This is a genomic window from Caballeronia sp. ATUFL_F1_KS4A (genome assembly GCF_023630905.1).
GTDB lineage: Bacteria > Pseudomonadota > Gammaproteobacteria > Burkholderiales > Burkholderiaceae > Caballeronia > Caballeronia zhejiangensis.
Window position 1 is genome coordinate 57,672 of the sequence record NZ_JALQEB010000042.1, and the last position, 51,311, is coordinate 108,982.

The window sequence follows — 51,311 nt, forward strand, 5'->3', positions numbered from 1 at the left end:
TGGGCCGCGTTCTGGTACTGGCTGTATCGCGGGCCGCGCGAGCATCCGAAGATCGGCGAGCAGGAGAAGAACGCGATCATCGAAGGGCAAACGCCCGTGACGAACCGCCCGGGCGAGCAACGCCGCATCCGCGAAGTGCTCGGCACGCGCCGCTTCTGGGCCATCGCGCAGGCGCGCTTTTTCGCCGAACCCGCGTGGCAAACCTTCAGCTTCTGGATTCCGCTCTATCTCGCGACCGAGCGTCACATGGACCTCAAGCAGATCGCCATGTTCGCGTGGCTGCCGTTTCTCGCCGCCGATCTCGGCGGGCTGTTCGGCGGCTATCTTTCGCCGTTTCTGATGAAGCGTTTCCGCGTGCCGCTCATCGCGTCGCGCATCGCGGGCGTCGTGCTCGGCGCGTTCATGATGATCGGGCCCGCGTGCATCGGGCTCGTCGCGTCGCCGTATGAAGCCATCGCGCTGTTCTGCGTCGGCGGCTTCGCGCATCAGATGATCTCGGCGCTCGTCAACACGCTCGCCGCCGATGTCTTCGAGCCCGGCGAAGTCGGCACCGCCGCGGGCTTCGCGGGCATGGCGGCGTGGATCGGCGGACTGGGCTTTTCGCTCGTCGTCGGCGCGCTCGCGGATTCGGTGGGCTTCACGCCGCTCTTCGCCGCGCTCGGCGCGTTCGACCTGATCGGCGCGGCGCTGCTCGTCGTGCTGATGCGCGGCGTGACGAGCGACGCGAATCCGCCCGGCGCGGCGCATCGGGCCGCCTGAGATCGAATGAACGGGAGACACATCATGGCCAACTTGAAGAATCGTCCGCGTTTCGCGATTTCGGAGCGAACGGACAACCGCGTCGCGCTGAGTTCCGCCGATGGCGCGGGCATCGAACTGTTCGTCCTCGCCGATGACATCATCCGCGTGCTGGTCTTGCCGCACGGCGAGCTGCGCGGGCCGCGCACCTGGGCAATCGCGCCCGGACAGGACGACGTGCCGCTCGAAGGACGCGACCGCTACGATACGAGCGGCTTCGCGAGCGCACCGTTCACGATGTCGGACGATGAGCAACACGTCGTCATCGAGACAGCGATGATCCGCTTGACGATTGCGCTCGACGGCGGCTTCTGCTCGTGGCAAATCGTGCGCGACCGCCAGTGGCATCACGTCATGAACGATCGCAAGACGCAGGCGTACAACTTCGGCTGGTGGGACGAGCGCGTGTATCACTACATCGCGCGCAAGCCGGGCGAAATGTACGTGGGACTCGGCGAACGCGCGGGTTCGCTCGACCGCGCGAATCAAAGCTACGAGATGCGCAACGTCGATGCGATGGGCTACAACGCCCGCACGACCGATCCGCTCTACAAGCACATTCCGTTCTACGTGACGTGGCAGCCGGAGACATCGACGGGCTTCGGTCTCTTCTACGACACGCTCGCCGATTGCCGCTTCGACATGGGCCGCGAGCTCGACAACTATCACGGGCACTATCGGCACTTCATCGCGGAGCACGGCGATCTCGACTATTACTTCATCGCGTCGCCCGACACGCCGCTTCACGCCGTGCGCCGCTTTACATGGCTGACGGGTCGTCCCGCGTGGATGCCGAAGTGGGGCCTCGGCTACTCCGGCTCGACGATGAGCTACACCGACGCCCCCGACGCGCAAAAGCGCATGGCCGAATTCATCGACCGATGCCGCGAGCACGACATCCTGTGCGATTCGTTCCATCTTTCGTCGGGCTATACGTCGATTGGCGGCAAGCGCTACGTGTTCAACTGGAATCGCGACAAGTTTCCCGATATCGACGGTTTCGTGACGAGCTATCTGCGCGAAGGCGTGCGGCTGTGTCCGAACATCAAGCCGTGTCTGCTGCGGGATCACCCGCTGTTCGATTCCGTCGCCGATGCCGGTCTCCTGATCGAAACGCGCGACAGCGAACCGGCGTGGGTGCAGTTCTGGGACGAAGTCGGCGCGTATCTCGACTTCACGAATCCGCGGACCATCGACTGGTGGAAAGCGCGCGTGAAGGAAAGCCTGCTCGCGCACGGCATCGCCGCGACGTGGAACGACAACAACGAGTTCGAAATCTGGAGCGCGGATGCAATCGCGCGCGGCTTCGGCGAGCCGTTTCCGGCGCGCGAGGCCAAGGTCCTGCAGACGCAACTGATGATGCGCGCCTCGCGCGACGCGCAGCGCGAACATGCGCCCGGCGTGCGGCCGTTTCTCGTATCGCGCTCGGGCGGCGTCGGCATGCATCGATATGTGCAGACGTGGTCGGGCGACAACTACACGTCGTGGGACACGCTGCGCTTCAATCTCAAGATGGGCCTCGGTCTCGCGATGTCGGGCGTGTCGAACAGCGGACATGACATCGGCGGCTTCGCGGGGCCCGCGCCGGATCCTGAACTGCTGTCGCGCTGGGTCGCGTTCGGCATCTTTCTGCCGCGCTTTTCCATCCACTCATGGAACGACGACGGCACCGTCAACGAGCCTTGGATGTATCCGCAAACTACCCATCTCATCGCCGGTCTCATCAAGCTGCGTTACCGGCTGATTCCGTACCTGTACCAACTGCTGTGGCGATCGCATCGCGCGTACGAACCGGTGCTCCGTCCGATGTTCGCCGAATTCCCCGACGATCCGCTCTGCCTCGAAGACGGCGACGACATGATGCTCGGCTCGTCGCTGCTCGTCGCGCCGGTCGTCGAGGCGGCGCAAAGCGAGCGACGCATCCATCTGCCGAAGGGCGCGCGCTGGTCGTCCTACTGGAGCGGCGAAGTCTTCGACGGCGGCCAAACGGTCACGCTGCCCGCGCCGCACGATCGCCCCGTCATGCTGATCCGCGAAGGCCATGTGATTCCGCTGAACATCGCGGAGCAGCACTTCGCGCGTCCCGCCGATGAACGCGCGTTCATCGCGTTGCCTTGCGCGGGCGCCGGCGTCGCGCGCGGCGATTGCATCGAAGACGACGGCGAAACCGAAGCGTGGCGCGACGGCGTGCACGGGCGCTGGCGCGTCGTCATCGAAAGCGATGCGCGAAGCCTGCGCATCACGATAGAACGCCACGGCGCGATGCCGCGCGTGCAGAACGAAGTCCGCGTGAGCGTGCCCGCATCGGATACGCGCGTCGCGACCTGCGCGACGGGCGAGCTGGCCGGCGAGCGCATCGCGGACGGCTGGCGTCATATCACGCTGCGTCTTGCAGACTGAGCCTCAACACTTCACGGGAAAGTAATCAGCAATGAAGTCCTTGAATCGCGCACGGACGCGCGCAGGCGTCCTCACGTCCATTTCTCTCGCCGTCGCCCTGTTCAGCGGCACGGCGACGGCCCAAAGCAGCGTCACGCTCTACGGCGTCGTCGATAACGCGTTCGCGTATGTCAGCAACCAGCGCGGGCAGTCCAACGTCTACATGAGCCAGGGCAATCTGCAGGCGAGCAAGTTCGGGCTTCTCGGCGCGGAAGACCTCGGCGGCGGCACGAAGGCGATCTTCCGGCTCGAAAGCGGCTTCAATTCGCTGACGGGCGCGCAAGCCAGCGCAAACGCGATGTTCAATCGTCAAGCCTATGCGGGCTTGAGCCACGAGCGTTACGGCACGCTGACGCTCGGCCGCCAGTACACGCCTTACTTCAGCATGGTCGGCGCGCTCGGACCGACGGGCGTGCTGACCGGCGCGACCGGCGCGCATCCCGGCGACGTCGATGCCCTCGACACCACGTTGCGCTTCAACAACGCGGTCACGTATGCGTCGCCGGTGATCGCGGGTCTCGCGTTCAGCGTTCAATACGCGCTCGGCGGCGCGCCGGGCAGCATCGCGAGCGGCAGCAACTTCAGTGCCGCGCTTCGCTACGACTACAAGCCTTTCGCGATCGCGGCGGGCTACGTGAAGCTGAAAGACATCGCGACCAGCCCGGCGCTCGGGAGCTTCGCGATCAACTCGCCGGTGAACAACGGCTACGCGAGCGCACAAAGCGCGCAACTGATCGCGGCGGCGGCGCGCTACACGTACAACGATCTGATGCTCGGCCTCAACTATTCCAACGTGCACTATGCGCCGGGCTCGCGCTCGCTTTTCGCCGATGAAGCCGTGTTCAACAGCTACGGCGCCATCGCCACTTACCGGTTCACACCCGCGGTGAATGTCGCGGCGGGCTACAGCTACACGCGCGCGAGCAGGGCCAACGGCATCGGCGATGCGGCGCAGTATCACCAGGTTTCGTTCGAGGAAACGTTCAGCCTGTCGGCGCGCACTACGTTCTATGCGCTGCAGGCGTATCAGCACGCGCGGGGTCAGTCGCTCATCGCGTCGGGCGGAACGGGCGGCGTGGCGATTGCTAATGCCGTGGCGGTCGTCGGCGATTCGCAGAACGCGTCGCCTTCGTCGGGACCGTCGCAGTTCGTCGCGATGGTCGGTATCCGGCACGCGTTCTGATCGACGCGCCGCTACGACAGCATCCAGGTTCGCGCGAACGCATCGAAACGCGCGATTTCTTCCGCTTGCCATTGCGCGCCGTGCCCGAGTTCTTCGGCCATGATTCTGGCGACTTCGGGCGCGGCATCGCGGGCGGCGGCGGCATCGAGAAACAACGCGCGATTCCGCCGCGCGAGCACATCCTCGACACAGCGCGCGAGTTCGGCCCGCGCCGCGAAGCGCGTCTGCGCCTCGGTCAGGCCGCTCGCCTTCACCAGAACGTTTTGCGCGCCCGGCAGACGATCGATGATTGCCCCATCGGAACCGTAGTAGCCGTGTTGCTCCGCCGTCGATCCATGCAGCGGCAACGACGCCGTTCGGCACGGCGCAGCGCTCAGCAGTTGCTTCGAGACGGCGAGATCGATCACCTGCTGCGCCATCAGACGGTACGTGGTCCACTTGCCGCCCGTCACGGTGATCATGCCGGTCGCGTTCATTTCGATGGTATGTTCGCGCGACAACGACGCGGTCGATGCCGCGCCGTCACTCTTCACGAGCGGACGCAGCCCCGCCCATACGCTCAGGACATCGTCGCGCGTCGGCTTGACGGACAGATAATCGGCAGCCGTCGCGAGAATGAAATCGATGTCCTCGTCGCTCGCGCGCGGATCGAGCGGCAAGTCGTGACGCGGCGTGTCGGTCGTACCGACTATCGCGTGACCGTGCCACGGCACGATGAACAGCACGCGCCCGTCCTGCGTCTTGGGCACGAGGATCGCGCTATCGCTGCGCAGGAAGCGGCCGGGCAAGGTCAGATGCACGCCCTGGCTCGGCGCGACGATCGGGCGCGCGCCGGGCTCGGCCATCGCGCGGATCGAATCGACCCAGACGCCCGTCGCATTGACGACGCAGCGCGCGTTCACCGCGAACCGGTCGCCGCTTTCGACGTCCTCCACCTCCAGCCGATGACGCCCCGCCGCGCGATCGAACTGAACGCCGCGCACCGCCGCATTGTTCAGCGCGACGCCACCGAGATCGAAGAGCGTGCGCATCAGCGTGATGGCGAGACGCGCGTCGTCGAACTGGCCGTCGAAATAAAGCGTGCCGCCGCGCAGCGCGTGACCGTGCAGCGATTCGGCGAGCATCGGCGATTTCGCGCGGGTTTCGGCGAGATCGAGGCTGCGGCTCGCGCGCAGGTTGAGCGAGCCCGCGAGCCAGTCGTAGATCTTGAGGCCCGCGCCGTACGTCAGCTTGTCGCCGAGCCGGTACGCGGGAACGATGAAACCGAGCGCGTGCACGAGATGCGACGCATTGCGCGCGAGCAGTCCGCGCTCTCGCAACGCTTCGCGAACGAGCGGGATGTTGCCCTGCGCGAGATAGCGCACGCCGCCGTGCACGAGCTTGGTGGCCTTGCTCGATGTGCCCTTCGCGAAGTCGCGCGCTTCGAGCAGCAAGGTCCGATAACCGCGCGACGCCGCATCGACGGCCGTGCCGAGACCGCTCGCGCCGCCGCCGATCACGACGACATCGAAGAACGGCGTCTGATCTGTTTCGCGCAAGAGCGCCGCGCGTCCGGATGGCATGTTCGTTTTCATGTCAGACCGTGGAAAGCGGTTCTTCGGCGGGATGTTCCCAGGCGCGGGCGCGATCGATCGCGCGATGCCAGCGCTCGATGTGCATCGCGCGTTCCGCCGACGCCATCGCGGGTTCGAACCGGCGCGCGGGCGGCCACGCGCTCGCGATTTCGTCGCGGCTCGACCAGAAGCCCGATCCGAGTCCGGCGAGGCAGGCCGCGCCGAGCGCGGTCGATTCCGTGACGCTCGGGCGCACGACGGGACGGCCGAGCAGATCGGCCTGAATCTGCATCAGCAGGTCGCTCTGCGACGCGCCGCCGTCCGCGCGCAGCTCGCTCACGGCGATGCCGGCATCGGCTTCCATCGCGTCGAGGACATCGACCGTCTGGAACGCGATGGCTTCGAGCGCGGCCCGCGCGATATGCGCGCGATTCGTCCCGCGCGTCATGCCGAGCAGCGTGCCGCGCGCGTAGGGATCCCAATACGGCGCGCCCAGACCCGCGAATGCGGGCGCGAGCACGACGCCTTCGCTCGACGAACATTGCGCGGCGAGCGCGCTGATTTCCGCCGCGCTTTCGATGAACCCGAGGCCGTCGCGCAGCCACTGGACGATCGCGCCGCCCATGAAAACCGCGCCTTCCAGCGCGTAGGTGCGCTGCCCGCCGAATTCCCAGCCGATCGTGGTCAACAGCCGATGCCGCGATGCGACCGGCTGCGCGCCTGTGTTCATCAGCATGAAAAGGCCGGTGCCGTAGGTATTCTTGACGAGGCCCGGCTCGACGCAGCCCTGCCCGAAGGTCGCGGCCTGCTGGTCGCCGGCGACGCCTGTGATCGGAATCGGCGCGCCGAACAACGCGGCGTCGGTATGGGCGATCGCTCCGCTCGATGCCACGACTTCGGGAAGCACGGCGCGCGGGATATCGAAGAGCGCCAGCAGCCCGTCGTCCCATGCGCCTGCGCGGATGTCGAAGAGCGCGGTGCGCGCGGCATTCGATACATCGGTTACGTGGCGGCGGCCTGCGCTCAGTTGCCAGAGGAGCCAGCTATCGACGGTGCCGAACGCCAATTCGCCGCGGCACGCGCGCGCGCGCAGGCCGGGCGCGCTGTCGAGCAGCCACGCGAGCTTGGTCGCGGAAAAGTATGGATCGATGCGCAAGCCCGTCTTTTCTTCGATGAGCGATTCCGCGCCGGATTCGATCAGACGGGCGCAATGCGCGGCGGTGCGGCGGTCCTGCCAGACGATCGCGGGTCCGACGGGCGCGCCCGTTTGCCGGTCCCAGAGCAGCGTGGTTTCGCGCTGATTGGCGATGCCGATGGCGGCGATATCCGAAGCCCGCGCGCCGGCCTTCTGCATCGCTTCGTGCGCGACGGCGAGTTGCGACTGCCAGATGTCGGCGGGATCGTGCTCGACCCGCCCCGGCTGCGGATAATGCTGCGCGAACTCCCGCTGCGCGCTCGCTATCACGCTGCCCGAATGGGCGAACAGCATCGCGCGGGAACTGGTCGTGCCCTGGTCGAGGGCAAGGATAAAACGTCGCTGGCTCATGCGGCCACTCCAGACAGCCGGTTCGGAGAATGTTCGAATACGAATCTGAATATTCGTTTTCAACCATCGTAGCATCGCGTGGCGTCGACGGAAAGATGGCGGACGCACTGTTCGAGCGCATGTGAACCGGCAATTTCAGAGCCGGCGTTGGTCGGCGGCGGCTTTCGTCGTACACTGCGCGCATCCGATAATTTTCATTTTTTTGCGATTCCGAGCAGCTTTCGATGACATCCGACCAAGCACTGAACGGCAGGCAGCGCGCGCTGCTGGATCGCGTCGCCCGAGACGGCTTCGCGACCATCGAAGACCTCGCGGCGCAATTCGACGTCACACCGCAGACGATCCGGCGCGACGTCAACTGGCTGTCCGATCGGAACCTGCTGCGCCGATATCACGGCGGCGCGAGCGCGCTGACGAGCTCCGAGAACGCCGCGTACACGGCGCGTCAGCAGATGTTTCTCGACGAGAAGCGTCGCATCGCGAGGCGGGTCGCGGCGGAGATTCCGAATCACGCGACGCTCTTCATCAATCTCGGCACGACGACCGAGGAAGTGGCGCGCGCGCTGCGCCAGCATACGGGCCTGCGCGTCATCACGAATAACCTGAACGTGGCGAACATTCTCGCGGACGAGTCCGACGCGGACCTGATGGTCGCGGGCGGCAAAGTGCGCGCGCGCGACAAGGGCGTCGTGGGCGAGCAGGCCGTCGACTTCATCCGGATGTTCAAGGTGGACTTCGGGATCATCGGCATTTCGAGCATCGAGGAAGACGGCACGCTCCGGGACTTCGACATCGCGGAAGTGCGCGTGGCGCAGGCGATCATCGAGCAGTCGCGCACGGTGTTTCTCGTTGCGGATCATTCGAAGTTCGGCCGCGCCGCGCTCGTGAAACTCGGGCATCTCAGCCAGATCGACGCGCTCTTCACCGACGCCCCGCCGCCCGAATGGATCGCGGAAAGTCTCGCCGATGTCGCCGTGCATGTCGCGGATTAAGGCGACGCGATCGGCGAACCGTCCTTGTCGTCCGCAGCGTCGCGGACACTACAATCGGGTACTTTGACAGCATCCGCTTACAAGCACGGGGACGCGAACATGGCGCAAGCGCCGCACATCGGCCGGAAGGAAGACCGCAGCACGCACAACGAACGCCGCTGGCTCACGACCGGCGGTCCGATTCTCTTTTTGCTGCTCTGGTCCGCCGGCTTTCCGATTGCGAAAACCGGCCTGCATTACGCGTCGCCGCTGACGTTTCTCGCAATACGTTTCGCATTGAGCGTCGGCGTGCTGCTCGCGGTATGCGCCGTGAAGCGTCCGCAATGGCCGCGCAACGCGCGCGCGTGGCTGCATCTCGGCGTCGTCGGCTTTCTCGTGCAGGTGATGTACTTCGGACTGAGTTATCTGTCGATGACCGCGGGCATCGCGACGTCCGTGCTCGCGCTGATCGTGTCGTTGCAGCCGATTCTCGTCGGCGTGCTCGCGCCGAAGTTCGTCGGCGAACGCATCGGCGTGCGCAGATGGATCGGCTTGCTGCTCGGGCTCGCGGGCGCGGCCGGCGTGATCGTCGCGCGCGGGCCGCTGCATGCGGAATCGCTCGGTCCGGTGCTGATGGCGATCGGCGCGCTCGTCGGCATCACGGCCGCGATGCTCTATGAAAAGCGCCTGGGGACCGCGCAAGATCCGGTGACATCGAATCTCGTGCAATACAGCGTCGGCTTCGTGTTTTGCGCGCCGATGGCCTTGCTCTTCGAGCACACGCAAGTGCAATGGACGCCGGCATTCATCGCGACGCTCGCGTATCTCGTCGTCGGCAATTCGCTGATCGCGATCACGCTGCTGCTCGCGATGACGCGTGCGGGCAAGGTCTCGCAAGTCGCGTCGCTGTTCTTCTTCGTGCCGCCGGCAGCCGCCGTGCTGTCGTACTTCTTTCTCGACGAAGTGCTGCCGGGGACCGCATGGTATGCGATGGGCGTCGCCGTGCTCGGCGTCGCCATCGCCACATGGAAGCCGCGCAGATAGCGGCTAGTGCGAATGCTTCGGCACTTCCGCGCCACGGCATCCGACGAGAAAGTCGAAGTCGCAACCTTCATCGGCCTGAAGAACGTGCTCGACGTACAGCTTGCGATAACCCGTTTTATCCTCGGGAATCTCGCTCTTCGCCGCGTTCCACGCATCGAGGCGCGCGCGGATTTCATCGTCGCCGATGTCGATGCGTAGCACGCCGTTGTCGCAATCGAGCTCGATCCAGTCGCCATCGCGCACGATCGCAAGCGGCCCGCCCGCGCGTGCCTCGGGCGCGACGTGCAGCACGACGGTGCCATACGCGGTGCCGCTCATGCGCGCATCCGACACGCGCACCATGTCCGTCACGCCTTGCGCGAGCAGCTTCGGCGGCAAGCCCATGTTGCCGACTTCCGCCATGCCCGGATAACCCTTCGGCCCGCAATTCTTCATGACGAGCACGGAGTCCGCCGTGACATCGAGATCGGGATCGGCGATACGGTGCTTGTAGTCGTCGAAGTTCTCGAACACGACCGCGCGCCCGCGATGCTTCAGCAACGCAGCCGTCGCCGCCGACGGCTTCAGCACCGCGCCATTCGGCGCGAGATTGCCGCGCAGCACGCACAATCCGCCATCGGCGACGAGCGGCTTGTCGAGCGGGCGAATCACTTCGTCGTTGTAGAGCGGCGCTTCCTTCACGTTCTCCCACAGCGTGTGGCCGTTCGCGGTGAGTGCATCCGGATGCGGAATCAGGTTCGCTTCGCCGAGACGCCGCAAGACGGCGGGCAAGCCCCCGGCGTAGTAGAACTCTTCCATCAGGAAGCGACCCGAAGGCTGCAAATCGACGAGCGTGGGCGTGCCGCGACCGATGCGCGTCCAGTCGTCGAGTTCGAGCTTCACGCCGATGCGCCCCGCGATCGCCTTCAAATGAATCGCCGCATTCGTCGATCCGCCGATCGCCGCGTTCGCACGAATCGCGTTTTCGAAGGCCTCGCGCGTGAGCAGCTTGGACAGACGCAAATCCTCGAGCGCCATTTCGACGATACGCATGCCCGACAGATGCGCGAGCACATAGCGACGCGAATCGACCGCCGGAATCGCGGCGTTGTGCGGCAGCGTGACGCCGAGCGCTTCGGCCATGCACGCCATCGTCGATGCAGTGCCCATCGTGTTGCAGGTGCCCGTCGAGCGCGACATGCCCGCTTCCGCCGACATGAACTCGTGAATCGAAATCTTGCCCGCCTTCACCTGCTCGCTGAGTTGCCATACGACCGTGCCCGAGCCGATGTCGCGTCCTTCGTGCTTGCCGTTCAACATCGGTCCGCCCGAGACGACGATCGCGGGCACGTCGCAGCTCGCCGCGCCCATCAGCAACGCGGGCGTCGTCTTGTCACAGCCGACGAGCAGCACGACCGCATCGACGGGATTGCCGCGTATCGCTTCCTCGACGTCCATGCTCGCGAGATTGCGCGTGAACATCGCGGTGGGACGCAAATTCGATTCGCCGTTGGAGAACACCGGAAACTCGACGGGGAACCCGCCCGCTTCGAACACGCCGCGCTTCACGTGCTCGGCGAGCTTGCGGAAGTGCGAATTGCACGGCGTTAGTTCGGACCACGTATTACATATGCCGATGATCGGCTTGCCCGCGAACTCGTGGTCCGGTATGCCCTGGTTTTTCATCCAGCTCCGGTACATGAACCCGTTCTTGTCGGCGGTGCCGAACCACGCGGCCGAACGGAGCTTGGCTTTTGGGGCGCTCATGGCTTTGATCACTTGATGGGAAAGACCTATAAATAGCATGACTATATCGATGGGGCGTACCGGGAAAACGCTAATCGCCACGTCAAAACACTCTGCATATAGTTTGTCTATTGAAGTCAGCGCGCGGGCTTCGTCGTCCCAATTACTAGTTCAAAACGCCGCGCTCTCGAATCGCCCTCTCGCACTGTTCGCATGGTCATCCGCAACGCTTCGTTCTTTCATCCATGAAAGCCGCGTGTGTATGACGTGCCGTGAAACCCAGTATCTGACAGCGATCGACGATGAGTCGACCCATCGACCAACGAAGAAGAGACCGGAGGAACACATGGCGCAGAATCGGGATGACGACGCAAACGACAGCAAGCTCATCAGCGCGGGCCGGCGCGGCATCATGCAGGGCGCGGGACTCGGCGCGGCGCTGTCGCTCCTGGGCGGCGTGACCGGTGGCGGCGGTTTGATCTCGTCCGCGCAGGCGGCCGAAGCGGCGTTTCCGCAGCACAAGAAATGGAAGATCGTGTTCGTCAATCATGTGACGACGAACCCGTTCTTCGTGCCGACGCAATACGGCATTCAGGATGCGTGCTCCATGTTCGGCATGGACTATCAGTGGACCGGCTCGGCCACGTCCGACGCGGGCGAAATGGTGCGCGCGGTGAATTCTGCGATCGCTGCGAAAGCCGATGCGATCGCCGTGCCGATCGTCGATCCGAACGCATTCGACAAGCCCATTCAGGCCGCGCTCGACGCCGGCATTGCCGTATTCGCTTACAACGCCGATGCGCCGCGCGGCAAGACGAATCCGCGGCTCGCATACATCGGACAGGATCTGTATCTGTCGGGTTATCAGATGGGCGAGCGAATCGCCAGCATGATCGACAGCGGCATGGTCGCGCTTTTCATCGCGACGCCGGGACAGTTGAACATTCAGCCGCGTCTCGACGGCGCGAGCGATGCGATCAAGAAATCCGGCAAGAAGATCGACATTCAGACCGTTGCGACGGGCGCGACCGTCAACGAAGAACTGTCGAAGATCAAGTCGTTCTATCTCGGGCATCAGGACCTGAAAGGCATGTTCGCAGTCGATGCCGGCAGCACGCAAGGCGTCGCGCAAGTGATGAAGGAATCGAACCTGCCTTCGAAGGGCGTGCATGGCGGCGGCTTCGATCTGTTGCCGCAGACGATCCAGCTCATCCACGAAGGCTTCCTCGATTTCACCATCGACCAGCAGCCGTATGTGCAGGGCTTCTACACGGTGATGGAAGCGTTCGTGTTCCTCGCGTCGGGCGGGCTCGTCGGGCCGGCGAACATCAATACCGGTCTCAAGTTCGTGACGAAGGATACGGTCGAGCCGTATCTCAACACGTCGACGCGTTATGAAGGCAAGACCACCAAGCCGCAAATCGTGCCGATGAAAGGGGCCATCAAGTCCTGATGAACACAGTGAACGAACCCCGTAAAGCAACGACGCCCGCGCGGATCGCCAGTCCGCGCGGTGCGTGGGCGTCGCATTGGGCGCCGGAGTTGCGCATCCTCCTCGTGGCCGTGCTGCTCGCGGCTTACTTCCAGTTCATCAACCACGACTTCCTGTTCAGCAACGCGAGCCTCGTCAACCTTTCGCAGTATGTCGCGCCGGTCGCGATCATCGCGTTCGGCGAGATCATGCTGATGATCGGCGGCGACATCGATCTGTCGGCGGGCATGGTCTTCGCATTCGCGCCGTTCATGATGGTGTTCGCGAACGAAGCGGGCGCGCCGATGTGGCTCGCGGTGATCGCGGGGCTCATCGCCGCGGCGATCATCGGCTTCGTGAACGGCGCGGTGACGGTCTTTCTGCGCCTGCCTTCGTTCGTGACGACGCTCGGCACGCTCTTTCTCATCAACGGCATCACGCTGACCGTCTCGCGCGGCACGCCCGCCGCGACGCCGGGCTCGCCGGAATTCGCCGCCGTGATGGGCGCGTGGGGCTATAGCGAGATCATCTGGACCGTTGCGATCGCGTTCGTCATGCATGTGCTGTTGCGGCATACGCGCTGGGGTCTGCACACGCAGGCGGCGGGCGCGAATCCGCTCGGCGCGAGCGAAGCGGGCATTCATGTGAACCGGCTGCGGCTCGGCAATTTCGTGCTCGCGGCGGTGCTCGCCGGATTCACGGGCATTCTCGAAAGCTTTCGCATCACGTCGATCGATCCGCAAGCGGGCGGCAATCAGATCATGTTCCTCGCCGTGGCCGCTGCCGTGATCGGCGGGACGCCCTTGACGGGCGGCTCGGGCACGATTGTCGGCGGACTGCTCGGCGCGGCGGTGCTCGGCATTCTGAGCGATGGCTTCACGCTCATCGGCATCAACGCGTTCACGTTCAACATCATTCTCGGCGCCGCGATTCTCGCCGCGATGATCTTCAATATCCACATCGGCCGCATTCGCCGCAAGGGAGCACGGTGATGGCAGACCCGCAAGCAGTAGCCGCCACCGATCTCGCGCTGCGCGGCGACAAGCTCGTCAAACGCTTCGGCGCGGTGACGGCGCTCGACGGCGTGTCGCTTACGCTCGGCCGTGGCGAGATTCTCGGCATTCTCGGCGACAACGGCGCGGGCAAGTCGACGCTCGTGAAGATTCTCACGGGCTTTCATCAGCAGACGAGCGGCACGCTGCATGTGCACGGCGAGGAAACGCTGCTGAAGTCCGTCGATCATGCGCGCGCGCTCGGCATCGAATGCGTGTATCAGGACCTTGCGCTCGCGAATTCGCTGTCGATTTATCACAACATGTTCCTCAATCGCGAGATCGTGCGGCGCGGTCCGTTCAGGCTCGTCGACCACAAGCAGATGCGCGAGCGCGCGGCGCAATGTCTCGAGGATATCGGCGTACATGTGCCTTCGGTCGATCTGCCGGTCGAGCGTCTGTCGGGCGGTCAGCGTCAGGCGATCGCGGTCGCGCGCGCGGTGCATTCGAACGCGAAAATCCTGTTGCTCGACGAGCCGCTCGCCGCGATGGGCGCGCGCGAGGCCGCGCTCATCATCGATCTCGTGATGCGTTTGAAGGAAAAGGGCGGCCTCTCGATCATCATGATCATGCACAACTATGCGCAGACGCTGGACATCGCGGATCGCATCATGTTGATGCAGCGCGGCCGCGTGACTTACGAGCAGCGCAGCGCGAACACATCGGTCGCGGAACTGATGGATATCGTGAGACGGGAATATCGGGCGATGCGCGCGACGACCGCTCAATAGCCGTTTCGAGCTGCGCGTCATGGATTACCGCAACCCCAAGCAACGCAAGAGCATGCACGGACGCATCGTGCAGGAGCTCGGCATGCAGATCGTCAGCGGGCGCATTGCGCCGGGCGAGCGTCTGCCCGCCGAGCCCACGCTCTGCGAAAGCTACGGCGTGAGCCGTCCCGTGCTGCGCGAAGCGACGCGCGTGCTCGTCGCGAAGGGGCTCGTCGTATCGAAGCCGCGCGTGGGCAGCGTCGTGCGCGCGCGCGACGAATGGCACATGCTCGACCCCGACGTGCTCGTCTGGACCATCAGCCATCTTCCCGAAGGCGAGTTCTTCCGCTCGCTGATGACAGTCCGCCAGATCATCGAACCGGCCGCTGCCGCGCTCGCGGCCATCTCCGCGACGGATGACGACATCGCGCGCATCGGCGCTGCGTATGAGCGCATGGAAGGTGCGCAGACCGCCGCCGATCTGCTCGTTCCGGACCTCGAGTTTCATCGCTCGATCATGGCGGCCACGCACAACGACATGCTCGCGTATATCGGCAACATGCTGTCGCTCGCGCTCAGCGAGTCGATCAAGCTCACGAGCCGCCACCCGAATACGCACGCGCTGTCACTACCGCGTCACAAGGCGATCTTCACCGCGATCGCGAACCGCGATGCGCTCGCGGCGCGTCAGGCGAGCGTCGTGCAGCTCGACAACGCACGCGCCGACGCCACGTCCATCCTCGGCGGCGCGGCGCTCGAACCGGACCGTCCCCTCTCCGGGTAAGTTTTCCCGATCTTTCGCGTCGTAACGTTTGCATCGGACGAAATTCGTTCAAGTCCCGTTCATCCCTGCCGTAAACCCTATTGAGACCGGCTTCGACGCGGTCTCCTCTTCGCCCCACGTGTCCGGCAGCGCCCTCTTCCGGACGGCTCACCGGGGTTAATCGACAAGCATTCCACCGTTCCTGCGTCCGACGCGGGACGAAGGTCCGTTACCGGTCCGTCCGCGTTCGTCCGGACGACTCGCGCAACGTACGCCTACTTCGTGGAGATGGATGTCAGCCACTTAGTAATCCGTATTGAAATGACGAACTTCGCTCCGGCCTTCCGCTTCATCCGATTCAAGTCTATCGCGCTCGTTGCAGCGGTGAGCGTGTTGGTCGCCGCATGCGGCGGCGGCGGTGGCGGCAGCAGCGACAACGCATCATCGAGTAGCGCCGCGCAGAGCGGCAGCGCGTCGGCTTCTTCCGCGAGCGTGACGGGATCGGATACATCGCCATCGGGCACGGGGACGACCAAGCTCACGACGAGCCCGCCCGCCACCGCGAGCGACACCTCCGACGACGCCGCGTCGAGCGGCACATCTTCGCCCACGGCCAGCGCGCCCGCTCCCGCGTCGAGCACGGATAGCACGAGCACCGATAACTCGAGCACCGGCAACACAGGCACCACGACGCCGACGCCGACGCCGTCCGCGCGACTCTTCTACGGCGTGAACGGTCACAACAATGAAGGCGGCGCCTACGATATCTCCAGCCCCGCGCTGCAGCTTTCGCAATTGCAGGATCTCGGCGCGAAGCTGTATCGCAACGAGGTCTATAGCCAGGGCACCGCGAACAAGCTCGCGGGCATCGCCGACATCATGGCGGCAGGCGGCGTCACCGTGTATCCGGTGATCCTGATGGACATCGCCACGTTCATCAACGAAACCGACGGCTACAACGCCGGTTTCGCGCTCGGCCAACAGACGGCGAGTTCGCGCCGCTATGCGTACTACGAGGTCACGAACGAGATGGAATCGGCGCTGCTGCTCGGCAATGTCGATGGCGTGTTTCCGTCGCAATACGATGCCGTCAAGTTCAGGATCCTGCGCGGCGTCATTCGCGGGATGATCGCGGGCATCAAGTCGGTCGATACGTCGGGGAAGATCATTCTGGGCGGCGGCACCTGGCTGCACTACGGCTTCGCGCAAATGCTCGCGGCCGGCACGGAGCCGGATGGCAGCACGGGGCATGAGGTCGTGAATTGGGACATCACCGCGTGGCACTGGTACTCGGACATGAACGACATCACCAACGCGTGCGGCGGCACGGGCTGTCACAACGTGCTCGCGGCGCTTCAGGCGCTCGGCAAGCCGATCTGGATCAACGAGGCCGGCGTGCGCCCGAACTTCGGCACCGATCAGCAGATCGCGGCATATCTCGTCGGCAACAAGATGTTGGCGCAGTTCGTCGCGCTCGCATCGACCTACGGCATCGAATCGGTTCAGACGTACCAACTCTATGACGATCCGGCGGGTCTTCCGGGCGGCGGCGCATACGGCTTGCTTGAGAACGACGGCCACACGCAGAAGGACGCCTATACCGCATACAAGAATTTCGTCGCGGCGCATCCTATGTGATGCTTTCGCCTTCGATCAGCACGCGGCCATTGTCGATGCGGATGGGTATGTGCCTGAGGCTCGCGCCAAGGCATGGACCATCGACGCACACGCCGTCTTCGAAGCGAAACATCGCGCTGTGATGCGCGCACATCAGCAGCGCGCCTTCATAGGTCCAGAACGCGTCGGGCTCGTAGTTGAGCGGTATCGAGAAATGCGGGCAAACGTTGCGATACGCCCACGCATCGCCGCCGCGTCGCAGAACGAGAACCGATGGCGCGGCTTCGAAGCCGCCGCCATCGGGAATGTCGTCGAGCGCGCAAAGAACGTTCACGCGGGCTCCTTCACGAGCAGCGTGAAATCGCGCGCCACCTCGTAACCGCCCTCCTTCGCCACATACTCGATGACGAGCGAGCGCTTCACGCCGAACACTGCATCGGAGTTCACATACGGATCGTCGGACGAGTAGAGCGCGGTTGTCAGCGGCTCGTAGCCGGGTGCGTCGATACGAAAATGGATGTGCGCGGGACGCATCGGATGACGTCCCGTAGCGACGAGCATCTGGCCGACGGGACCATCGGTCGGAATCGGATAGCTCGTCGGCTTGATCGAATGGAACGCGTACGCGCCGTCGGCATTCGTGCGGAAGCGCCCGCGCAGATTGCCTTCCGGCTGATCCGGGTCTTGCCCTTCGTACATGCCGTTCGGCGCGGTTTGCCAGACTTCGATCAGCGCATCGGCGACGGGCTTGCCGTTCACGTCGCCGACCGTGCCATGAAAGAACACCGGCTCGCCATCGCTTTGCGCGATGTTCGCGCCGAACGCCGATTCCTTCACGCCATCGCGATAGAACGGGCCGAGCAGACTGCTCTCGGTCGCGGCTTCATCGTGATGCTGATTGATGTCGTCGAGCACGATGGAAAGCCCCAGCGTATCCGACAGCAGAATGAACTCCTGCCGGATGCCGTCGCACTTCTTGCCCGTCGCCGTCAGGAACTCGATGCCGCGTCGCCATTCGTCGTGCGTGAGGTTCACTTCGCGCGCGAACGCATGCAGATGACGCACCAGCGCGACGACGATCTCCTTCGTGCGCGTATCGGCGCATTGGCCGAAGGCGTCGGCGACGGATTGCGTGAGGTGTTCGTTCATGGTCGTCGTCCTTCGTAGGCCGCTTCGATCAGCGCACGCAGCGGCGCGCGTTCGACCGGACGCGGATTCCAGTACGGGCTTTTCAACGCGATATCGACGGCGATGTCGATATCGCTCTCCTTCATGCCGATGTCCTTGAGCGCGGTCGGCGCGCCGTTCGTTCGTGCGAGTTCGAATGTGCCTTGCGCGGCATCGTCGGCGTTCAATGCGCGAGCGATGCGCTTCATCGCGCCGGGCGCGGCATCGCGGTTATAGGCGAGCGCGTGCGGCAGCACGATGGTATGCGTTTCCGCGTGCGGCAGATTGAACGTACCGCCGAGCGTATGACACAGCTTGTGATGCAACGACATGCCTACGCTTCCGAGCACCACGCCGCACAGCCACGCGCCGTAGAGACAATCGCTGCGCGCATTCATATCCTCAGGATTCCGGACGACCTTGCCGATGCCTTGCGCGAGCGCGCGAATGCCTTCTTCGGCCATCAGGCTCACGATGGGATTCGCGTCCTGCGCGTACAGTCCTTCGGCAGCGTGCGCGATCGCGTTGATGCCGCTCGTCACCGAAAGCGACGCGGGCAGCGAGACCGTGAGTTGCGGATCGTAGATCACGGTCTTCGGCAGCACGCGCATGTCGCGGCCGGTCCTCTTCGAGCCGGCTTCGGTGAGGCCGTAGATCGGCGTCATTTCCGAGCCTGCGTAAGTGGTCGGCACGGCGAGTATCGGCAATGACGATGTCAACGCGATCGCCTTGCCGAGACCGGTCGTTGAGCCGCCGCCGATGGCGATCGCGCAATCCGCGCCGATGCGCTCCGCATACTCCCGCGCCGCGCGCGCCGTTTCGACGGGAACGTGCATCACCGCTTCGGCGAACACGCCCGCCGCGCGATGTCCGATGCGTTCGGCGAGCGCTTCGGCCTGATCGCGTTGCGGAGGCGTCGAGAGAATGAGCGCGCGCCTTGCGCCCAGACGTTCGATCTCGCGTTCGACGTGTTCGATGCTTCCCGCACCGAACACGACGCGCGACGGCATGCCCTGATAAACGAACGATTGCATGATTTCGGGTGCGCTCAACGTGGATAGTAAGGCGGAATATTGGCGTCGACATTCACCCACACCGACTTTGCCTGAGTATATTCGCGCATCACTTCGAAGCCCATCTCGCGTCCGTATCCGCTCGCGCCGACGCCACCGAAAGGCGATCCCGGACTCACGCGCTTGTAGCAGTTGATCCACACCATGCCGCTCTTCAGTTGCCGCGCGAAGAGATGCGCGCGTTGCAGATCGCGCGTCCAGAGTCCCGCGCCCAGGCCGTATTCGGTGCCGTTGGCAATCGCCAGTCCTTCTTCATCCGATTTGAACGTGCTGACGGTGACGAACGGGCCGAAGACTTCCTCCTGCGCGACGCGATCGGTCGGCTTCGCCTGCACGATGGTCGGTTCGACATAGCAGCCTTTCGCGAGCCCCGCGGCGTCCGGCGACTTGCCGCCCGCGAGCACGCGACCGCCCTGCTCCCGCGCGACATCGACATACGAAAGCACGCGATCGCGATGCATCTGCGATGTGAGCGGACCCATTTCCGTAGACGGATCGAGCGGATCGCCGATGCGGATCGAGCGCGCGAGCGACGTGAAGCGTTCGAGCAAGTCATCGGCGATGGATTCGTGCACGATCAGCCGCGACGCCGCAATGCACGCCTGCCCTTGATTATGAAAGATGCCGAACGCGGAACCTTGCACGACAGCATTGAGATTCGCGTCGCCGAACACGACGTTCGCCCCTTTGCCGCCGAGTTCGAGCTGCACTTTCTTCAGATTGCCGCTCGATGCCTGCACGATCTTGCGGCCCACCGCCGTCGATCCGGTGAACGCCACCTTGCCGATCTCGGGGTGCTCCGCGATGTATTGACCCGCGACGTGACCGAGACCCGGCAGCACGTTCACGACGCCCGCCGGAAAGCCGACCTCGGCCATCAAATGCGCGATCGCGAGGCTCGACAAGGGCGTGAGTTCGGCGGGCTTCATCACGACGCAATTGCCCGCCGCGAGCGCGGGCGCCATCTTCCAGCTCGTGAACATCAGCGGAAAATTCCACGGCACCACTTGTCCGACAATGCCGACCGGTTCGCGCGTCAGATAGTTGAGAAAGCCGGCTTCGACAGGAATCACCGAGCCTTCGAACTTGTCGGCCATGCCGCCGAAATAGCGGAACGTCGCGGCCGTGCGCGGCACGTCGAGATTGCGCGTATCGCGAATCGGATGGCCGGTGTCCATCGATTCGAGGCGCGCGAGTTCATCGGCGTTCGCTTCGATAGCGTCGGCGAGTTTCAGGAGCAGGCGTCCGCGATCCGCCGCCGCCATCGCGCTCCACGCCGGGAATGCCTTTTTTGCGGCTTGAACCGCGCGATCGACATCCTCGCGGCCGGCCATCGAGACTTGCGCGATCTCGCTGTTGTCGTGCGGATTCAGTGTCGCGAGCGTTTCGCCGGACAGGGCGGCCACGAAGCGGCCGTCGATGAAGAGTTGCGTTTGCATGTCTTGCTCGTGTCGAAGATTGAAGACGAAGCGTTCCCCGCGACGCCTTTTTCAAGGCATCGTTCTTGTCGAAGGGAAACCGTAGGCGGCTTAGAACGCGACCGGATACGGCGGCAGTTCGCCGCTTTCGTAGCGCCTCGGCAGATCGGGCGTCGCGTTCTCCCAGACGAGAAGCATCGAGCGTTTCTGCGAATAACCCTTGTGGCGGATGTCGGCGGGCATCGCGGCGATATCGCCGGCGTTCATCGTGATGCGCGCGCGCGGCTCGCCGGTGTCCTTGTCGGCCACATCCCAGATGATCTGATCCGACAGTTGCAGGAACCACTCGACGCGATCGTTGCCGTGAAAAACCGGCAGCACGAATTCCTCGGTCGTCGGGCAAAAGAGGCTTTGCTTGCACACGGACGTGACCGATGGATTCCACGTCACGTCCGAACGCGACAGATACTTGAAGAGGCTGAACGCGTGCAATTGCCCTTCGAATTCAGGCTCCGCGTGAATCTCCGGCTCGTCTTGCGATACATCCGCGAACTGGCGATTCACCGGGAAGTCGTCGCGCAACGGCGAATCGCCTTCGAGGCCCGGCATGCGCTTCGTCGCGATGCGCGTGCGGTCGATCGCCGCGATGTTGTCGCCGTGCTTGGCGCCGAATGCCGAGCCGGTTTCCTCGGGTGCCGCGAACGGATCGAAGCCTTCGTTCACCCAGTCCTTCAGGATTGCCTTGAACGTCGCCATGATGATCGGCGTTTCGAATTGCTGCGTGTAATCGACGCCCGCTTCGCGGAAGCTCGCGTTGTACGCGCCGGCATACATGTCGACCTTGCCGTAGTGATTGCGCGTGCCGATCACTTCATCGAAATTGACCCAGCCGTAGAAGAAACCCCACGCGACGTCGCGCATCATCGCGCGCAGGAAGTCGTCGGCGTGCATCTGATGCGAGCGCGTCTGTCCTTCTGCCGGCCACTTCACGGTGACGAAATACGCGTCGCGGCTGAACTCGAACTCGCCGAGCTTGAACGTGCGATAGCCGGTGGACGCATCGGGGTCGGTGGCGACGACGCTTTGCAGAAAAATGGCTTGATCCATGATGTTTTTGCTCCGAAAGATGAAAGTTCGCGGCGGCGTTACTGGATGCAGATGTCGGCCCATTTCTCGACCGATTCCGCGCCGGCAATCGTCTGCACGAGCAGCACGCCGGTCTTTCTCGCTTCGAAGCGATACGCCACGCCCGCAGGCAGCAGCGCCTGATGTCCGCGACGCAAGCGCACGAAGCCCATCTTCTGGCCTGAGGGTTCGCCTTCGAGTTTCACCGAGCCTTCGATATCGGCGCTTACGAGCGCGCCATCTGAAGGCTTGATGAAGTGCACGTCGATCTCGCCATCGAGCGCGACGACGAATTCATCGTGCGATGCCGTGAACCACGCCGACACGCCTTCCGCGCGCAGCGTTTCGATCACGTACTTGAGGTTCTTGCCGACGACCACTTTTTCGTACGGCGCGGATTGGCTCGCCACGTCGAACACGTTGGACATCACGTAATGCGATGCCTGTCCCTTGATGATTTCGATATTGCCTTTGCGATAGTTATCGAGGCTGCCGAGTCGGGTCTGTTGCATGTCTGTCTCCATGTCCGCGGTCACGTTCGCGGTGTCGCGCTGGAATCAAGATTAGGGCGGCGAGGGCTGCGAGGCAATGAATCGAGGTTCGCGTTTGCCGAACGATGCGTGCTCGATCGCAGCCCTAGGGAAAGTACTTACTTTTGCGCGTTTTTATCCGCGAGCCACGGATAGCGCTGCGTGTCCGCGCTTTCGTAATCCGGGTCGAGATAGATGAAGCAGCGCTGGATCTTGAAGTCGCGGATCTCGAAGACATCGATCCAGCGGCCCGCGTGCGTGACGCCCGCGCGCCAGTCGACGCCGCTTTGCGTCGTGCCGTAACTCGTGCCTTCGATGACCACCGTATCGCCCTGCTGGATCACGTTCAGATACGCGAGATCGTGCTTGAACTTCGCGACGATCGAGCCGAGGTCCGCGAAGAGTTGTTCAAAGGCCGCGCGGCCTGTCGCGATGCCCCATTTGGGGAAATAGACTTCGGCGTGATCGTCGAAGAGATCGAAGAATCCTGCGCCGCGATCGAGCCTGCGCAGATATTCGAGCGCGATGGTCTTGCGCTGTTCGTCGCTCATGGTGATGGGGTTCATGCTTTAGTCTCCTGATGTCGGATTCAATGCAGCGTGCGCAGATACGCGATGATTTTTTGCCGCCGTGCTTCGTCGCCTTCGAAATAGGTCATCGCGTTGCCGGGCGCGACGGCTTGCGTGTCGGTGAGCCACGCGTCGAGCAGCTTGTCGTCCCAGACCTTGCCCGACGCGGCCGCCTTCATGCCCGCCGAATACTTGAATCCGGGCTCCGATGCCATCGGCTTGCCGACGATGCCGAAGAGATTCGGCCCTTGTCCGTTGGGTTCACCCTTGCCGAAGGTGTGGCACACGGCGCAGTTGTTCGTCGTGAGTTTCTTGCCGATCGCGACGCTGTCCTGCTGCGCATGTGCCGCAGAACTGGCGAGCGCGAATATCGCAATTAAGTTAGCGATCCGAATCATGATTGACCTCCATTGGCTGATTGCGCCGCGCGATACGCGAACGCGATGATCGGTCCGAGCGTGCCGCCGCCCGCCCAGTAAGCACGCGCGGACGCCGACGCCACGCAATTGCCCACGCCGTACAAACCCTTGATCGGCTCGCCGCGCGTATCGAGCACTTGCCCATGCGAATTGGTCTTCGGACCGCCTTTGGTATCGAGATTGCCTGCGACGATGAGCGCCGCGTAATACGGTCCTTTGGCCGAGAGCGGATACATCGTCTCGTTCTTCTGATCGGCTTTCTTCGATACGGGTCCGTTGAAAAGCTTCTCGACGACGCGCTCGCCGCGATGGAAGTCCTGATCCACGCCCGTCTTCGCGAAGCCGTTGAAACGCTTGATCGTCGCGTCGAGACTGCGCACGAAGTCGTCGCTCAACGTGGCGCTACCGAGCGCGCTCTGGTACTTCGCCATGCGTTCGCGAATCGCGCCCACCAGTTCCGCAAGCGTGTTGCCGCGCAGTACGTGCCGGTCGTTCGATCCCTTGGGAACGATGAGGCTGCCGTAGTCATCGCTTGCGCAATGCTCCTGCGCCTGCTGATCCCAGATGGAAACGAGCGCGAGATTCGGATACTCGCCCTTCGCGCCGTCCCATTCGGAGAACGCCGCACAGACCTCGTTGTATGCGAGCTTCTCGTTCACGACGCGCTTGCCGTACTTGTTCACGTAGAGCATCGAATCGCCCGTGGGCGTGAAGATGCCGGACAGCGAGCCATCCTTCGCGATGGCCTTGTCGAGCGAGATCGGCGCCATCCACGAGTAGTTCATGTTGCGCAACTGCACGTCGAGCGCGCTGGAAATCCGCACGAAATCGCCTTCGTTGGTTGGCGCTGCACAACCGCCATACACCGCGCCGTGCAGGAAGTTCTTGCGCAACTCGGGATCGTGCGTGAAGCCGCCGGTCGCGAAGATCACCGCCTTCTTTGCGCGCACGCGAAAGAGCGTGCCCTCTTCCGTCAGCGATTCGACGCCGATCACCGCGCCCGTTTCATCGACGAGCACTTTCTGCACGCGATAACCCGTCTTGATGTCGATGCCGTCTCGGCGTGCTGCCGCGCTCATCGTGCGGATCGCGACGCGGCCGCCGTCCGACATGCTCGGCAAGCCGTCTTTAGGAAACAGCACGCGGCCGCGCGGCGCCTTGTCTTCGGGCAACTCGGCCCAGTAATCCGGCACCGCGCCTTCATGCCGATACGGCAGCGCGCCCTTGCTCGCGAGCAACTCCGCCGCCGGCGATCCGCTGTCGTAGATCGCCTCGCACATCTCGTACTCCCAGTCGGACAGACCGAGCTTCGGCAATGACGGATCGTATTGCTCGGGCCGCGACAGACGCGCGACATAGCGCATGTAATCAGGCTTCGGATCGGCGATGCCCGCGCGGCGCATCGGCTCGTTGTTCGGCACCCAGTACCAGAACGCGGCCTTCGCGGCCGTGCCGCCTACGCTGCCTGCCTTCTCGAGAATCACGACGCGGTTTCCCAGCCAGCGCGAGAACAGCGCGCACGGCAATCCGCCGCCACCGCCGCCGCACACGACCACGTCATACTCCGCGTCGAACTTGACATCGCTCGCCGCGCGCGCCGTGAGCGACACCGCGCCGAACGCCGCCGCCGCCGTTCCTGCGCCAGCGGCCTTGATGAAGCTGCGCCGCGATGCGGCAGAAAGCTTGTTCGTCTCACTCATGTTTGTCTCCATCGTTTGAATGTGCTCACCAGTAGTGCCACGCCTGCACGAGAATTCCGTTGGTGAGCGTGGTGTTGCGGCCCGAAACCGAGTGTTGGTATTGGATCGAAAGCTGGTCGTACATCTTCTGGTGCAGGAACGGCAGGCTATTCGGCTTGAACTGGAACAACACGCCGAGTCCCACGGTCGTTTCGCGGCTCGCGCTGTTGGAAAGCGGCATCCCCGCCGTCTGATTGAAGGTGCCCCCGCTCGTCTGATAGTCGAGGCCGACGAAAGGAATCGCGAAGGGGTTGTCGGGCGGCGAGATGCTGTAGCCGACACGCAAATTCAGATGGAACGTGTTGCCCGGGCTCAGATCGTCCTGACCCGAGCGCAGCGTGCGTCCGCGCAGAATGCCGCCGAGCAGGAGGTCTACGTTCAGGTGTCCGTACCAGTCGTCATAGAAGACTGACGGCCAGAACGACCACGTATTCGTCGATACCGCGTTCTGCCCGACGGGCACTTGTACATAGGTCTGAAAGCCGAGCGTCGTCGCGGGCGCGGGGTTGTACCAGACGAGCCCGCCGACGAGCGGATCGCCAATGCCGCTTGCCGAGAATTGCGAGCCCTGCGTGCGGATCGCGGGCACCGTGATGCTCGCGTTGAAGCCGACATGCGGCAGCGACGGCACTTTCCAGTAGTGGATCAACGTCGATAGCCCGACGAAGGTGTTCGTGCCCGGACCCGCGACCTGATTGCCGTGTGAATCGAATGCGCGGCTGTCGTGATTCCATTCGAGGTTCTGGCCGAAGGAATCATAAGTGCCTTCGAAGTCGCTGCTGAACTGCCACGTTTGCGGACGGTCCGTCGCGAAGGGAATGCCCGACGCGTGGGCCATCGTGCAGGTTGCGCCAAGCATGGCGAGCGCCCATGCGTGACGTCGTCGTATCTTTGATTTCGGGTGCCGCATTTGCATCGTCGTCTCCGGTCGTTCGTGTCGTATGAGCGAACGTTACGAAGGCGCGGCGTATCGGTCTTTCAGGTTTCGGAAATTACAGATTCCGGCGGATGCGGGTTTACACCACGCACAAAGCACGCACGCGGCGTTCGCAAACGGCGACCCATCGCGCGTGCAAGAGCTTTGCGCTCGCATCTATACTCGCGTGGACAGCGGCATCGAAAGCCGCGAGAAAAGGAGACGTAACGATGAGCGCCATTGCAGCGCCCGCTCGCATCGACCGCTTCAGCAAGCTCGCGGGCGTTCCGGGACTCGAATACTGCATCTCGGGCCCGCGACCTTATTCGCTGGAATTGAGCAATTCGTCAGACATGATCTGCCTGCTGCTCGGCACGATCGTCTCCGATACGCGTTACGACGACGGCCCCGCCGCGCCCTTCACGTTTCGCGCGGAAACGGCCGCGTATCATCCGCGCGGCGGCAGCATGCGTATCGACGCGCACGATGTGCGGCATGGCTTCATCGCGTTTCGATATGCCGATGCGTTCGTGGACCGCATCGCCGATCGCAACGCGGAACCGTTGCGTCGCGCGGGCAGCCGCAGCAATCTCGACGCCGATCCGATCCGTCATCTCGTGCGCTATGCGCGTCAGAAAGCGCATGACGGATCGGGCAAGATCGATCCGTGGGAACTGCAGTGCGTCGCTACGCTCGCGTGGATCGAAACGACGCGTCATCTCGAACGCGCCGCGCGCGAACGTAAATCGGCGCTGACGGACGCTACATTCGCAACGCTCGCAGCTTATGTCGCCGACAACATCGATCAGAACCTGTCCTGCGCGGATATCGCCGCCGAGCTCGATCTGCCCGTGCGCGCGGTCTTCGATGGCGTGAAGGCGCGTACCGGTTATTCGCTCTATCGCTATGTGCTGGAGAAGCGCATCGGCGCCGCTGCGCGCATGTTGCGCGCGGACGATGCGCCGCTTGTCGATATCGCCGCCGCGTGCGGATTTTCGTCGCAGCAACACATGACGGCGCTCTTTTCGAAACGGCTCGGAACTACGCCATTGCGCTATAGAAAAGCCGCGGGATAAGCCAGGAGGAAGCATGGACCTCTTCATGTCGATGGAGGCCTTCGTTCGCGCAGCCGAAGCGCAGAGTTTCGCGAGCGCGGCGCGGCAGCTCGGCGTGGCGAAATCGGTTGTCACGTCGCGTGTGAAGCAACTCGAGGAGCACTTCGGCGTCGCGCTGTTTCATCGCTCGACGCGTGCCGTGCGGCTTTCGGAAGTCGGCGAATCCTACTATCAGGATTGCCTGCTGCTCGTGTCGAAAGTGAACGAGCTGTCGGGACGCGCGATTCCCGAAACGCAATCGCTCTGTGGCACGCTCAACGTTCATGTCTTGCCCGGCTTCGCGCTCGGACACTTTTCGCAGGCGCTGATCGCGTTTCGCGAGGCGCATCCGCGCATCGAGTTCGTCGTGACGGTGAACGATCGCGTGATCGATCCCGTGCAGGAAGGCTTCGATCTCGCTCTGCAGATTTATCCGCCCGCGTCGAACCTGCTCGTCGAGCGCAAGCTCTTTCCGGTGCGCGGCGTATTGTGCGCGACGCCCGCGTATCTCAAGGAAGAGCCTGCGATCGAGACGCCGCTCGATTTGCTGCGTCACGATTTCGCGCGTTACGCGCACTATCCGTGGGGCGACAACTGGCCGCTCATGAAGGGCAACGAGTGCTATGAGATCGCGCTCAACGCGGTGCTTAAAACCAATAGCGTGCATCTGCTGCTCGAGTTCGCGCGCGCGGGCGCGGGCGTCGTCTATCTGCCGACGATGGTCGCCGCGAGCGATCTGCTCGAACGCCGTCTCGTGCGCGTGCTGCCCGATTACGCTGCGCCGCCGTTGTGGCTGTCCGCGGTGTATCCGACTTCGCATCGTTCGACGACCAAGGTGAAAGCGTTCGTCGACTTCCTGCGCGAGCGCTATCTGAGCGAGCCGCAATGGGACAAGGCACTCGGCATTTCGCCGCCCGATGACGAAGAGCGCAACGTCGACGAAGAACTCGGCGACGTGTGATCGCAACTAGAGCACGTAGAGCCACGCGAGCAAGGTGACGATCGAAAAGAGCGTGGTCATCGAGATGACCGCGCCGACCACGCCCTTCTCGACGTCGTATTCCGAAGCAAGCACGTATGCGCTTTTCGCGGTCGGCACGGCGGCGCACACGACCGCGGCAATGGTCGCGTCGTGACCAAGTCTTGTCGCGAGGCACAGCGCGTACACGACGAGCGGCACGATCGCGAGCTTGAGCGCGGTCAACAGCGCGTAGAGATTGACGCGTCCGCGCAACTCGTCGAGCGTGAGATCGAGACCGATCGCGAAGAGCGCGCATGGCGTCAGTGCTTCGCCGAGTATCGTGAGAAACGATGCGACAGGAACCGGCAGCGTCAGTCCGACGACGGACCACAGCAGTCCGCAAATCGTCGCGAGAATGACGGGATTGGTCGCGATCTGCCGAACGAGCGCGGTGACATCGATCTTGCGCGATGCATCCATCCGGCCGATCTCGACCAGCACGACAAGCACAGGAAACATGATCGCGCCGACGAACACCGTCGCGACCGCCGCCGCGAGCACGCCGGGCTTGCCGTAGAGCGTCTTCAGGATCGGCAGCGCGGCGAAGCCGGTGTTGGTCATCGCGACGGCAGCGGCGAGCATCGCAGCGGATGCGAGACTCGCGCCGCGCACGATGCGCGCGACGAGCAACACGGCGGCGAAGCAGATCATCGAGCCGCCGCCGAACGCCGCGAGAAAGCGCCATTCGAGCAGCGAGCGAAGCGACTCGTCGGCGATGGTCAGAAGGACCAGCGCGGGCATCGCGACGTAATAAGCGAAGCGCATCAGGGAAGGCGCGAGCGCATGCGGCATGTAGCCCGACACGCGCGCCACCCATCCGGTGAGAATGATGGCAAAGATCGGAAGGATCATGCCGGCAAGATGCATGGCGGACTCCGATATCGATGCAGCGCCCGGCGCGAGCGCTCGCTTCTGAAATGGGCATCATTATCGGAGAAAAACGACGCGCGACGTGCGATCTTGCGCAGCCGCGCGACGCTCGTCCGCTAGCGTGCTGCCAGCAACGCTCTCGCTTCCTCGCTCGACAGCACACCTCGCTCCTCGCGATTCGCGGCGCTCGCCGCGTAGACATCCTTGCGTGCGTGCGTGATGCCGAGCGGCGCGAAGCCGTTGGCCGGATTGAACGCGAGCCGTTCGATACGCGCTTCGTCGTCGACGGATGGCGGTGCATCGATTTCGAGTTCGCCGATGGTCACTACATCCGACTTCCACGCGATGGATGCATCGTTGACGGGCGTCGTTTCTTCATCGACGAAGAATTGCACGCCGAGTCGCCACTTGACCGGACCTTGCTCCAGACGATTGCAGATATCGGCGCGCAGATAGTTGTCGCCATGACGCTCGGCGTTCGTCCCCGAGGACGTCGACGGATGCGGATGCAGCGAATACTTGATCGCCGCCTGCCCCAGTTGCACGACCGATCCCCAGTAATGCTCCGTCGCCAGGCTGTCGACGTGATGCACTCTGGTTTCCTTGAAAAGGATCGCCAGAATGCGCGCGCCCTCGACGGGCCCGAGTCTTGCCATCATCATCTCGCGCAAGCCCTGCGCGATCCCGCTCACCGTGCCTTCCGCAAGCAACGCGACGATGATATCGGCGACCGCCATGAACTGAGCGGCGTCGCGCGCATGTGAGCGACCGCCTTCGTTGGTCATCAGCAGATCAGTTTCCGCGCCCTCTTCCGTGAAGAACTTGAGCGCGATGCCGCGAACGTCCGGCGACGTGTCCGGCTGCGGACACGGCTGTCCGTTGGAGATGCGGCATGCGGCGCGATACGTCGCCGGGTGCTTCGCGAAGGGGCCGAATCGCGCGGCATCCGGAATATCATCAGCTATCCGAAGCACTCCGAAAGCGCCGAGCAATGACTTCTGATGTTGCGCTCGATCGACCTGTCCGTTCAGCCCCGTGTGTTTGCTCGCGGCCAGCTTCGTCTGCTGCGCGCCGATCGCCGTGACGAGCATCGCCAGCGTGGCGGCGTCATCGAGCTTGTCGGTCCAGCCGGCGCCGTCGCCGGCGGATTGAGGGGAGTTCACGATCAACCTCCGTTCGCGCCTGGAGTGATAGCGCGCTGTTTAAGTGTAGGTGCGTCAGCTGACTCGTCTGACTCACGCGCCGGCACCGCGCCTGCCGCAATGCTGCCGTCGGCGCGCGCCGCGAAGTAGCGATAGATCGCGTCGATGTGATTCTCGATCAGCGCGTTGCCGCGATAGGCCGGCATACCCAACGGCGGATTGCCGTCGAGAATCGCGGCGATGAAGCGCTCGCGGCTCTGCGTGCGCGCAAAGCCGACGATCGACGGCGCGGCGAGTCCTTCATGATCCTTGCCATGGCAGCGCGCGCAGTCGGCGACGCGCACGGCCCGCCATGCATCGATCAGCGAGTTGTCGGCTGCGGCCGCTGCGTGAGCATGGGCGACCAGCCAAACGCCGACGATGCCGGCAAGCGCTGCGCGAATCAATGATTGCGTCCTGAGATTCGGCCGACGTACTTCCATCCCTGATCGCGTATCCATACGTAAGTGAAGCCCGTTGGACCGTCGATGAACACGGTCATCGGCCGCTCGCCCGCCGACGCTTCCTTTTGCGGTTCCGTCGACGCCTGCGTGATGCGCGCTTCCGTCGGCTTCAGGTTCGCATCGCGATCGTCGAGGCGCCAGCCGTCGTCATCGGCGTAAATGAGGCGTGACGTTCCGCCCGTTGGCGTCTGAACCGTGAACGCGAGCGGATCGGCGTCGGTCGCGGCAGTCGCGGCGAAGGTGCTGGCGCACGTGAGCATCGTGATCGCGAGGAACGTCGCACGCTTTGTCTGTTGGGATCTCATTTCGGGTACCTCCTTACGGGCCGCGCGGTCGCGGCTGTCCAGATGGGCTTATGCATAGAGAACGAACGTGGCCTCGACGAATGTGAAGCCCGGAGATCCGCGTGGCTGACTATTTGATTTCGCTGCGGACAAGAGTCTGTCGTGTGGAAGCATCGCCACGCGGGGCCGATGAGCGGCCGTCTTTTGATGGGCTCAACTATCGACCGAACGATCGTCTGGAAAAACCATGCATCGGGAGGGATTCAGCCCCGCCATTGGGGGACTGCGAAATGGAACGAGGATCGAATTCGTCGAAGGCGTCCCCGCCGCCTTCGCACATTGCTACTGGCCGCTATAGATGTTGCAGCTCAGGCCCGGCGTGCAGAGTTGCATCGTGCTGCCCGTCCAGGCATCGCGCGATGCGCTGCCGGACTTGCTCGTCGACATCGCTCCGCCATAGCTGGAATCGTTCGTTGCCGTGCTGCCGTCTTGCGCATTCTGCTGCGCGGTGCTGCCTTGGGCCGGCGCCATCTGCATGTTCTGCGTTTGCGCGACGGCGCTCATCGCGAAGACGCTTGCGGCCGATGCGGCCAATAGAAGAGTTGCTCTCATCGCCATCACCTTCTTGAGTCAAGAAACCGATTGAGGACTGCAAGCCTGCGACGAACTCGCGGGCACGCATGCTGGGACCCGGTTTCGAGCGCGAAACGCCGCGCCTTCCGGGCTTCTGATGGAACTTGAGGATGGGGCTTGTAAGCCCCGAAAGCGCGTGGCGGGTAGCACGCACTCCTACCCTATACCGCGGATCGGAAAAGTAAATTCCCGATCCGCGGTTTCCTTGGCCGGCGCGCATGGCAGCATCTGCGCGAACGCGCTTGCTTAAGCAGATTGCGATATCGCGGCATGCATCGAGCTTTCAATCGCGTGGCGTTTCGAAGACGATGCACGGTTTTGCTATATTGGATTTCCCGCCCGGGATTTTCGACGATGCGTGTCGGCCGACCTGTCAAACCTCTGCCTCATCCGAATTGCGATTACTGCGGCGCGCCCGCGACCCTGACGCGCGCGGGCGACGAGGCCTATCCGTATCGCGAAGACCACGGCCCGCTCTGGTTGTGCGCCGATTGTCAGGCGTGGATCGGCATCTTTCCACGCAGCACGCGTAATGTCCCGCTCGGCCGTCTCGCCGATGCCCGCTTGCGCGATCTCAAAGTGAAACTGCACGCCGTTCTCGAACCGCTCGTGCAGGCGAAGGTCCGGCGCGACGGCTGCAATGTTTTCGAGGCGCGCTCCAAGGGCATGAAGTGGCTCGCGCAGGCGATCGGCGTCGAGCCGGAGAAATGCAGCATCCACACGCTGGACGCCGATCAATGCGAGCGCGCGATCGCCGTCGTCGAACATTTTGAACAGGAACGCGCCCGGCACCCTTCAGATTCGACGATCGATGAACGTTAACCTGAAAAGGTCAACGTTCATCGGTCCTCGCATGTCACGCACTATTCCTTTTCAGCGCTCGCCGCAAGCGACGCGCGCGCGGCTCAGCAAAGCGCAGCTGCTTCCCATCCCGCGCGCAGTGGCGGACGAGCTCGCACTCGTGGCGCATATGTCGCTGACGGCGTTGCGCTCGGGTTCGTCGGACGTCGCGCCGGCGCAGCATGTCACCGAGGCGATTTATCTCGCCAAGTTCCTAGCCGAAGCGGGACACGGCGATTTCTCGCATGAAGAACTGCTGCTCGCGGACCAGTCGATGGCCGCCGTCTTCGACATTGGACGCACGTCCGGTTCGTGGATCCTCGCGCCCGAGGACTTCGAGCGGATCGCGGCGATCGTGTCGCTCTACGATCATCAGTTGCGGCGCGCGTCGCTCGCGGCCTTGTCGGTTGCGAGCGAACGGCTCGAACGCTTCAAGGCCGGCGAGCCGTATCAGTCGACGCAAGCCCGCAAGTCGGCGCGCGTTTGACGCTCGCGTTCGCCGTCAAAAGGCGGTGCGCAAGCCGATCATCACGCTGCGGCCGCCTTCCGGCGCGATGTCCCGCACGACCGAGCTCGCGTAGCGCACTTCCTGATTAGTTAGGTTCTGGCCGCGCAGAAAGGCGAGCCAGTTCGTCGCGCCGACGCGAAATTTGTACGTCAGGATGACGCCGAGCGTGGTGTAGCTCGCGGTCGGCAGTTCGTTTTCCGGCACGCGATGCTGCGCCCACGCGTGAACCAGTTCGGTTCTCGCGCCGTACGGCCCATACGCATAGTCGAGCGCGAGCGTCGCGCGCAGCGGCGAGATGCGTGGCAATGCCTCGCCGGTATCGATGTTGCGCGCGTGCGTGTAGTCCGCGACGATTTCGACATCGAGACGTTGCGCGCCCTTGTCGAAGACGCGCCAGGTTCCGTCCAGTTCGACGCCGTAGAACTCCGCGCGCACGCCGCGATAGACGGCTTCGTTGAGCGCATCGTCGGTGCCGGGCGCGACGGGTTCATCGTCGTCGTTGACGAGCCGGCCGGTGTTGAATTCCGTCAGATAGTTGCGAAAGCGGCTGTAGAAGACGCCCGCGCTCGCCTTGTTCGCGCCGCTCGCGAAGCGCATCGACAAATCGGTCGAGATCGCTTTTTCTTTTTGCGCGTCAGGGTTGCCGATCAGATATTGGCCGGTCGCATCGTGCGGACCGTTCGAGTAAAGCTCGTAGTACGTGGGCGCGCGTTCCGTGTACGCGACATTGCCGGCGAGGCTCCACGCCGAGTTCAGCTTGAACAGCGCGCCGGCCGAGACGCTGCCCGCGTTGAAATCGCGCTTCGGGGAATCGGCGAATTTTTCGTTTCCACCCGACGTCGGATCGATGTTCACGTGTTCGTAGCGTGCGCCGATGCTCAACTTCAGCGCATCCGTGACCGTCCACTCTTCCAGACCGAAAAGCGCCGCGTTCGTCGTCTGCGATGTCGGCACGAGCGCTTCATCGCCGAGCGCGGAGAACGTGTTCTGGCCGAGTTGCACGCCGATCGCGCCATCGAGCGGACCGATCTTCCGGTGCCGGGCCTCGATGCGCGCCTCGTATCCGTGATTGCGGAAAATCGTGCCGGTCTCGCCGTCGTCGATCTCCTTGTGCTCGTAGTCGGTGTAGGCGAAGTCGAGCTTCAACCGGCTGAAGGGGCCTTGCAGATTGCGTATCTCCGACGACGCCGCGATGTGATCCTGATGCATGCGAAGACGCACATCGTCCTCGGCGACCGAGCCATAGTTCGCCTCGTATCCGTTGTAGCTGATGCCCGCGTAACCGTCCGTCCACGTGTAGGACGAGCCGACGGCGCCGCCGTGCCAGCGGCCGTCACTGTTCGGGATGCTGCCGTAGGGTTGCGCGACATCGGGGCCGTCGAGCGCGCGTTGACCATCCGAGTGCGCGAATCCGGGGATGCGCTCGTTACTCGTCTCGCGATCGAAGGCATCGACGTGGAAGGCGAATCGGCCATTTCCGCCTTCGACTTGGGCGGCGCCAGCGCGGGCATCGTTGGCGCCGCCGTAGCTGGCATCGACTTGTCCCGACACGCCTTTGATCGGGTCGCGCGGGATGCGGTTGTCGATCGTATTCACTACTCCGCCGATCGCGTTCCCGCCGTAGAGCAACGCCGCCGGCCCACGCACGATTTCCACCCGTTCCACTGAGAGCGATTCTTGCGGCACGGCGTGGTCGTAGGACAACGACGATGCGTCGTAAGCCGCGACGCCGTTCTGCAGCAAGCGGATTCGGTCCCCGTCCATGCCGCGGATGATCGGCCTTCCGACCATCGGACCGTAGGTTGTCGTCGAAACTCCGGGCAGTCCGTTCAGGGTTTCGCCGAGGGAGTCGGCGCGTCGCAGTGTGAGGGCAGTGCCGTCGAGGACGCTTGTCGGGGATGCCAAAGCGTTTGAGCCTAGCGGGTTCGCGGTTACGAAGATCGGTTGGAGCGATGTGTCGTTTATCGGTTGAGATTGGGCGCTGGCCGCAGTTGTGATTAGGAGCGCCGTCCAAGGCAGGACGTTGAAGGCGCGGGCGAGCGTCGATGTTGGGTTTGGACTGAACACGGTCGCTCTATGTGATGTTATAACGTTTCGTTTGGTCGGCGCGGTCCGGGCATGGAGGCGGCGCATCGCTGTGAACGGCGAGATGATATAACGTATCGCGTGATTTGGCTCGGTCGGATTATGGCGATTTTCAATGGTCGACGACTTGAACTTTACGGATTATGTAGTGTTTGATACAGAGGGCGACTTGCGGGTGTCTTTCGGGCGTTCAGATTTGGCGACCGGGCTGCTTCGCGATGATTCGGACTGTTCGGTGGACCTCTTTTCGTGAAACAAGTTGAGTTTGTTTATCTAACCGATTGATTTTTAATTGGTTTTTTGAATGCTATTGTGGTTCGCTTTGTTCCACGCACGAGTAGAGGTTTCGATACCCGTCACGTTGGCGCATTGGTCTTTGGCTAGCCACGAATGATCGGCCGGCCGCACCCGAGCACCGATTTTGTTCGCCTTGCGATGGTCCTGAGCCACCGTTGAGTCAGTCCGCGGACATTCGTTATCCATGCACGCTAAATACAAGGGATGGCGTGGCGAATGGACCAGTTTGGATAGCGTCGCATGGTCCGCTCTTGTCTCTGGCGGCAACGACAAAGAATCACCACTCCTCCTCGACCTTCGCCATTCACTTCAGCTAATGGCAATCAGGCGCCAAGGCGGGTTGCAGGTTTAGCAGCGGTAACGGCGTCGGCGCGCCTCATTGGGCGAGACAGGGACGTACTCAGCGTTTTTCATTTTCGAGTGCCGTCGAGCACTTCCGCTTTCCGCGGTCGCAAGCAGAAGGTCGCGGTCCGTCGGCTTGGGGTGTGAATGAAGATGGCGGTGTTCGCGAATAGACGCGAGGAGCACAGGTGCGGGCAGAGCATTCCTCCACGCGTACCGATTGCCGGAGATTCGTCGTCGTATGCTGTCCAATCGATGTACTCACTGCGTGAGTTTTGATGTTCTCGTCTCCCACTGAGTGTCCGAATTCGGACACTCAGCGTGCAACCGCTTCCGCTGGTGAGAAGCGAAGTGATCGGTGGCCTCGAGTCTCGAAGACGGCTGAGCAGCGTCGCGTCTTCGCGGATTCGGATCGCTCGTTACGGTCGCGCTGTCGGAGCGGAAGGCATTTTTCGGCTGGTGCGCTCCGTCATGCGATCGAGGCCCGTTAGCGAAACCCTCGCCTGCAGCCCACGGCGGGCAGGCCGGCCATACGTGTCCGAATTCGGACACTGAGGTCGCTGGCACGATGGTCTCGCATCCTGCCTACGCCGTCGAACCGGGGCATGTGTTCGAATTCGGACACCAAGGTCGTTGGGAACAATGGTCGCGCATCGTGCCTACGCGCTCGAACCCGGACATGTGTCCGAATTCGGACACATGCCACTCTCGCCCTTGAACTTTCGTTACGCGAAACTTGGTTTGTCGCCCATAAAGAAACCCGCCGAGGCGGGTTCAAAAAAATCACTCAGACCGAATCGAGAACATCTTCCCTATGTGTTCTCTAAGTTGACTTTCCTGCTCCTCTGTCATCACTCCGGCTTTGAACTTGAAGGTCAGTCCCTTGACATCCTTCGTGATGCTCCCGGCTTGGACCTTTCCGGCGAAGATCTTCAGGATGCTCCGCCCACCGGCATCCGTCGCCGATTCTCCACGGCTGGCCTGTGCATTCAAACTCGGCGCAACCTTCGTCTGAACCAGGTCGCCCGACAGCACCATCGGCCATAATTCTTGCAGCACCTTGAGTCCATGTTCGCCCGTCTTCTTCAGTGCGTTCGCGATATCCTGAGCCGACGATGCTCCGAGCACGGACGGGTTCAAATCCAGATCCCGCTTCACGAAGTCCGGGAGCGCATCATATGCAAGAAACCGATACAGGTCGCTACGAGTAATGCCCATAGCTTCCGCGAGCCGCGTTCGGTTCGGAAATTCCGCTTCCGCACGACGAATCGCGATGGCGATTTCATAATCAGACAGATCATCGCGCGTCACGTTTTCCATCAACGCCAAAGCCGCCATGTCCTGATCCGTGCAGTCGATCACAACTGCGCGAACAGTCGCCTTGTTGATCAGCTTATGTGCGCGCCAGCGTCGTTCGCCCGCAACGAGTTGGAACGATTCTCCGACTCGTCGAACCGTTACCGCCTGCAACAGCCCAACCTCACCGATCGACCGCGCCAACTCGGAAAGCTTGCCTTCGTTGAATTGACGACGCGGTTGCCAGGGATTCGGCACGATTGCATCGACCGAGATTTCTGTGTCGACACCTCGGGCTTCGAGTTCCTGGATCCGAAGCTGTGCAGCAGCTAGCGCACTCGTGATTCCCGGCATCGTCTGCGGGCCACGAGTGGTCTTATCCTTTTTGTTCTCGCCTTTGAAATCCGCGGGCTTCGGCAGGTTGGCCGTCTTGGCCATGAGTTGTTCTCGGATGTTATTACTCATGCCGACTCCCTCCACGATTTGACGAACATATCATCCAGCCATTTGGCATATTGCATCATGGGCTGCCGCACTCGCTGAAGCGACTTCGCGGTCGAATGCGTGCTGACCACGTCGAGTGCCGTCGAGAAGGAAAGCGCGCCTCCGCTCATGACCGAGCTGGCCGGAATCTCGAACGGGTCGAGCCAGCGCCCGTATGCGCTTTGCGCCCATTGCCGAACAACCGGCGCGGACGACGTCTTGCCGTAATCCACCTTCGACAACAAAATAGAGATGAAGTCGTAGACCTTATCCTCCTCGTAAGGAAGGAAGTCTTCGGCAACATCCGAAAAGAGTCGCCAGAACGCGAGCGAACTAATGAAGTCGAGATTCTCGGGAATCATCGGCATGACGAGCGCGTCGGCGGCGAGCAGCGCGTTCAAATTCATATACGACAGCGACGGTGACGTATCGATCAGGATGTAGTCGTACTGCGAGCGCAATGGCTCGAGACCCTCGCGCAAGACTGCCCAGAATCGATAGCCCTGAATGGTCTTCTGGCGAGCCGGCAGCAAGAACTCCGCTCCATATAAGAATGTATGGCCGGGGATGATGTCGAGGCCATCCCAATACGTCGATTGCACGCTCGCGCCGAGACCGCCCTCTACGTTTTGATCGTAGATATAGGGCAGCACGGTGTCGTCGCCGGAGATTTCCTTTTCGGCATAGAGACCGCACAGTTCCGAAGCCGAAGCTTGCGGATCGAGGTCGATGAGCAATACTTTGCGGCCAAGAAGCGTCAGAGCCTGTGCGAGGCAAACCGTCGTTGTGGTTTTAGCCGAGCCGCCCTTCAACTGAGCCGTTGTCAGCACCTTGCCTCTGAAGGTGCCGTTGCTGTCGTCGAGCCGGGTCTGGTAGATATCAGAAGCCATCTTCACCCAGACGCGCACTTCAGGCAGAGTAAATGTCCGGCTGCGGCCGCTGCCGTTCAGCGTGCCTGTCGGAAGCCCGCCTTCGCCTTTCGTGACCAGATATTGAATCTGCTGCCGAGTCAGATTGCACATCTCGGCCAGTTCGCTAATCGTATAGAACGGCGCGAGCTTACGCGGACGCGGCGCCAGAATCTGTTCACGAAGATTATCCGAGAAGGGTTCCAGGTTATCCGCGAACTCAGCAACTTCGCGGAGCGTAACCTTCCGGTCTTCCATAGGTAGCGTGCCTACGTTTGCCATTCTGCGCTTTCTCCAAGTATTGACGTCGAAGCGCAGAATACACGAATACGCGTAAACAAGGTTGTATTGCGTCGAGTTTTAACCGATCGGCCAGCGGTGTATATCCAACCCCTTGATTTTTCGTTCTTTTATAAATAGGCCGCTCGGTGCCCTGAATTGAGTAGACGGCGAAGAACGAGTTGAATCCTTAGCATCGCGAAATCACGGCGGCGTCCGCACAAAAACCACCCCGGGGGCGGTTTTTGTGCGGTTCGCTCTCATCCGCTTTTCTATATTAGATTCAACGACTTAACGAAATTCATTCGCCGCAGCGAGCGTAAACTCAGTCGATGTCAGTTCAGTCTTTTTGTAAACCTAGACCCACCCACCAACAAACAGCGCCATCCATTTCCCTTAAAAATCAACACGCAACCCTGTGGATAGAGGTGCTTTTTGTGACGCCTAGGGCGCTTTTTGTGCGGACGGCGCCGCAAATTGGGCCGCACGAGGCGGAAATTGTGGCGACCGGGGTGGAAATTGTGATCCGCTTCAGCGAGCGGGGCGATTTTTGTGCGGATAACGTGAAGCAGCAGCGGGGTGGTTTTTGTGTTGACACCCCTCGCTCGCCTGATAGAGTGCCGGGGATCGAAGCCGAATCGGAAGCATGGAAAACCAAGACCTCACTGTCACACCGCAGCAGTTGGCGCTGGACATCTACGAAGACATGTCCGCGCAGGGATCGGCGATCTGCGAGTCGACGAGGGACATCGGTTTCCTGCGCAACAACATCTTCACGCGGGTCGGCGGATTGGGCATCGCCGCGCGGCGCGTGCTCGATGCGGCGTACTTCATCGTTGCGACGAAGGCGCCCGAAGAACTCATCGACGACAAGGTCTATACGTTCACGGCCGACGTCAACTACTTCAAGTGGTTGATGCGCTACGACAGCCGCAACCACAGTCATCTGATCGCGCAGATGCGAGCCGCGGCCCGGGCGCGCGTCGAAATCATGACCGCGCCGTCGATCGAGGAACTGACCGAGAAGGACTCGTGGGGCACCATCAGTTTGCTGGGTGACTGCTACATCGAGCGCAACGTCGTGTGCGTCCTGCTTGCCGGGCGGGTCATCAAATATCTGATCAGCCCGTACAAGGCGCATTGGCTGAGCCTGCGCGCATCGACGGCTTTTTCGCTTTCGCTCGCCCGCGCGATTTACGACCGCCTCATTCCGTGCGAAGGCCACGGCGTGACCGAGTGGTTCGCATTCGAAGACGTGCTCGAATGGCCCGGCAAGGTCGGCGAATCGCGCAAGGAAGTGAAGGAATTCAAGAAGCGGTTCCTCGAGCCCGCCATCGACCAGCTCAACGAAGTCTCCGATTTCGATGTCAGCTGGGAGCCCAATGCCGATCGCGTTCCGGCGGACAAGCTGAAAATCCGTTTCCGCTTCACGAAGAAGCAGGGCGCCGACGCGGCGCGCGCCGGCATTCAGGATTCGATGTATCTGCTTCTGCACAACGAATTCGCTTTCGATACCCCCGACTTCGAGCGCCTCGCGAAGCGGCGCGACGTGTGGACCGACGAGCGGCTCGAACAGGCGATCGAATACACGCGATACAAGCTCAACGAAGGCAAGGTGACGGTCAGTCCGCGCGGCTATCTGTTCAAGGCGCTGGAAGGGAATTACCGCATCGGCGAAGCGGACCGGAAGATGGCGTCGATCAAGGCGAAGCAACTCGAGGACGACAAGAAGGACCGCCGTTCGCGCGATACGGCGCAGGCGCATCTTGAAGCCAGCATTCAGGTTCAGAACGATACGGCCAAAGCCAAGATGAGCGAGGAGATCCGCGCCGGCCGCGAGTACTTCGAATCCGTCGATGCGCCGGCACGCAAGGAACTGTGTCACTCGTTCGTGAGCCAGCTGATTCCGCAGCGGCTCATCGAGAAGCAGGGCGTTTCACGCGAGAGCCTGAGCGCCGACAACATTCTCACCGTCAATCGCGTGGTCGCCGACGCCTTCTGCTCGCATGTCTACGCGAAGATGAAGAAGGCGCGTGCGGGCAACCGAATCTGATCTGCGCGAAGGGTCGAGAATTTCTCAGGCATCCTGTCTATTCAGCAAGGTTTTCTGACAGCCCGCGAGCACCGCGCCGGCAGCCAGCACGAGCGCCGAATAAACCAGTCCGCGAGTGAGCCCGGCGCTGTCCGACACCCGTCCGATCACGACCGGACCGACGATCTGCCCCAGCGCGAACACGATCGTGAACGCGTTGATCCCACGCGGCCACTGATTCGCCGGCAGATTGTGCCGCACGAAAGCCGTCGTCGATGCCACCGCCGATAAAAACGTCGCGCCGAACAACGTACCCGAGACGAACGCCGCCAGCGGATGCCCGAACATCGCGGGAATGAGCGTTGCGGCGGCGAGCAGTCCGTTGAGGATCGCGAGCGCCTGACCGCCGCGCATGCGATCGAGCAGCCCGGACCACATCCGCGCCGATACGACCGTCGCCACGCCCAGCAGGATATAAAAGCCGATCACGACCGCCGCGCTCATGCCTGCGTTGCGAAGCAGGGCGACGATGAACGTCATGTAGCCGATATAGCCGATACCGAAGCACCCGTATCCGGCGAGCGCGAGCGCGAAACGCCGCCGCCGAACCGGCGCGCCCGCGGCGCTGTCCGTACCTTGACGCGTCGCCGAAACAGGCTGCGCGGATTCGATACGCCGCGCGGCCCAGACGGCGGCGCCGGAACACGCCGCGCAACCCGCGGCGAGCGCGAACCACGCGACGCGCCAGCCGTGCGCGACCGGCAGGACCGTCAGCGGAACGAGTATCGACGAGATCACGATGCCCCAGCCCGTGCCGCCGTAATACAAGCCGATGACGAGTCCGGCGTCGCGCGGCGACATCGATGCGAGCCGTGCCGCCAGCACGCCGCCGCTCACGAAGACGAGCGCGCTGCCGATTCCCGTCGCGACGCGTAACGCGAGCAGGGCGTCGGTATCGGTCGTCGTGCCGCTCGCCGCCATCAGGACGACGGTGAGCGCGCAGCCCGCGACGAACAGCGTGCGCGACGGCGCGCGCATCGACAATCGTGAGAACGCGAGTGCGCCGAGCAGGTAGCCGAACGCATTCGCCGTATTCATCGCGCCAGCCTGGGCGAAGTTCCACGCGAGGTCGAGCCGCATCGGCGGAAGCAGCAGCGCGTAGGAGAAGCGCGCGAGCCCGAGCGCGATGGCGCTGCCGAGCGATAGCGCCATCGCGAGCAGAAGCGCCTGTCTGCGAAGTTCCCCGTTTGCATCGTCACGCTGTATCACGCTCTTTTCGTCCTGTTGTCGATACGCGGCCTATGGTATCGCGGACCGGTCATATTGCTTACACAAGCCGTGGCTAAGCTTCGCAGCGCTGTATCGATCTGCGACCGAAGCCGGAGAACCCGATGTCCACTGTTGCATGCCGTCACGCGCTCGTGGCGTGTCTCGTCGTTTGCGCCAGTGCAATCGTTTGCGGTTGCGGCGAGCGGGACACGGAATCATCGGCCTCCGCCGGGCTCACGCGCGACGTATCGTCCGAAACATCCGCGACATCCGGCCCATCCGCGACGAGCGAGCTTCAGAATTGGGCGAAACAGGCCACAGGAGGCGCATCCGATGAAGCGGCGCAGCCCGCGATAGCGCGAGCCGCGTCGGAACCGCTCGCGACACCGGTGATTCACACGGTTGACTGACCCATCCATTTACTTCCCGCAAAACGAATGAAAAACACGAACCGTCGTGACTTTCTGCGCGCGGCCGCCCAGGCGGCAGGCGCGACCGCCGCACTGAACGTGATGCCGCTCGGCATTCGCCAGGCGCTCGCGATTCCCGCGAACAACCGTCATGGATCGATCGAGGACATCGAGCACATCGTCGTGCTGATGCAGGAGAACCGCTCGTTCGATCACTACTTCGGCACCATGCGCGGCGTGCGCGGCTTCGGCGACAAGACCGCCGTGACGCTGCCCAACGGCAAGCCGGTGTTCAATCAGCCGATCGCGTCCGGTGCGGGCGAAGTGCTGCCGTTCCACCCGGACGCCGCCAATCTCGGCCTGCAGTTCCTGCAGGATTTGCCGCACGGATGGACGGACGGGAAGGGCGCGTTCCACGACGGCCGCTATGACCAATGGGTGCCGTTCAAGGGCACGACGACGATGGCGTATCTGCAGCGCGACGACATCCCGTTTCACTATCAGCTCGCCGACGCCTTCACGATCTGCGACGCGTATCACTGCTCGACGAACACATCGACCGATCCGAACCGCTACTACATGTGGACGGGCTATGTCGGCAACGACGGCACCGGCGGCGGCCCGGTCGTCGATAACGCGGAAGCCGGCTACGGCTGGTCCACGTTCCCCGAAGTGCTGGAGCGCGCGGGCATCTCGTGGAAGATCTATCAGGACATCGGCACGGGGCTCGACGCGAAGAATTCGTGGGGCTGGACCGACGACGCGTACATCGGCAACTATGGCGACAATTCGCTGCTGTACTTCAAGCAGTATCAGAATGCGCAGCCCGGCAGTCCGCTGTATGAAAAGGCGCGTCGCGGCACGAACGCGGTCGCCGGCGACGACTACTTTTCGATCCTGAAGCGCGATGTGGCGGCGGGCACGCTGCCGCAAGTCTCGTGGATCGTCGCGCCCGAGGCGTTTTCCGAGCACCCGAACTGGCCCGCGAACTACGGCGCCTGGTATATCGATCAGGTGTTGCAGGTGCTGACGTCGAATCCGGATTTGTGGAGCAAAACGGCGCTGCTCATCAACTACGACGAAAACGACGGCTTCTTCGATCACCTCGTCCCGCCGTTTCCGCCGACGTCGAGCGCGAACGGTCTTTCGACGGTCGATACCAGCGCGGAGATCTTTCCGGGCAGCGCGAAATACGCGAGCGGCCCCTACGGCCTGGGCGCGCGCGTGCCGATGCTCGTCGTGTCGCCTTGGTCCAAAGGCGGCTGGGTATGCTCCGAAACCTTCGACCATACCTCGGTGATCCGCTTCATCCAGAAACGCTTCGGGCGCGCGCACAACCTCGCCGAGCCGAACATCTCGCCGTGGCGTCGCGCGATTTGCGGCGATCTGACGTCCGCGTTCGACTTCCGCAATCCGAATAGCGCGATGCCGACGCTGCCGGCGACGAGCGGCTACGTTCCGCCCGACAAGCAGCGCCATCCCGACTATGTGCCTGTCCCGCCCGCCGCGCAGGCGCTGCCGAAGCAGGAGTCCGGCGTGCGCGCCGCGCGCGCATTGCCGTACGAGCTTTTCGTGCGCGCGCGCCCGGATGCGTCGAAGGACGCCGTCTCGTTCGACTTCGTCAACACCGGACGCGCGGGCGCGGTCTTTCTGCTGTATCGCAATGCGAGCGCGGATGCGCCTCGCACCTATACGGTCGAAGCGCGCAAGCGTCTCGCGGACAGCGTCGCGGCGAACGCGGACGGCAGCTTCGATTTCGTCGTGCACGGCCCGAACGGCTTTCTGCGGCGGATCGCGGGCAAGGCGAGCGCGCAGTCGCACTGGTGGTCGCGCGAGCAGGCCGCGCCGGATGTCGCCGAAGGCTACGACGTCGCCAACGGCAACCTGCAACTGCGGCTCGCGAACCGCGGAACCGCGGCATGCACCTTCAGCGTGAAGAATGCCTACGATCCGTCGAAGACGATCACGCGGCGCGTGCGGGGCGGCGACACGGAGCAGCTCTACGTCGATCTGCGCGACGCCCACGGCTGGTATGACATCGAAATCACGGTCGACACCGATTCCGCGTTCCTGCGCCGTCTCGCCGGTCACGTCGAAACCGGGCGCGACAGCATGAGCGATCCGGCGTTCGGCGCCTGACGCGATCGCGTCGAGCATTGCCGGCCGCGCGCATCGACCCGCGCGGCCGCGTCGACTTTTCCTCCGCCATCCGCCAGTCCAGCGGAACTCCGCAGCTCGAGTCCACTCCCAAAGTCTCGCAAAGGCGGGCATTTTTTGCCGGCCAGCCTCGTCGTGCAGCGCACATACGTGGGACATCACGCATTGCGAAGCGCGACAAAGCCTGTGAAGATCGAACGTGCACGTCAATTCACGCTCAGGTTCGACGCGACGGTGAAATCAAAATGGCACGCCGCGCGCCGTATCGCAGCATCGATCCAATAACGAATTGGGGTGCAACACGGAGACGGGGATGAGAGAACGAGCAACCGTGCTGCTGGTTCGTCGCCAGTCAGTGCTGCTGGTCCGGGAGCGTGGCGGACCGTGGCTTCTGCCGGGCGGAGCGGTGGCATACGACGAATTGACGATTGTTGCAGCGATCCGAGCGCTGCACGAAGACACCGGCGTCGAGGCGAGCGCTGCGGCGTTTCTGTTTCAGCAGGCGTCGGCGCATCATCTGCATCATGTTTTTCGCATTGCGATACCGGACGAGGTGCATCTGCGGCCGAAAGCCGGCGCGCGATTCCATGAGTTGCTGTGGATCGATGCGCCTCAACTCGCGCAAGTCAGTGCGACGCCTGGCACACGCGCGATCCTGACCCGCGCGATGGGCGGCAGCCGGGAGCCGGCGCGGCACGCGTGGAAAAACGGCGACGCCGATGCGGCCATGACGGCCGGCGCCGGCAGGCGCGGGCGCTGAATCGGGTCGCCGATCGGTCGCATCGAGGCTTTTTTCGTCTGCGCAAATCGCGAAGGCACCTGTTTCGCCACGAAATGAATACTTTTCCGGCGAACTTATGCCTATGCTAGCGTTGGGACGGTTGCCAGGCGCACCGGCGAGTATCGTCGGACGCGAGCGGCAGCTTGAGCAACGGAAGCATTCGCCCTTTGACTGGCGGAGGAAACCATGAAGCTCGTCAGCCTATTCGCCGGAACCGTCGGGTTCGTGGCGGTGGTCGGCCTTTCCTTATTGGCGGTAGCGGACATTCTCTTGACAACGTCCGACAAACCCGCGGAAAAAGAGGGGCTCGCGTGAAACGCGCTTTCTTACTTGCTGAAATGATCGGTTAATCGTCGGTCAAATAGGCGAGACGACTGGCGGCAAATCGGGAATATCGACGCGCGCATTCGAATGACGCGCCGTTGTCTTTCGAAATCCGCATCTCGACGTGTAATACGCTCTGCATCGGTCTCCGAATAAATCGCGCCGGCCTTCGCGTCGCAGCGGTCGATGCGCGTCCCCGGCCCGCGCCGCACTATGCCGTTCGTCCGCCCGCGCGGCCGCGCTGCCCGGCGAGCGGTCCACGGAAAAGATGCGCTTTCACCGTTTTGTTCAGGGATTTGCGCGGGCCGCATCCGTCCGAAAATCATCCACATAGGTCCGTCACGCGGAAATTGGCCGATTTCCGATGTGATATAATCCGCGAATAAATCAAAATTTCATTCGGCCAAAACTTTCAGCGGCAGGTTTTATCTAATGCTTGATTCAACGCGTACGAGCGCGGAGGAAGCATGTCTGTAGGCGGTGTTATAGGCGCAATTGTTTTTTTCGCAATAATCGGCCTCGCTTTGCTGGCCGTGTTCGAAATTATCTTTTCGCCTTCTTCCAAACATAAGGCAGATGAAATGAGCAAGCCGGCTCATAAGCGGCCTACGTGGTATCGCAGGCGCGAGGTCGCCGTGCGCCGCGACGAGCCTTGATCCGCGACAAAATTTCCTGATCCGCCAACAAGTTAGGTCTCCCTCCGTATCGGCCCGTGGCCAGCGCCAGGCGCGCCGGCCATCGCACCGCGCAGCCATTCCGGCACAGCCGTTCAAAATCCCTCGCATTATTTAGCTGTCGCAACTGTGTGCGATAGCGCACCGCAGTCACGTTCCCCAGACTCTAGTCTTTCTTCGCCGGCATCATCATGAAATGTAGGTTCATCATTTCGAAAGCGCCGGAACACAACACATATAAAAGACAGTTAAGCGCTTAGCTAAAGATTTCAATTCTATCGACTGGCGAATCCGCTGCTGTCTGAGGGAAAAGAAAATGGCGCAACCCGCATATCCTTCCGTGCTTGAATGGTGGACGCGCATCGAGAAGCGGCTCTACGGCGACCCCGAAGAGACACCGCGACGCGCTCACGTTCGTGCTCCAATCACCGTCCTGTACGACGGCCACGAGAACATCGAGGCGCTGTGGAAAGCGCTGCTTCAGTGCCGAGCGCCACATATCCAGGCCGTCTGGAAGTCCCCCGACTCCGGCGAAATGCGGCTGCTCGCCGAGTCGTATGTCGCGATACCGGAGAAGCTTTTCTTCCTGAAGTCGTTGCAGACGAGCTTGCAGCGCGTCGCCGTTCTCGTCGACCGGGCGCAGAAGCGGCTCGACGCGAACCCGCCGCTGCGCGATCTTCCGCTCGTCAAGCCGAAGGCTCGGCCCGCGCGTCTGTCGGGTTTCACTTCGGCGTGCTTCGCGCTGCGCCATCTCGGCCGCAAAGTGCTGAATCAGCCGCTCAAGCTGCTGGTTCAGCGCGGACACTGGGTCCTGGCGTATCGGCGCACCGATGCCCCGTCCGCGGACGGCGACGAAAGCCGCAACTGGGTGACGCTTCCCGGCATGACGTCGCAGTTCCATGCCGATCCGTTCCTCTGGCGCGGCAAGAACGGCGACTATCACCTGTTCTTCGAAAGCCTGCCCTACGACACGAATCGCGGCACGATCAGCCATATCGCGTTCGATCCGGCCACGCAGACTTGGCAAGAGACGCCGCGCGTCGTGCTCGACAAGAACTATCACCTGTCGTATCCGTTCCTCTTCGAGCATGAGGGCGAGGTCTTCATGATTCCGGAGACCTGTGGCAACCGCACGATCGAGATGTACCGCGCGGCGTCGTTCCCGACGGAATGGGTGCTGCACAAGGTGATCATGCGCGATGTCGTCGCCGCCGATACGACGCTCCATCACGACGGCAAGACATGGTGGATGTTCACGAGCATGACGGAGGACGGCGGATCGAACTGGGACGAACTGTCGATTTTCTATTCCGACAGCCCGTTCGGCGAATGGACCGCGCATCCGATGAACCCGGTCGTCTCCGACTGCCGCCTCGCGCGCATGGCGGGCAACCTGTTCAAGGACGGCCAGAACCGCCTGATTCGCCCCGCGCAGAATTGCGAGCGCGAATACGGCGCGGCGCTGACGTTCCGCGAGATCACCGAGCTCACGACGACGACCTATGCCGAGCGCACGGTGTCGGTTCGCACGCCGCCGCGCGGTCATCAGGGGTTGCATACGTGGAATGCGGTCGGCGGGATCACGGTTATCGATCTCAAGACGCAGCTTCGCAAATGGAATCCGTGGCGCGGTGCGATGAGGCGCGCCTGACGCCCGCAGGACGCGCGCGGACAGGAGAACCGGCGTGTGGCACGTCGCACAGTGCGTGCCACCGCGCCGGCTTACATTGATGACTCGCCGGAGCGTGCCCCGGCGAGGCAGCCCATCGTCATAAAACACACCCGTCAGTACAAGCATTGCCGCCAGCGACGCGCGCGTCGGTTGCCTGGAGACGGGCCCATCGTAGAAAAACGGCAGCCGGGACCATGAAGCTTCTCCATGTCATCGTTGCGCTCAATGCGGACGGCGCTGAACGTATGCTTCAGCGCCTCATCGAGTCGCACATCGAAGATCCGCGATTTCGTCACGTCGTCTGCTCGCTGACGACCACCGGCAAGATCGGCGAAGAACTCGCCGCGCGTGGCATCGACGTTCATAGCCTCGGCATGAAATCCCCGCTCGGCTTTCCGCGCGCGTTGATGCGCCTCGTGAAACTGATCCGCGAAGAACGCCCCGACATCATTCAGACGTGGATGTATCACGCCGACTTTCTCGGCGGGCTCGCGGGACGGATCGCGGCGCACAAGCGCATCGTCTGGGGCGTGCGCACCACCGATGTCCGATCGGGCGGCTCGCGCGTGACCGTGCTGCTGCGCAAGATTTGCGCGTGGCTGTCGTACTACGTGCCGCAGACGATCGTCTGCGCGGCCGAGGCGTCGCGCCGCGCGCATGTGTCGGTCGGCTACGACGCGAGCCGCATGATGGTCGTGCCGAACGGCTTCGACGTCGCGCGCCTGTGCGCCACGCCGGAGCAACGCAGCGCGATCCGCGAGCAATGCGGATTCGGCGAGCGCGACGTCGTCGTCGGCGTGCTCGGACGCTTTCATCCGGTGAAGGATCACCAGAATTTCGTGCGCGCGGCGGGCATGCTGGCCGCGCGTCATCCCGATGTGCGCTTCATGCTCGTCGGCCGCGATCTCGACGCGAACAATCGCGAGCTCGCGGACTGGATCGCGCAGACGGGATTCGCATCGCGCTTCGTGCTGCTCGGCGAGCGGCGCGACGTGCCCGCGTGCCTGTCGGCGATGGATGTGTTCTGCCTGTCGTCGCGCACCGAAGGATTTCCGAATGTCGTCGGCGAAGCGATGGCGATGGCGCTTCCGTGCGTCGTCACCGACGTGGGCGACGCGGCCATGCTCGTCGCGAATACGGGCGTGGTCGTCGAGAAGGAAAACAGCGACGCGCTCGCGGCGGGACTCGATCGCATCGTCGACATGAAACCCGACGAGCGCCTTCGTCTCGGTCAGATGGCGAAAGCGCGCATCCACGCCGAATTCACGATGATGCGCGCGCGCGAGCGTTTCGAAGATATCTACCTGCGGCTCGTCGAAGAGAAATGAGCATCGCATAAGCGCGGCCTATGGCCGGATCGTAAGGAGAACCAATATGTGCGGTATCGTCGGCTTTCTGGGTGGACGCGGCTTCGGCGCGGGCGACTCGAAGACAACGGTGCGGAAGATGGCGCTCGCCATCGCCTATCGCGGCCCCGACGACGCGGGCGACTGGACCGATGATCTGCGCGGCATCGCGCTGGGTCATCGGCGGCTGGCGATCATCGATCTGTCGTCGGCGGGACATCAGCCGATGGCGTCGGGCAGCGGGCGATATGTCATCGCGTTCAATGGCGAGATCTACAACCATCTCGACTTGCGCGACGAGCTCGAAGACACGCAACGCGCGCCCGCGTGGCGCGGCAGCTCCGACACCGAGACGCTCGTCGCGGGCTTCGATGCGTGGGGCATCCAGGCGACGATAGAGCGCGCGGTCGGCATGTTCGCGTTCGCGGTGTGGGACCGGCAGGAATGCCAGCTCACGCTCGCGCGCGACCGGCTCGGCGAAAAGCCGCTCTACTACGGCTGGCAAGGGCAGGGCGAGGAAGCCGCGTTCCTGTTCGGCTCCGAGCTCAAAGGGCTGCGCGAGCATCCCGCGTTCGAGAACAACGTCGATCGCGGCGCGTTGACGCTGCAAATCCGCCACGGCTGCGTGCCGTCGCCGTATTCCATTTTCGAGGGCATCCGCAAGCTCGAACCGGGCAAGATGCTCACCGTCTCGCTCGAACGGCGCGAGCCGCGCGTGTGGTCGTACTGGTCGGGCGTCGATGCGGCGGTCAACGGATCCGCACGCGGTTTCGCGGGCAGCGCCGAAGACGCCGTCGATGAACTCGAGCATCTGCTCACGGACGCGATCCGTCAGCAGATGCTTTCCGACGTGCCCCTCGGCGCGTTTCTGTCGGGCGGCGTGGATTCGTCCACGATCGTCGCGCTGATGCAGAAGCAGTCGTCGCGTCCGGTGAAGACCTTCACCATCGGCTTCAACGAAAGCGATTTCGACGAAGCCAAGCTCGCGAAGGCCGTCTCCAGGCATCTCGGCACGGAGCACACCGAGATGTACGTGACGGCGCGCCAGGCGCTCGATGTGATCCCGCGTCTGCCGGAGCTATACGACGAACCGTTCGCTGATTCGTCGCAGGTGCCGACGTTCCTCGTCTCGCAACTCGCGCGGCAGCACGTCACGGTCTCGCTGTCCGGCGATGCCGGCGACGAGCTTTTCTGCGGCTATCAGCGTTACAAGACCGCGCCGGGCATGTGGGACAAGATGACGATGATGCCGGCGCCGTTGCGCAAGCTGGCGGCATCGGGCATAGCCGGAATCTCGCCGAAGCGCTGGAACAGCATGGCGGGCCTGATGGAGCCGATTCTGCCGTCGTCGCTGCGCGGCGTGAAGGTCGGCGACAAGCTGCACAAGGGCGCGGAACTGCTGTCGTGCCAGTCGCGCGACGAGGTGTATCTGCATCTCATGTCGCAATGGAACGACCCCGCCGCGCTCGTGATCGGCGGATACCAGCCGCCCACGCTGATGACCGGCAATGCGCCTGCCTTCACCGGCCTCGACGACGTGCAGCGCATGATGGCGCTCGACATGATTACCTATCTACCCGACGACATTCTCACGAAAGTCGATCGCGCCGCGATGGGCGTGTCGCTCGAAACGCGCGTGCCGTTCCTCGATCATCGCGTCGTGGAGTTCGCGTGGCGTCTGCCGCAATCGATGAAAGTGCGCGACGGACAGACCAAATGGGCGCTGCGCCAGGTGCTCTATCGCCATGTGCCGCGCGCGATGATCGAGCGCCCCAAGCAGGGCTTCGGCGTGCCGATCACGCACTGGCTGCGCGGCGAGCTGCGCGACTGGGCGGAGGCCTTGCTCGATGCGTCGCGGCTGCGTCGCGAGGGCTTCTTCGACGCCGCCACGGTGCGCGCGAAATGGCAGCAGCATCTGTCGGGCGAGCAGAACTGGCATCGTCAGTTGTGGAACGTGCTGATGTTCCAGCAGTGGCTCGAGCACCAGCAGGCATCGTCGATCCCGCTGTTCGCGTCGCACACGGCGGATCTCGCGAGCGTCGCAAGCTGATATCGAATGCGCCGCGCTCGACGCGGTTCGAATGACGAAGGCCTTGATCGGAAATGAACTGCACCCCAAAAGTTGGACACCCGTTCAACGATTTGGGGTGTTTTTTTGAACCGCTTGGATTTCTTGGACAGTGCCGAGCGTTAGTGTTCGGTCTTTCATGAGCCTTCGGCCGTGGGCCGGAGG

The 51,311-nt window shown here is 63.0% G+C and carries 44 protein-coding genes (1 of these 44 only partly in view); 21 read left to right on the top strand and 23 right to left on the bottom strand.

Features of this window, described 5'->3' with window-relative positions; genetic code table 11:
• The 3 genes in view from NCS03_RS28500 to NCS03_RS28510 are tightly spaced (at most 31 nt apart) and all read left to right on the top strand, a layout consistent with a single transcriptional unit that may run on beyond the window.
• On the top strand, positions 1–759 hold the 3' portion of the coding sequence (locus NCS03_RS28500; protein WP_250530297.1) for an MFS transporter. It extends 528 nt beyond the left edge of the window; only the last 759 of its 1,287 coding nucleotides appear in the window; its start codon lies off the left edge, out of view; it ends in the stop codon at positions 757–759.
• Positions 760–783: 24 nt separating this feature from the next.
• Positions 784–3,198 (top strand): glycoside hydrolase family 31 protein, encoded by a 2,415-nt coding sequence (locus NCS03_RS28505; protein ID WP_250530298.1) that lies wholly within the window; start codon positions 784–786, stop codon positions 3,196–3,198.
• 31 nt (positions 3,199–3,229) lie between these two features.
• A complete protein-coding gene (locus NCS03_RS28510; RefSeq protein ID WP_250530299.1) occupies positions 3,230–4,420 on the top strand; it encodes a porin in 1,191 nt (396 codons plus the stop codon).
• Positions 4,421–4,431: 11 nt separating this feature from the next.
• Here the strand turns inward: NCS03_RS28510 and NCS03_RS28515 are convergent, their stop codons facing one another.
• Positions 4,432–5,994: a glycerol-3-phosphate dehydrogenase/oxidase gene (locus NCS03_RS28515; protein WP_502799965.1), complete on the bottom strand. Its 1,563-nt coding sequence runs from the start codon at positions 5,992–5,994 to the stop codon at positions 4,432–4,434.
• Position 5,995: 1 nt separating this feature from the next.
• A complete protein-coding gene (glpK, locus tag NCS03_RS28520; RefSeq protein WP_175980313.1) occupies positions 5,996–7,519 on the bottom strand; it encodes a glycerol kinase GlpK in 1,524 nt (507 codons plus the stop codon).
• A 224-nt stretch (positions 7,520–7,743) separates the two neighbouring features.
• On the opposite strand from glpK, the gene NCS03_RS28525 reads away from it, so the two are divergent.
• Positions 7,744–8,511 (top strand): DeoR/GlpR family DNA-binding transcription regulator, encoded by a 768-nt coding sequence (locus NCS03_RS28525; protein WP_008346095.1) that lies wholly within the window; start codon positions 7,744–7,746, stop codon positions 8,509–8,511.
• Positions 8,512–8,610: 99 nt separating this feature from the next.
• The gene (locus NCS03_RS28530; RefSeq protein ID WP_250530300.1) at positions 8,611–9,534 is read left to right on the top strand and encodes a DMT family transporter; all 924 of its coding nucleotides are present in this window, start codon (positions 8,611–8,613) and stop codon (positions 9,532–9,534) included.
• A gap of 3 nt (positions 9,535–9,537) precedes the next feature.
• Here NCS03_RS28530 and NCS03_RS28535 read toward each other — a convergent pair whose 3' ends face one another.
• Positions 9,538–11,280: an IlvD/Edd family dehydratase gene (locus tag NCS03_RS28535; RefSeq protein WP_008346097.1), complete on the bottom strand. Its 1,743-nt coding sequence runs from the start codon at positions 11,278–11,280 to the stop codon at positions 9,538–9,540.
• A 325-nt stretch (positions 11,281–11,605) separates the two neighbouring features.
• Between NCS03_RS28535 and NCS03_RS28540 the strand changes: the two genes are divergently transcribed.
• The 4 genes from NCS03_RS28540 to NCS03_RS28555 are packed head-to-tail and all read left to right on the top strand — an operon-like array spanning position 11,606 to position 15,276.
• Positions 11,606–12,712: a sugar ABC transporter substrate-binding protein gene (locus NCS03_RS28540; RefSeq protein ID WP_250530301.1), complete on the top strand. Its 1,107-nt coding sequence runs from the start codon at positions 11,606–11,608 to the stop codon at positions 12,710–12,712.
• Complete coding sequence (locus NCS03_RS28545) at positions 12,712–13,722, top strand: ABC transporter permease (protein ID WP_008346099.1); 1,011 nt, start codon at positions 12,712–12,714, stop codon at positions 13,720–13,722. The genes NCS03_RS28540 and NCS03_RS28545 overlap by 1 nt, the downstream gene beginning before the upstream one ends.
• Complete coding sequence (locus tag NCS03_RS28550; RefSeq protein ID WP_175980310.1) at positions 13,722–14,513, top strand: ATP-binding cassette domain-containing protein; 792 nt, start codon at positions 13,722–13,724, stop codon at positions 14,511–14,513. The genes NCS03_RS28545 and NCS03_RS28550 overlap by 1 nt, the downstream gene beginning before the upstream one ends.
• Before the next feature lie 19 nt (positions 14,514–14,532).
• The gene (locus NCS03_RS28555; RefSeq protein WP_008346102.1) at positions 14,533–15,276 is read left to right on the top strand and encodes a FadR/GntR family transcriptional regulator; all 744 of its coding nucleotides are present in this window, start codon (positions 14,533–14,535) and stop codon (positions 15,274–15,276) included.
• 254 nt (positions 15,277–15,530) lie between these two features.
• Here the strand turns inward: NCS03_RS28555 and NCS03_RS31300 are convergent, their stop codons facing one another.
• On the bottom strand, positions 15,531–15,944 hold the full coding sequence (locus tag NCS03_RS31300; RefSeq protein ID WP_350029377.1) for a hypothetical protein: 414 nt from the start codon (positions 15,942–15,944) through the stop codon (positions 15,531–15,533).
• A gap of 40 nt (positions 15,945–15,984) precedes the next feature.
• Here NCS03_RS31300 and NCS03_RS28560 point away from each other — a divergent pair, with 40 nt between their 5' ends.
• On the top strand, positions 15,985–16,893 hold the full coding sequence (locus NCS03_RS28560; RefSeq protein ID WP_350029378.1) for a lipopolysaccharide biosynthesis protein: 909 nt from the start codon (positions 15,985–15,987) through the stop codon (positions 16,891–16,893).
• Here NCS03_RS28560 and NCS03_RS28565 read toward each other — a convergent pair.
• The 10 genes from NCS03_RS28565 to NCS03_RS28610 form a co-directional block, all read right to left on the bottom strand.
• On the bottom strand, positions 16,886–17,206 hold the full coding sequence (locus tag NCS03_RS28565) for a Rieske (2Fe-2S) protein (RefSeq protein ID WP_008346109.1): 321 nt from the start codon (positions 17,204–17,206) through the stop codon (positions 16,886–16,888). The genes NCS03_RS28560 and NCS03_RS28565 overlap by 8 nt on opposite strands.
• On the bottom strand, positions 17,203–18,021 hold the full coding sequence (locus NCS03_RS28570) for an intradiol ring-cleavage dioxygenase (RefSeq protein ID WP_250530303.1): 819 nt from the start codon (positions 18,019–18,021) through the stop codon (positions 17,203–17,205). The genes NCS03_RS28565 and NCS03_RS28570 overlap by 4 nt, the downstream gene beginning before the upstream one ends.
• Positions 18,018–19,073: a maleylacetate reductase gene (locus tag NCS03_RS28575; protein WP_250530304.1), complete on the bottom strand. Its 1,056-nt coding sequence runs from the start codon at positions 19,071–19,073 to the stop codon at positions 18,018–18,020. The genes NCS03_RS28570 and NCS03_RS28575 overlap by 4 nt, the downstream gene beginning before the upstream one ends.
• A gap of 14 nt (positions 19,074–19,087) precedes the next feature.
• Complete coding sequence (locus NCS03_RS28580) at positions 19,088–20,551, bottom strand: aldehyde dehydrogenase family protein (protein ID WP_250530305.1); 1,464 nt, start codon at positions 20,549–20,551, stop codon at positions 19,088–19,090.
• A 90-nt stretch (positions 20,552–20,641) separates the two neighbouring features.
• Complete coding sequence (locus NCS03_RS28585) at positions 20,642–21,637, bottom strand: hypothetical protein (RefSeq protein WP_033536888.1); 996 nt, start codon at positions 21,635–21,637, stop codon at positions 20,642–20,644.
• A gap of 38 nt (positions 21,638–21,675) precedes the next feature.
• The gene (locus NCS03_RS28590) at positions 21,676–22,167 is read right to left on the bottom strand and encodes a cupin domain-containing protein (RefSeq protein WP_250530306.1); all 492 of its coding nucleotides are present in this window, start codon (positions 22,165–22,167) and stop codon (positions 21,676–21,678) included.
• A gap of 137 nt (positions 22,168–22,304) precedes the next feature.
• On the bottom strand, positions 22,305–22,751 hold the full coding sequence (locus NCS03_RS28595; RefSeq protein ID WP_250522401.1) for a nuclear transport factor 2 family protein: 447 nt from the start codon (positions 22,749–22,751) through the stop codon (positions 22,305–22,307).
• A 23-nt stretch (positions 22,752–22,774) separates the two neighbouring features.
• Positions 22,775–23,152, bottom strand: a complete 378-nt coding sequence (locus NCS03_RS28600) for a c-type cytochrome (RefSeq protein WP_250530307.1) — start codon at positions 23,150–23,152, stop codon at positions 22,775–22,777.
• Positions 23,149–24,873, bottom strand: a complete 1,725-nt coding sequence (locus tag NCS03_RS28605; protein ID WP_250530308.1) for an FAD-dependent oxidoreductase — start codon at positions 24,871–24,873, stop codon at positions 23,149–23,151. Before NCS03_RS28605 ends, NCS03_RS28600 begins: the two co-directional genes overlap by 4 nt.
• Positions 24,874–24,898: 25 nt before the next feature.
• Complete coding sequence (locus NCS03_RS28610) at positions 24,899–25,771, bottom strand: transporter (protein ID WP_250437529.1); 873 nt, start codon at positions 25,769–25,771, stop codon at positions 24,899–24,901.
• Between the two features lie 287 nt (positions 25,772–26,058).
• Between NCS03_RS28610 and NCS03_RS28615 the strand changes: the two genes are divergently transcribed.
• Complete coding sequence (locus NCS03_RS28615; protein ID WP_250437530.1) at positions 26,059–26,904, top strand: helix-turn-helix domain-containing protein; 846 nt, start codon at positions 26,059–26,061, stop codon at positions 26,902–26,904.
• 13 nt (positions 26,905–26,917) lie between these two features.
• Entirely contained in the window at positions 26,918–27,883 is a 966-nt protein-coding gene (locus tag NCS03_RS28620; RefSeq protein ID WP_008346131.1) for a LysR family transcriptional regulator, read from the top strand.
• A 6-nt stretch (positions 27,884–27,889) separates the two neighbouring features.
• On the opposite strand, the gene NCS03_RS28625 is transcribed toward NCS03_RS28620, so the two are convergent.
• The 5 genes from NCS03_RS28625 to NCS03_RS28645 form a co-directional block, all read right to left on the bottom strand.
• Positions 27,890–28,810 carry an AEC family transporter gene (locus NCS03_RS28625; protein ID WP_250530309.1) on the bottom strand — a complete coding sequence of 307 codons (921 nt, stop codon included), beginning with the start codon at positions 28,808–28,810 and terminating at the stop codon, positions 27,890–27,892.
• Positions 28,811–28,929: 119 nt separating this feature from the next.
• Positions 28,930–29,976, bottom strand: coding sequence for a catalase (locus tag NCS03_RS28630; RefSeq protein WP_250530310.1), 1,047 nt, complete (start codon positions 29,974–29,976; stop codon positions 28,930–28,932).
• Positions 29,977–29,978: 2 nt separating this feature from the next.
• On the bottom strand, positions 29,979–30,455 hold the full coding sequence (locus tag NCS03_RS28635; RefSeq protein ID WP_250530311.1) for a c-type cytochrome: 477 nt from the start codon (positions 30,453–30,455) through the stop codon (positions 29,979–29,981).
• Positions 30,398–30,763, bottom strand: coding sequence for a hypothetical protein (locus tag NCS03_RS28640; protein ID WP_250441626.1), 366 nt, complete (start codon positions 30,761–30,763; stop codon positions 30,398–30,400). The genes NCS03_RS28635 and NCS03_RS28640 overlap by 58 nt, the downstream gene beginning before the upstream one ends.
• 321 nt (positions 30,764–31,084) lie before the next feature.
• On the bottom strand, positions 31,085–31,354 hold the full coding sequence (locus NCS03_RS28645) for a hypothetical protein (RefSeq protein ID WP_239295284.1): 270 nt from the start codon (positions 31,352–31,354) through the stop codon (positions 31,085–31,087).
• Positions 31,355–31,729: 375 nt separating this feature from the next.
• On the opposite strand from NCS03_RS28645, the gene NCS03_RS28650 reads away from it, so the two are divergent.
• Together NCS03_RS28650 and NCS03_RS28655 are read left to right on the top strand one after the other, a co-directional pair.
• Positions 31,730–32,197 (top strand): zinc-finger-containing protein, encoded by a 468-nt coding sequence (locus tag NCS03_RS28650; RefSeq protein ID WP_175980297.1) that lies wholly within the window; start codon positions 31,730–31,732, stop codon positions 32,195–32,197.
• A 31-nt stretch (positions 32,198–32,228) separates the two neighbouring features.
• Positions 32,229–32,702 (top strand): hypothetical protein, encoded by a 474-nt coding sequence (locus NCS03_RS28655; RefSeq protein WP_008346145.1) that lies wholly within the window; start codon positions 32,229–32,231, stop codon positions 32,700–32,702.
• Between the two features lie 15 nt (positions 32,703–32,717).
• Here NCS03_RS28655 and NCS03_RS28660 read toward each other — a convergent pair whose 3' ends face one another.
• The 3 genes from NCS03_RS28660 to NCS03_RS28670 form a co-directional block, all read right to left on the bottom strand.
• Entirely contained in the window at positions 32,718–34,856 is a 2,139-nt protein-coding gene (locus NCS03_RS28660; RefSeq protein ID WP_250530312.1) for a TonB-dependent receptor, read from the bottom strand.
• 1,374 nt (positions 34,857–36,230) lie between these two features.
• Positions 36,231–37,208 (bottom strand): ParB/RepB/Spo0J family partition protein, encoded by a 978-nt coding sequence (locus NCS03_RS28665; RefSeq protein ID WP_034470099.1) that lies wholly within the window; start codon positions 37,206–37,208, stop codon positions 36,231–36,233.
• The gene (locus NCS03_RS28670; RefSeq protein WP_033536892.1) at positions 37,205–38,416 is read right to left on the bottom strand and encodes a ParA family protein; all 1,212 of its coding nucleotides are present in this window, start codon (positions 38,414–38,416) and stop codon (positions 37,205–37,207) included. The genes NCS03_RS28665 and NCS03_RS28670 overlap by 4 nt, the downstream gene beginning before the upstream one ends.
• 643 nt (positions 38,417–39,059) lie before the next feature.
• On the opposite strand from NCS03_RS28670, the gene NCS03_RS28675 reads away from it, so the two are divergent.
• The gene (locus NCS03_RS28675) at positions 39,060–40,466 is read left to right on the top strand and encodes a replication initiation protein (protein WP_008346150.1); all 1,407 of its coding nucleotides are present in this window, start codon (positions 39,060–39,062) and stop codon (positions 40,464–40,466) included.
• A gap of 24 nt (positions 40,467–40,490) precedes the next feature.
• On the opposite strand, the gene NCS03_RS28680 is transcribed toward NCS03_RS28675, so the two are convergent.
• A complete protein-coding gene (locus NCS03_RS28680; protein ID WP_250530314.1) occupies positions 40,491–41,657 on the bottom strand; it encodes a YbfB/YjiJ family MFS transporter in 1,167 nt (388 codons plus the stop codon).
• Positions 41,658–42,151: 494 nt separating this feature from the next.
• On the opposite strand from NCS03_RS28680, the gene NCS03_RS28685 reads away from it, so the two are divergent.
• From NCS03_RS28685 to asnB, 6 genes are all read left to right on the top strand, one after another.
• A complete protein-coding gene (locus NCS03_RS28685) occupies positions 42,152–44,263 on the top strand; it encodes a phosphocholine-specific phospholipase C (protein WP_175980295.1) in 2,112 nt (703 codons plus the stop codon).
• A gap of 331 nt (positions 44,264–44,594) precedes the next feature.
• The gene (locus NCS03_RS28690) at positions 44,595–45,041 is read left to right on the top strand and encodes an NUDIX domain-containing protein (RefSeq protein ID WP_051078963.1); all 447 of its coding nucleotides are present in this window, start codon (positions 44,595–44,597) and stop codon (positions 45,039–45,041) included.
• Between the two features lie 207 nt (positions 45,042–45,248).
• Entirely contained in the window at positions 45,249–45,377 is a 129-nt protein-coding gene (locus NCS03_RS31195) for a hypothetical protein (protein WP_275446092.1), read from the top strand.
• Between the two features lie 999 nt (positions 45,378–46,376).
• Positions 46,377–47,711, top strand: a complete 1,335-nt coding sequence (locus NCS03_RS28695; protein WP_250437537.1) for a glucosamine inositolphosphorylceramide transferase family protein — start codon at positions 46,377–46,379, stop codon at positions 47,709–47,711.
• A gap of 215 nt (positions 47,712–47,926) precedes the next feature.
• Complete coding sequence (locus NCS03_RS28700) at positions 47,927–49,060, top strand: glycosyltransferase family 4 protein (RefSeq protein WP_008346158.1); 1,134 nt, start codon at positions 47,927–47,929, stop codon at positions 49,058–49,060.
• 46 nt (positions 49,061–49,106) lie between these two features.
• Positions 49,107–51,128: an asparagine synthase (glutamine-hydrolyzing) gene (gene asnB / locus NCS03_RS28705; protein ID WP_008346159.1), complete on the top strand. Its 2,022-nt coding sequence runs from the start codon at positions 49,107–49,109 to the stop codon at positions 51,126–51,128.
• The last annotated feature ends 183 nt before the right edge of the window (positions 51,129–51,311 follow it).

Coding starts and splice junctions, on each gene's coding strand:
- NCS03_RS28525 (WP_008346095.1), top strand. CDS start 7,744: ATGACATCCGACCAAGCACTGAACGGCAGGCAGCGCGCGCTGCTGGAT.
- NCS03_RS28655 (WP_008346145.1), top strand. CDS start 32,229: ATGTCACGCACTATTCCTTTTCAGCGCTCGCCGCAAGCGACGCGCGCG.
- asnB (WP_008346159.1), top strand. CDS start 49,107: ATGTGCGGTATCGTCGGCTTTCTGGGTGGACGCGGCTTCGGCGCGGGC.
- NCS03_RS28515 (WP_502799965.1), bottom strand. CDS start 5,994: ATGAAAACGAACATGCCATCCGGACGCGCGGCGCTCTTGCGCGAAACA.
- NCS03_RS28700 (WP_008346158.1), top strand. CDS start 47,927: ATGAAGCTTCTCCATGTCATCGTTGCGCTCAATGCGGACGGCGCTGAA.
- NCS03_RS28610 (WP_250437529.1), bottom strand. CDS start 25,771: ATGCTTGGCGCAACCTGCACGATGGCCCACGCGTCGGGCATTCCCTTC.
- NCS03_RS28585 (WP_033536888.1), bottom strand. CDS start 21,637: ATGGATCAAGCCATTTTTCTGCAAAGCGTCGTCGCCACCGACCCCGAT.
- NCS03_RS28595 (WP_250522401.1), bottom strand. CDS start 22,751: ATGAACCCCATCACCATGAGCGACGAACAGCGCAAGACCATCGCGCTC.
- NCS03_RS28590 (WP_250530306.1), bottom strand. CDS start 22,167: ATGCAACAGACCCGACTCGGCAGCCTCGATAACTATCGCAAAGGCAAT.
- NCS03_RS28580 (WP_250530305.1), bottom strand. CDS start 20,551: ATGCAAACGCAACTCTTCATCGACGGCCGCTTCGTGGCCGCCCTGTCC.
- NCS03_RS28685 (WP_175980295.1), top strand. CDS start 42,152: ATGAAAAACACGAACCGTCGTGACTTTCTGCGCGCGGCCGCCCAGGCG.
- NCS03_RS28670 (WP_033536892.1), bottom strand. CDS start 38,416: ATGGCAAACGTAGGCACGCTACCTATGGAAGACCGGAAGGTTACGCTC.
- NCS03_RS28605 (WP_250530308.1), bottom strand. CDS start 24,873: ATGAGTGAGACGAACAAGCTTTCTGCCGCATCGCGGCGCAGCTTCATC.
- NCS03_RS28620 (WP_008346131.1), top strand. CDS start 26,918: ATGGACCTCTTCATGTCGATGGAGGCCTTCGTTCGCGCAGCCGAAGCG.
- NCS03_RS28575 (WP_250530304.1), bottom strand. CDS start 19,073: ATGCAATCGTTCGTTTATCAGGGCATGCCGTCGCGCGTCGTGTTCGGT.
- NCS03_RS28535 (WP_008346097.1), bottom strand. CDS start 11,280: ATGAGCGCCCCAAAAGCCAAGCTCCGTTCGGCCGCGTGGTTCGGCACC.
- NCS03_RS28640 (WP_250441626.1), bottom strand. CDS start 30,763: ATGAGATCCCAACAGACAAAGCGTGCGACGTTCCTCGCGATCACGATG.
- NCS03_RS28665 (WP_034470099.1), bottom strand. CDS start 37,208: ATGAGTAATAACATCCGAGAACAACTCATGGCCAAGACGGCCAACCTG.
- glpK (WP_175980313.1), bottom strand. CDS start 7,519: ATGAGCCAGCGACGTTTTATCCTTGCCCTCGACCAGGGCACGACCAGT.
- NCS03_RS28675 (WP_008346150.1), top strand. CDS start 39,060: ATGGAAAACCAAGACCTCACTGTCACACCGCAGCAGTTGGCGCTGGAC.
- NCS03_RS31195 (WP_275446092.1), top strand. CDS start 45,249: ATGAAGCTCGTCAGCCTATTCGCCGGAACCGTCGGGTTCGTGGCGGTG.
- NCS03_RS28545 (WP_008346099.1), top strand. CDS start 12,712: ATGAACACAGTGAACGAACCCCGTAAAGCAACGACGCCCGCGCGGATC.
- NCS03_RS28615 (WP_250437530.1), top strand. CDS start 26,059: ATGAGCGCCATTGCAGCGCCCGCTCGCATCGACCGCTTCAGCAAGCTC.
- NCS03_RS28570 (WP_250530303.1), bottom strand. CDS start 18,021: ATGAACGAACACCTCACGCAATCCGTCGCCGACGCCTTCGGCCAATGC.
- NCS03_RS28540 (WP_250530301.1), top strand. CDS start 11,606: ATGGCGCAGAATCGGGATGACGACGCAAACGACAGCAAGCTCATCAGC.
- NCS03_RS28530 (WP_250530300.1), top strand. CDS start 8,611: ATGGCGCAAGCGCCGCACATCGGCCGGAAGGAAGACCGCAGCACGCAC.
- NCS03_RS28650 (WP_175980297.1), top strand. CDS start 31,730: ATGCGTGTCGGCCGACCTGTCAAACCTCTGCCTCATCCGAATTGCGAT.
- NCS03_RS28550 (WP_175980310.1), top strand. CDS start 13,722: ATGGCAGACCCGCAAGCAGTAGCCGCCACCGATCTCGCGCTGCGCGGC.
- NCS03_RS28625 (WP_250530309.1), bottom strand. CDS start 28,810: ATGCATCTTGCCGGCATGATCCTTCCGATCTTTGCCATCATTCTCACC.
- NCS03_RS28690 (WP_051078963.1), top strand. CDS start 44,595: ATGAGAGAACGAGCAACCGTGCTGCTGGTTCGTCGCCAGTCAGTGCTG.
- NCS03_RS28695 (WP_250437537.1), top strand. CDS start 46,377: ATGGCGCAACCCGCATATCCTTCCGTGCTTGAATGGTGGACGCGCATC.
- NCS03_RS28510 (WP_250530299.1), top strand. CDS start 3,230: ATGAAGTCCTTGAATCGCGCACGGACGCGCGCAGGCGTCCTCACGTCC.
- NCS03_RS28555 (WP_008346102.1), top strand. CDS start 14,533: ATGGATTACCGCAACCCCAAGCAACGCAAGAGCATGCACGGACGCATC.
- NCS03_RS28645 (WP_239295284.1), bottom strand. CDS start 31,354: ATGAGAGCAACTCTTCTATTGGCCGCATCGGCCGCAAGCGTCTTCGCG.
- NCS03_RS28680 (WP_250530314.1), bottom strand. CDS start 41,657: ATGGCGCTATCGCTCGGCAGCGCCATCGCGCTCGGGCTCGCGCGCTTC.
- NCS03_RS28600 (WP_250530307.1), bottom strand. CDS start 23,152: ATGATTCGGATCGCTAACTTAATTGCGATATTCGCGCTCGCCAGTTCT.
- NCS03_RS28635 (WP_250530311.1), bottom strand. CDS start 30,455: ATGGATACGCGATCAGGGATGGAAGTACGTCGGCCGAATCTCAGGACG.
- NCS03_RS28505 (WP_250530298.1), top strand. CDS start 784: ATGGCCAACTTGAAGAATCGTCCGCGTTTCGCGATTTCGGAGCGAACG.
- NCS03_RS28660 (WP_250530312.1), bottom strand. CDS start 34,856: ATGCGCCGCCTCCATGCCCGGACCGCGCCGACCAAACGAAACGTTATA.